At 58.7% G+C, this 57,671-nt stretch carries 51 protein-coding genes and 1 pseudogene (1 of these 52 running past the window's edge); 32 read left to right on the top strand and 20 right to left on the bottom strand.

Annotation, left to right across the window (positions count from 1 at the left end; all coding sequences use genetic code 11):
* The 15 genes and pseudogenes from OXG98_04075 to OXG98_04005 form a co-directional block, all read right to left on the bottom strand.
* Window positions 1–1,202, bottom strand: partial view of an ABC transporter permease gene (locus tag OXG98_04075; protein MCY3771183.1) — the 5' portion only. 1,243 nt of this gene lie to the left of the window's left edge; only the first 1,202 of its 2,445 coding nucleotides appear in the window; it begins with the start codon at window positions 1,200–1,202; the stop codon falls past the left edge of the window.
* A 337-nt stretch (window positions 1,203–1,539) separates the two neighbouring features.
* Window positions 1,540–2,646, bottom strand: a complete 1,107-nt coding sequence (locus tag OXG98_04070; GenBank protein MCY3771182.1) for a hypothetical protein — start codon at window positions 2,644–2,646, stop codon at window positions 1,540–1,542.
* A 75-nt stretch (window positions 2,647–2,721) separates the two neighbouring features.
* Complete coding sequence (locus OXG98_04065) at window positions 2,722–4,410, bottom strand: ABC transporter ATP-binding protein (GenBank protein ID MCY3771181.1); 1,689 nt, start codon at window positions 4,408–4,410, stop codon at window positions 2,722–2,724.
* Between the two features lie 15 nt (window positions 4,411–4,425).
* Entirely contained in the window at window positions 4,426–5,604 is a 1,179-nt protein-coding gene (locus tag OXG98_04060) for a hypothetical protein (GenBank protein MCY3771180.1), read from the bottom strand.
* An 80-nt stretch (window positions 5,605–5,684) separates the two neighbouring features.
* Window positions 5,685–8,099, bottom strand: a complete 2,415-nt coding sequence (locus tag OXG98_04055) for an ABC transporter permease (GenBank protein MCY3771179.1) — start codon at window positions 8,097–8,099, stop codon at window positions 5,685–5,687.
* Window positions 8,100–8,163: 64 nt separating this feature from the next.
* The gene (locus tag OXG98_04050; protein MCY3771178.1) at window positions 8,164–8,430 is read right to left on the bottom strand and encodes a hypothetical protein; all 267 of its coding nucleotides are present in this window, start codon (window positions 8,428–8,430) and stop codon (window positions 8,164–8,166) included.
* A gap of 13 nt (window positions 8,431–8,443) precedes the next feature.
* A complete protein-coding gene (locus OXG98_04045; protein ID MCY3771177.1) occupies window positions 8,444–10,336 on the bottom strand; it encodes a S8 family serine peptidase in 1,893 nt (630 codons plus the stop codon).
* A gap of 15 nt (window positions 10,337–10,351) precedes the next feature.
* Window positions 10,352–10,675, bottom strand: coding sequence for a pentapeptide repeat-containing protein (locus OXG98_04040; GenBank protein MCY3771176.1), 324 nt, complete (start codon window positions 10,673–10,675; stop codon window positions 10,352–10,354).
* Between the two features lie 27 nt (window positions 10,676–10,702).
* A pseudogene (locus OXG98_04035) lies at window positions 10,703–10,861 on the bottom strand (pentapeptide repeat-containing protein).
* Between the two features lie 112 nt (window positions 10,862–10,973).
* On the bottom strand, window positions 10,974–12,479 hold the full coding sequence (locus tag OXG98_04030; protein ID MCY3771175.1) for a radical SAM protein: 1,506 nt from the start codon (window positions 12,477–12,479) through the stop codon (window positions 10,974–10,976).
* Window positions 12,480–12,577: 98 nt separating this feature from the next.
* Complete coding sequence (locus tag OXG98_04025) at window positions 12,578–12,733, bottom strand: hypothetical protein (protein ID MCY3771174.1); 156 nt, start codon at window positions 12,731–12,733, stop codon at window positions 12,578–12,580.
* Between the two features lie 73 nt (window positions 12,734–12,806).
* On the bottom strand, window positions 12,807–14,828 hold the full coding sequence (locus OXG98_04020; protein MCY3771173.1) for a S41 family peptidase: 2,022 nt from the start codon (window positions 14,826–14,828) through the stop codon (window positions 12,807–12,809).
* A 223-nt stretch (window positions 14,829–15,051) separates the two neighbouring features.
* The gene (locus tag OXG98_04015; GenBank protein ID MCY3771172.1) at window positions 15,052–15,684 is read right to left on the bottom strand and encodes a response regulator transcription factor; all 633 of its coding nucleotides are present in this window, start codon (window positions 15,682–15,684) and stop codon (window positions 15,052–15,054) included.
* A gap of 195 nt (window positions 15,685–15,879) precedes the next feature.
* On the bottom strand, window positions 15,880–16,533 hold the full coding sequence (locus OXG98_04010) for a response regulator transcription factor (GenBank protein ID MCY3771171.1): 654 nt from the start codon (window positions 16,531–16,533) through the stop codon (window positions 15,880–15,882).
* Window positions 16,530–19,205, bottom strand: coding sequence for a histidine kinase (locus OXG98_04005; protein ID MCY3771170.1), 2,676 nt, complete (start codon window positions 19,203–19,205; stop codon window positions 16,530–16,532). The genes OXG98_04010 and OXG98_04005 overlap by 4 nt, the downstream gene beginning before the upstream one ends.
* 367 nt (window positions 19,206–19,572) lie before the next feature.
* Between OXG98_04005 and fusA the strand changes: the two genes are divergently transcribed.
* From fusA to trxB, 8 genes are all read left to right on the top strand, one after another.
* A complete protein-coding gene (gene fusA / locus OXG98_04000) occupies window positions 19,573–21,648 on the top strand; it encodes an elongation factor G (GenBank protein ID MCY3771169.1) in 2,076 nt (691 codons plus the stop codon).
* Between the two features lie 84 nt (window positions 21,649–21,732).
* Window positions 21,733–22,713, top strand: a complete 981-nt coding sequence (locus tag OXG98_03995; GenBank protein MCY3771168.1) for an ABC transporter ATP-binding protein — start codon at window positions 21,733–21,735, stop codon at window positions 22,711–22,713.
* A 76-nt stretch (window positions 22,714–22,789) separates the two neighbouring features.
* Window positions 22,790–23,758 (top strand): dipeptide ABC transporter ATP-binding protein, encoded by a 969-nt coding sequence (locus tag OXG98_03990; protein MCY3771167.1) that lies wholly within the window; start codon window positions 22,790–22,792, stop codon window positions 23,756–23,758.
* A 45-nt stretch (window positions 23,759–23,803) separates the two neighbouring features.
* Window positions 23,804–24,901 (top strand): sugar kinase, encoded by a 1,098-nt coding sequence (locus OXG98_03985; GenBank protein ID MCY3771166.1) that lies wholly within the window; start codon window positions 23,804–23,806, stop codon window positions 24,899–24,901.
* Window positions 24,898–26,088 carry a YheC/YheD family protein gene (locus tag OXG98_03980; GenBank protein MCY3771165.1) on the top strand — a complete coding sequence of 397 codons (1,191 nt, stop codon included), beginning with the start codon at window positions 24,898–24,900 and terminating at the stop codon, window positions 26,086–26,088. The genes OXG98_03985 and OXG98_03980 overlap by 4 nt, the downstream gene beginning before the upstream one ends.
* A gap of 4 nt (window positions 26,089–26,092) precedes the next feature.
* Window positions 26,093–27,436: a bifunctional folylpolyglutamate synthase/dihydrofolate synthase gene (locus tag OXG98_03975; protein ID MCY3771164.1), complete on the top strand. Its 1,344-nt coding sequence runs from the start codon at window positions 26,093–26,095 to the stop codon at window positions 27,434–27,436.
* Between the two features lie 28 nt (window positions 27,437–27,464).
* Window positions 27,465–29,039, top strand: coding sequence for a tetratricopeptide repeat protein (locus tag OXG98_03970; protein ID MCY3771163.1), 1,575 nt, complete (start codon window positions 27,465–27,467; stop codon window positions 29,037–29,039).
* 108 nt (window positions 29,040–29,147) lie between these two features.
* Entirely contained in the window at window positions 29,148–30,071 is a 924-nt protein-coding gene (gene trxB / locus OXG98_03965) for a thioredoxin-disulfide reductase (GenBank protein ID MCY3771162.1), read from the top strand.
* 21 nt (window positions 30,072–30,092) lie between these two features.
* On the opposite strand, the gene OXG98_03960 is transcribed toward trxB, so the two are convergent.
* Complete coding sequence (locus OXG98_03960) at window positions 30,093–31,076, bottom strand: serine acetyltransferase (GenBank protein MCY3771161.1); 984 nt, start codon at window positions 31,074–31,076, stop codon at window positions 30,093–30,095.
* Between the two features lie 257 nt (window positions 31,077–31,333).
* On the opposite strand from OXG98_03960, the gene OXG98_03955 reads away from it, so the two are divergent.
* The 24 genes from OXG98_03955 to OXG98_03840 all read left to right on the top strand — a co-directional run bounded on the left by OXG98_03955 (window position 31,334) and on the right by OXG98_03840 (window position 52,478).
* Window positions 31,334–33,265, top strand: a complete 1,932-nt coding sequence (locus OXG98_03955; GenBank protein ID MCY3771160.1) for a hypothetical protein — start codon at window positions 31,334–31,336, stop codon at window positions 33,263–33,265.
* A gap of 8 nt (window positions 33,266–33,273) precedes the next feature.
* On the top strand, window positions 33,274–35,499 hold the full coding sequence (locus OXG98_03950) for a hypothetical protein (GenBank protein ID MCY3771159.1): 2,226 nt from the start codon (window positions 33,274–33,276) through the stop codon (window positions 35,497–35,499).
* Between the two features lie 10 nt (window positions 35,500–35,509).
* The gene (locus tag OXG98_03945; GenBank protein ID MCY3771158.1) at window positions 35,510–36,259 is read left to right on the top strand and encodes a YebC/PmpR family DNA-binding transcriptional regulator; all 750 of its coding nucleotides are present in this window, start codon (window positions 35,510–35,512) and stop codon (window positions 36,257–36,259) included.
* 9 nt (window positions 36,260–36,268) lie between these two features.
* The gene (ruvC, locus tag OXG98_03940) at window positions 36,269–36,787 is read left to right on the top strand and encodes a crossover junction endodeoxyribonuclease RuvC (protein MCY3771157.1); all 519 of its coding nucleotides are present in this window, start codon (window positions 36,269–36,271) and stop codon (window positions 36,785–36,787) included.
* The gene (gene ruvA / locus OXG98_03935; protein ID MCY3771156.1) at window positions 36,765–37,373 is read left to right on the top strand and encodes a Holliday junction branch migration protein RuvA; all 609 of its coding nucleotides are present in this window, start codon (window positions 36,765–36,767) and stop codon (window positions 37,371–37,373) included. Before ruvC ends, ruvA begins: the two co-directional genes overlap by 23 nt.
* Window positions 37,374–38,408 carry a Holliday junction branch migration DNA helicase RuvB gene (gene ruvB, locus OXG98_03930; protein MCY3771155.1) on the top strand — a complete coding sequence of 345 codons (1,035 nt, stop codon included), beginning with the start codon at window positions 37,374–37,376 and terminating at the stop codon, window positions 38,406–38,408. It abuts the gene before it with no gap.
* Window positions 38,409–38,535: 127 nt separating this feature from the next.
* Complete coding sequence (gene queA, locus OXG98_03925; GenBank protein ID MCY3771154.1) at window positions 38,536–39,648, top strand: tRNA preQ1(34) S-adenosylmethionine ribosyltransferase-isomerase QueA; 1,113 nt, start codon at window positions 38,536–38,538, stop codon at window positions 39,646–39,648.
* A gap of 10 nt (window positions 39,649–39,658) precedes the next feature.
* Window positions 39,659–40,366, top strand: coding sequence for a 2-C-methyl-D-erythritol 4-phosphate cytidylyltransferase (ispD, locus tag OXG98_03920; protein MCY3771153.1), 708 nt, complete (start codon window positions 39,659–39,661; stop codon window positions 40,364–40,366).
* A 43-nt stretch (window positions 40,367–40,409) separates the two neighbouring features.
* Window positions 40,410–40,892, top strand: a complete 483-nt coding sequence (gene ispF / locus OXG98_03915; GenBank protein ID MCY3771152.1) for a 2-C-methyl-D-erythritol 2,4-cyclodiphosphate synthase — start codon at window positions 40,410–40,412, stop codon at window positions 40,890–40,892.
* A gap of 74 nt (window positions 40,893–40,966) precedes the next feature.
* Window positions 40,967–41,770 carry an AAA family ATPase gene (locus OXG98_03910; protein MCY3771151.1) on the top strand — a complete coding sequence of 268 codons (804 nt, stop codon included), beginning with the start codon at window positions 40,967–40,969 and terminating at the stop codon, window positions 41,768–41,770.
* On the top strand, window positions 41,721–42,581 hold the full coding sequence (locus OXG98_03905) for a ParB/RepB/Spo0J family partition protein (GenBank protein ID MCY3771150.1): 861 nt from the start codon (window positions 41,721–41,723) through the stop codon (window positions 42,579–42,581). Before OXG98_03910 ends, OXG98_03905 begins: the two co-directional genes overlap by 50 nt.
* Window positions 42,582–43,182: 601 nt before the next feature.
* A complete protein-coding gene (locus OXG98_03900; protein MCY3771149.1) occupies window positions 43,183–43,605 on the top strand; it encodes a M23 family metallopeptidase in 423 nt (140 codons plus the stop codon).
* 52 nt (window positions 43,606–43,657) lie between these two features.
* Window positions 43,658–44,086: a polymer-forming cytoskeletal protein gene (locus tag OXG98_03895; protein MCY3771148.1), complete on the top strand. Its 429-nt coding sequence runs from the start codon at window positions 43,658–43,660 to the stop codon at window positions 44,084–44,086.
* A 10-nt stretch (window positions 44,087–44,096) separates the two neighbouring features.
* The gene (locus tag OXG98_03890) at window positions 44,097–44,366 is read left to right on the top strand and encodes an AtpZ/AtpI family protein (GenBank protein MCY3771147.1); all 270 of its coding nucleotides are present in this window, start codon (window positions 44,097–44,099) and stop codon (window positions 44,364–44,366) included.
* Window positions 44,350–44,883 (top strand): hypothetical protein, encoded by a 534-nt coding sequence (locus OXG98_03885; GenBank protein MCY3771146.1) that lies wholly within the window; start codon window positions 44,350–44,352, stop codon window positions 44,881–44,883. The genes OXG98_03890 and OXG98_03885 overlap by 17 nt, the downstream gene beginning before the upstream one ends.
* 12 nt (window positions 44,884–44,895) lie before the next feature.
* Complete coding sequence (gene atpB / locus OXG98_03880; protein MCY3771145.1) at window positions 44,896–45,708, top strand: F0F1 ATP synthase subunit A; 813 nt, start codon at window positions 44,896–44,898, stop codon at window positions 45,706–45,708.
* Between the two features lie 90 nt (window positions 45,709–45,798).
* Window positions 45,799–46,071: an ATP synthase F0 subunit C gene (locus OXG98_03875; protein MCY3771144.1), complete on the top strand. Its 273-nt coding sequence runs from the start codon at window positions 45,799–45,801 to the stop codon at window positions 46,069–46,071.
* Window positions 46,072–46,138: 67 nt separating this feature from the next.
* Window positions 46,139–46,645 carry a F0F1 ATP synthase subunit B gene (atpF, locus tag OXG98_03870; protein ID MCY3771143.1) on the top strand — a complete coding sequence of 169 codons (507 nt, stop codon included), beginning with the start codon at window positions 46,139–46,141 and terminating at the stop codon, window positions 46,643–46,645.
* Window positions 46,646–46,652: 7 nt separating this feature from the next.
* Window positions 46,653–47,195, top strand: a complete 543-nt coding sequence (gene atpH / locus OXG98_03865; GenBank protein ID MCY3771142.1) for an ATP synthase F1 subunit delta — start codon at window positions 46,653–46,655, stop codon at window positions 47,193–47,195.
* 18 nt (window positions 47,196–47,213) lie between these two features.
* Window positions 47,214–48,746, top strand: coding sequence for a F0F1 ATP synthase subunit alpha (gene atpA / locus OXG98_03860; GenBank protein MCY3771141.1), 1,533 nt, complete (start codon window positions 47,214–47,216; stop codon window positions 48,744–48,746).
* Window positions 48,747–48,756: 10 nt separating this feature from the next.
* Window positions 48,757–49,611, top strand: a complete 855-nt coding sequence (gene atpG, locus OXG98_03855) for an ATP synthase F1 subunit gamma (GenBank protein MCY3771140.1) — start codon at window positions 48,757–48,759, stop codon at window positions 49,609–49,611.
* 37 nt (window positions 49,612–49,648) lie between these two features.
* Window positions 49,649–51,049, top strand: coding sequence for a F0F1 ATP synthase subunit beta (gene atpD, locus OXG98_03850; GenBank protein ID MCY3771139.1), 1,401 nt, complete (start codon window positions 49,649–49,651; stop codon window positions 51,047–51,049).
* A gap of 3 nt (window positions 51,050–51,052) precedes the next feature.
* Window positions 51,053–51,454: an ATP synthase F1 subunit epsilon gene (gene atpC / locus OXG98_03845; GenBank protein MCY3771138.1), complete on the top strand. Its 402-nt coding sequence runs from the start codon at window positions 51,053–51,055 to the stop codon at window positions 51,452–51,454.
* 28 nt (window positions 51,455–51,482) lie between these two features.
* Complete coding sequence (locus tag OXG98_03840; protein MCY3771137.1) at window positions 51,483–52,478, top strand: methyltransferase domain-containing protein; 996 nt, start codon at window positions 51,483–51,485, stop codon at window positions 52,476–52,478.
* A 73-nt stretch (window positions 52,479–52,551) separates the two neighbouring features.
* Here the strand turns inward: OXG98_03840 and OXG98_03835 are convergent, their stop codons facing one another.
* The 4 genes from OXG98_03835 to OXG98_03820 are packed head-to-tail and all read right to left on the bottom strand — an operon-like array spanning window position 52,552 to window position 57,304.
* Complete coding sequence (locus OXG98_03835; protein ID MCY3771136.1) at window positions 52,552–53,331, bottom strand: aldolase/citrate lyase family protein; 780 nt, start codon at window positions 53,329–53,331, stop codon at window positions 52,552–52,554.
* The gene (locus tag OXG98_03830; GenBank protein ID MCY3771135.1) at window positions 53,328–54,125 is read right to left on the bottom strand and encodes a phytanoyl-CoA dioxygenase family protein; all 798 of its coding nucleotides are present in this window, start codon (window positions 54,123–54,125) and stop codon (window positions 53,328–53,330) included. Before OXG98_03830 ends, OXG98_03835 begins: the two co-directional genes overlap by 4 nt.
* A gap of 32 nt (window positions 54,126–54,157) precedes the next feature.
* Entirely contained in the window at window positions 54,158–54,871 is a 714-nt protein-coding gene (locus tag OXG98_03825) for a polyprenol monophosphomannose synthase (GenBank protein ID MCY3771134.1), read from the bottom strand.
* An 18-nt stretch (window positions 54,872–54,889) separates the two neighbouring features.
* Window positions 54,890–57,304, bottom strand: coding sequence for a YfhO family protein (locus OXG98_03820; GenBank protein MCY3771133.1), 2,415 nt, complete (start codon window positions 57,302–57,304; stop codon window positions 54,890–54,892).
* Between the last annotated feature and the right edge of the window lie 367 nt (window positions 57,305–57,671).

Below are 57,671 nucleotides of genomic sequence, written 5' to 3'. Positions count from 1 at the left end.
AGTATCCCGACGAGCAGGACCACACCCGCGAGCATCAGCATCGTGTCCGACGTAAACTCCAGGTTGATGTGCTGGTTGAACAGATCGTTGATAGCGGGCAGCAGGACCTGAAGCAGCACGATGGACAATCCCAGCGCAAACATAGTCAACAACACTGATTCGCCTATGAATTGCAGTATGGCGTGAGCCCGCGTGCCGCCCAGCACCTTCCGCATACCCACTTCACTCGCGCGACTCATCGACCTGGCCGTAGTCAGATTGATGAAGTTGGCGCAGGCGAGCACCAGTATGAAGGCCGCCAGAAGGAAGGCGACGTAGACGGTACGGATATCCCCGGTGCCGCCTCCTCGTGTCATATCGTAGGTGTACAGGTGTATATCCCCGACAGGCCGCAGATAAGGAGTCGTTACGAGGCCGAATGCCCGATTCACATCTCCGCGATATCTTTCGACGAAACCGGGCAGTTGCTCGTCCAGTTCCAGGGCGGAATACCCTTCTCGCAATAGGAGGTAGGTATAGATGGTGTAATTGCCACCATGATCCTGCATGTTGGCGGGCTCGCCCCAACCCAATGACTCAAGCGTGACGTAGGAGATCAGGAAATCGAAGTGCACATGCGAATTCTCCGGAAGGTCACGGGCGACGCCCGTTACGGTCAGCGGCAACGGGTTTCCCAATTTTTCCAGGTTCAGGGTGATCAGAGCATCTATGGGATCCGTCTCGCCAAAGCATGTATTCGCCATGGATTCCGATATGACGACCGTATGAGGCCGGGTCAGTGCCGTGGCGGGCGTGCCTCTGACCAGGGGCAGGGTGAAGACGTCGAACAGGGTCGAATCGGCAAAGAAAGACGCTTTGCCGCGTACCGACCTGTCTTCAAGTTGTACCGACTGCTGTTCCAACAAGGGCCGTAGCCTGGTCAAGTTTTCTATGGAAGGGTAGTCGGCAAGTAGAACGGGGGCCCAGGCCGATGGAGTCGTAGTGAATTTGTTCTCGCGGCCGTCATGAAGATGATTGACTTCAATCCGATACAAGCGGTCCTTCTTCAAATGAAAATCGTCGTAACTGGTTTCGTACCGAATGTAGAGCAGCATCAGGATGCATCCCGCCAGGCCAAGGGCGAGACCGATTAAGTTGACCAGGGAATACCCTTTGTGCTTTAAAAGATTCCGAATCGCTGTCGTAATGTAGTTGCGTATCATGGTAGGTATCTCCTGATTCGGTGCCGCAGTAGATTCTGAACGTCACTCGCGCATATGGTCTGTCCGTTTCAATGCTATGTCCGGCGTAGGCAGGTAGTTCCTAATCATCGTTCCGTCCTCTTACAACCTCTCGGCAAACATACCCAATAGATTCCTTCGGAAGCGCAGTTGACGCTGATCGTACCCGCAATCATGCCTTTATCTATAATAAAAGGAAATCAGACCGACTATCTATAGGGTGATTCCCTATTTTCTCTCGAAAGTTCCCTAACAACCCGGAAAATCCGGATAGCTATTGGAAGTGAGAAGGGGAATAGAGGGACCTGCAGGAAGGATGCTACTTCAAATTGATTACATCTTGTTCGATCACCTTTGAGCCGATGTCGGCGCTCTCGATTGAGCCGCTCAAAGTATTGTGAAGTTCAACCAGGAGGTGATACTCACTTTCTGCTGTTTCCTGCAAGATAGCCATGGCGCTCCTTACTAATGATGCTTTCGGCTTCTTGAGGCATTTAAGAAAGAGCCACCTTGCGTGGTTCGCCATTCTTGTTATCTCCGAATACTCTTCGAAGAGACGATTGCCAGAATCGATGTATCCCTGTTCTTGCAGATACCTGATGCGTTCCGTCATTACCTTTTTGTGTTCCCATAGGACGCGCAGAGGAATAGTCAGCGTTTCCAGATTTCGACCCCGATCCAGTGATTCTGTCAGGTACGAATACACTGATACTCCCCAAAGCCCTTCCTCTTCAGGAACAAACAGCATGCGATACTTTTCAGCCGTATTCACTGATTCCAGATAATCCGAGAGCAATTCGCATATTTGCCGGATATTGATTTCATATGTTTTTCGATTATCAATTCTATATAGAAAGACCATGGGGCTTTCTTCCAGTTGGTCGACCTGATAAAGGTTGCCATACGGGGCATTGATATTGACGGTATTCACGGCCTGGTAAAGTTCATCAAACGTGATCGTTGCGATATGGTAATTCCACGACTCATTGTAACCGGATATCTCAAATGTCTGGTTGGTGTCGTCATAGCCGGAGACCAGCAGTTCATGCATAAAATGAAATCTCCTGTATGGCTCTGTAGAAGGTAGGTAGTAGTAATCAACGTCCAACTGTACATGGCAGTCTTCTTCAATACTCGAAATGACGAACTGGACAACGTCATCATATGTCCGCAGAATGATTCTTTGTTCAAGCCTTTGAATGTCCAGGAACGGACAGGTAATAAAATAGTAGTTCTTCTTTCCTCCTTTCGGTGACAAGGGATTGACGTAGAATCTCAGAAAGTGATCTTTGTAATGGTAAAGTTGGATGTAGTTACTGCATATCCACGGTGTAAACGCCATGTGGGGACGCATGATTGACAACGGATACATGCTGAACAGGTAAGACGTTACGGGAGGCTCTTGAACGGGAATCTTCTTTTTCATCTTTTTATCCTGAGACGGCTGTGACCATACTATTCCGCTTCTTCGGAATGCAAATACCCGTCAACGAATGGGAGATCACGCAGACTCTCCGACCGCTGACATTGTCCTTATCCCGCCATTCCAGATATCTATTCTGTTATCTGCGTTCAAGTCGCTAAAATCATCATGTGAGATGTATATGACTATTCTGTCACGGAGTATGTCACGCAGATAATCCCTTATACGATCTTTGGTTTCCTTATCGATATGTACAAACGGTTCATCCAGAATGTAAACAGGCGTGTTTCTCAACAATGCTCTCGCTATTGCGATTTTCTGGCGTTGTCCTCCGGATAGATTCCTACCGCCTTCAACAACCTCGGCGTCCAGACCCTGAACGCAATCGAACAAGTCGTCCTTGGCGTTCAACTTGCCCAGCACTTCGCATATCATATCATCGTTTATCCGATCATCGAACAGGCGGATGTTTTCGCGAACGGATTCGTTGAACAGATAAGTATGTTGGGGAACGATACTTATGTTCTTTCGCCACGCGTGGTTGTTGATATGGGCTATATCCCGGCCATCGACCGCTACGCGTCCTTTCTGAGGAGTCAGTATCTTCATCAACAATCGAATCAATGTGGTCTTCCCCGAACCATTGCTTCCGTGAACTTCGTTCCATCCCCGGATAAACGTGGCGGTGCCTTCGAGCCCGTTCCCTTCCTCGTGATAACGGAATTCCACGTCATCAACGGAAAGTTCTTCAAAATCCGGGTCCGGTTCTTCCGCGCCACGATCGATTCCCACTTCAATAGGATTGGCATAGAAGTCCCATAGGCGTTCGAAAGCTGCCCTGGCGTTGATGAAACCGTGGTACGTCTGGCTTACGAATTGCATCGGCGCCGTAAAACGCTGCCTGAGCGTCAGAAAGGCAAGCAAGCTGCCGATGGTGAGTTGATCATCTACCACCAACCAGCCGCCATAACCCACGGTTACGATATAGCCGGCGGCCATGATGAGCGAAACACTCGTCTCGCTGACCAGATTCCATCTGTCCCGGTTTATGCTGTCGGCCTGAAATCGGTCGAATGAAGCCGTGATCTTGCGAAGAGACCAGCCATGAAGGCCGATTTGCCTCAGATACACGATGTTGTTAATACCCGATGCGATCTGTTCGGTAGAATGGGAATCCGATTCGAATACGCGCGTATTGGCCGCATGTATACGGTCCCGAAAAGCATGAGTGCGCCAGATCAGAAACGGCACAACCGCAAATCCCGGGATCAACATCTTCCATTCCACTACGCCGATATATATCATGGCGGAAAGAAAACCCAGGAAACTGACCAGGCTGTTATTGAGTACAGCCATGAAGAAATTACGGATGTTATCGGTATCGCTTTTCAATCGGGTCAGAATGTCCCCGCCGCTCGTCTTGTTGAAGAAGTGATAATCCAGCAGGTAGATACGGTTGATGAGCGATTTCTTGATGGTCGCGACAAAACGATTCGAAACAAGCGAGGTGATCATTCCGTAACCCAGTGAATTGACGCTTATCAGAACCGCAATGACCGAAAAGGCAATACAGTAGTACAATACGTTGTCCCAGTCTTGTTCGATCAAACCGGTATCGATGATCCTGGAGAAAACGATCGGCTTGGCAATGTTCAAGACGACCGAAACAACTGACAAAACGACAAATACGGCGATTTGCCACGCGTTGTTGTGGAGCGATTCGACAACGCCGTACAGTTTGAGTTTGTTTCCGATATCGCGGAGCATGGTCAATTACCTGTTCTAGTATTCCCGGAGGACCGCTTTTTGGGTATTTGCCAGTTCTTCGATGAGTCCTGCGGCATAGTCCCGACCATTGAATCTGCTATACAAAGTCTGAAAATAGTTCGCATTCGCCTTGAACTCGTCATCCATAATCTTGTGGAAACTCGCTTCCACCACGCCGGCATTGATTTTCTTGGTCGATAACCCGATGGCTACCCCTGCGGACCGACAGCGCAGGGCAATTTCGTATGTCCCGCTGCCGTTTGGAAACAACAGCATCGGAAGCCCATGTGACAGGGCGCCCAGCACTGACGTGGTATGTCCATTGGAAATCACGGCACGGGCGTGTCCGAGTACCCTTTCCTGAGGAACATGGTCCCTGACGAAGAAGTTTTGAGGGATATCGAATTCGTCTTCATCCGATCGTCCGGCAGATCCCGCGATTCGCACGGACTGTCCTCCGAAAACATCCGTCAGATATGGCCAGAAGCTCTCTTTTTCGAATGCTCTGCCTATCTGTACGTATATTATCGGCATATCGAGATCTCGTGATTCCTCGATCCAGGTATCGACCTCGTGGTCATCGACATGGGGTTCCCATTGACAGTTCCCTACGCAGTGAACCTTCCCGGGAAGAAGATGGAGATACGGCTCGAATTCCGGTACGCTCTGAATGAGAAACAGATCTCCGAGTAATGGCGATTCCTCATACTCTGTCGTGCAGGTTGGCAGTTGTAGCGACGTCAGCAGTTTGTTGTATACTCGCATCATTTCATCGTAATTCCATTGGCGGTTTCTTGCTTCGGTCTCCGAGATGAGATCCAGGCAGGGTTCGGTTGTCGGCCAGATATAGGCCGAAAGCCCCGTCACGGCGATGGGTATGTTGTGCTTTCTACTGATGCAGACAGCGCCGAGTGATAAAATGTGGGTAACCATAACGTCGACAGAATTGCTCTCAATGATCGACTCGAGATGCCGTATCTGCCTGCGCAACGTCAGCAGGTCCCACCAGGAGTTTATCCGATACGTCTTATCTTTCCCGTAAACGTTCTTTATACCCTGTTTCGACAAAATATTGTAAAACCGCGAATCTGTGGCGAAATGAACCGTATGGCCTTTCTCTTCAAGTTTCAGGGCAAGACCCATCGATGGATAGACGAATCCAGGCGTCCCTAATGAAACCATCAGGATGTTCATGGCACAAACCCCCTTCCAGATAAACCAAGGCTCCCCAGAAGTTTCAGGATGCGTTCGATGACGCGTTCATATCGTGCACACTATCCCCTGAGCACTTCAACCGGGTTCGTCTCTGCCGCTTTCACGGTCTGGAATCCCACGGTAAACCAGGTGATCAGCATCACGACGACGCCGGTGAAGATGAAAGTCCACGGATTCGGTTCGATGCGATAGGCGAAGTCGCGCAGCCACACATCCGCCATATAGTAGATCAACGGGATACCGACGACACACGCAATGAGGACGTACAGCGTGAATTCCCGGTACAGGAGAATAACGACCTGCCCGACCGATGATCCCAGGACCTTACGAACCCCTATCTCCTTAGTACGACTCTGGACCATGAAGGCGGACAGGCCCAGGAGTCCCAGGCAGGCGATCACTATCGATACCACGGTACCGGCGGTGAAGATCGTCCCAAGAAGCCGATCTCCCCTATATTGTTCTTCTACCAAATCGCTCAGGAACGAATACTCCATCTCGGGTTGATCGGGGTATGCCTGCCGCCATTGATCCCCGAGAACGCCGAGGGCGGTGGCGGTATTTTCAACCCGGAGTTTAATGGCGATATATGCGTATTGCTGACTCTGATCAGGAGGACCAATCCACATTGGTGCTGCCGCGTGATGAAATGATCGCGCATGGAAATCTCTTACGACTCCGATCACCGTTTGAGACTGCGAATACGGGTTGATAAGCGATTTACCGACTGGATCATCCCATCCGAGGGTACGAACCGCCGTCTCGTTGATCACGCACGCATCGGCGTCGGTGGACCTGTCCCGAGAGAAATAACGCCCGTGAACCACTTCAAAGCCCATAACGTTATGGAGATCGTAACCGCCATGGACCATCTGGAATCTTGTCGCTTGATCCTCCGGTGCGTTCGCTGTCCTTACTCCACCCGTAGGCAGGTTATCCGGTAGATTCGCAAGACGGCTCACCGACAGGACGTCAGGATAGCTCAGGGCGTTTTCTCTGAAAAATTCGTACTTTTGAATGGCCCCCTCGCCCAACGGCATCCCGACGATGACGACGCCTTCCGCATCGTATCCCGGATCCTTGTCCAGCATGTAGTCGAGCTGATCGTAGATCACCCCGGCGCCGGAAATCATAATGATAGCGATCACGAATTGAAACACTACCAGGATGCTGCGGAAGATCGCCCTGGCGGTTCCGGTTTTCTTCGATCCTTGCAGCATGTCCGTCGGACGAAAGGATGAAAGGACGTATGCGGGATAGGCGCCCGACAGCATCCCGACGAGCAAGACCATCCCCGACAGCATCAAGGCCAGGCCCAACGAAAATCCCATGGTGATTCCCCTGCCGAACAGATCGTTGAAAAAGGGCAGAAGCATTTGGACCAATACAATAGCCAAACCCAGAGCGAACAAACTCAACAATACAGATTCGCCAATGAATTGAAGCACGATGTGCGTCCGGCTGCCGCCGAGGACTTTGCGCATGCCTACTTCCCGTGCGCGTCGGTCCGCCCTGGCCGTGGTCAGGTTGATGAAGTTGATACAGGCGATGACCAGGATGAAGACCGCGAGAGAAATAGCGATATAGATGGAACGAATATCCCCGCCTCCGGTCTTAGTCAGCAGTCCCGAGCTCCACTCTATATCTCGGCTGTAGAGATGGATATCTTCAATTGGTCGAAGAAACGGGTTTACTTTGATTCCGAATGAACGCATCCGGTCCCCAAGGTATCTTTCAATGAACCGCGGCATTTGTGCTTCCAGTTCCCGGACGGAATACTCTTCTTTCAATAGGAGGTATGTACGGACTTCGCTGCTTAAGCCCTTGTTCTGGAAGGTATCAGGTCCACCCCAACCTAACGAGGTGTACGTGGCGTAAGAGATCAGAAAATCGAATCGCATATGCGAGTTCAAGGGAACGTCGCTCATGATGCCCGTTATGGTCACGGAAAAAAGACCGGCTACGTTAAGCGGCACGCCAATCGGGTCCGCTTCTCCGAAATGTGTCCTGGCGAAGGATTCCGAAATGACCGCGGTAAAGGGGGCCGTCAAGGCCGTGCGGGGGTTCCCTTTGACCAGAGGGAACGTGAAGATATCGAACAGAGTGGAATCAGCGAAGAGGACGGCTTCCGCGTAAAATGCTTTATCACCAGATGTTACGGTATGGCGGGCCAGTGCGACTTTCAGTCTGGCCATGGATTCTATGCCCGGATAATCGGCAAGCAGGGCCGGACCCCATGGAGCGGGAGAAATAGCTATTTTTTGCTCCCTGCCGGACGTTACGGAGTGATTCTCCAACCGGTAGATGCGATCCTTTTTTTCATGATATGCATCGTAGCTGAATTCGTATTGAATATACAGGGACATCAGAATACACCCCGCCAGTCCGATGGCAAGGCAGATCATGTTGATTACGGAATATCCTTTGTACTTTAGAAGGTTCCTTACCGCGGTCGTAATATAGTTGCGTATCATCTCGGGTACCTCCGGTGTCCTCCATCGGTCTGATCAGATTGAAGGCCTTCAAGGCACTTCCTGATCAGGTCGACTTGGGTATCTCTGACTGCTGGGCGATAAGGGCCACGATGTTATCCAGGTTCGAAAAGAACTCGACATTGACCTCGTTATCGTCAAACTCCATTTCGAATTCGCTTTCAAGCAGCATGATGTATTCTATGGCCTGCATGGATTCACTGGCAATTTCTTGCAACGCGTACGACTCATCCGCTTCAGTACTGATTTCTCTTGCAACGAAATCGCTCGTCAAGTCATGCAGCGTTTTTCTGATGTCGGCCTCGGTGGTCATTTGCGTTCCCCTCTCACGGACGTTTTGAAAAGAACCCCTGAATGAGTTCAAGGATCGCCCCGTCATTGGCCTTATCCATGATATCGAAAACGGGCTTTCCGATTTCCTCCTGAAAATACCTAATTTGGGTGTGTTTCTCTTCATCGCTGAGAAATCGATGACGGGCCATCGTACGACCGTTCTTCCGTTTCTGAAACTCCCGCATCCACGGAGTCATGACGAAGAAGACCGGTTCGGCGCCGCAGTAGATCCTGAAGGTCTCGCAGGTGTCTTTTATGTAGCCGATCGTATCCTGCGGGTTTATTGCGCACACGAACGCATCCGGGTTGACGCCAATCACGTAATCCAGCGTATCCGTTTCGTTTCCCAGGAGTTTCCTGCTTTTGCCCCTGGGTATGGAAGTCCCCTGCGTTCCGGTTAAGATGAGGTGAGGTTCCAGGTACTCCTGCATGCCTCTGGTGAGGATTCTGAGATAGTAAGACCATTTTTTCTTATCCAGCGAGACCGTCCCCCTGTAGCCGTAGGGAAAACTGTGCGTTGCGCCAAAAAGTTCGCCCTGGGGTTCCGTCGATAGGAAGCCGATCCTGTATCCTTCTCGCTCGAGAATCCCTTTTATGCGCAGTTGAGCGGTGAACTTCCCCTGACGATTGCTGGTTCCCAAAACGCATAGCATCGGGACATCGACGGATCCCAGATAGCGAAAGGGAAGTAGCTCCTCATAGTGTTCTTCCGTTACTTCCGGGACATAGACCGCACCGCTGTATCCCTGTTCTGTTCGGTATTGCTCTATATGGTCGTGTAGTCTGCGATCGTAGCTGAAGACGTTCTTGCCGCAAGACAACGACCTGGTCAGGAGTTCTGAACCATACTTGATATTGGTTTCGAAAAGCTGATCTGTGAAGTAACCCGTAACAAGCGTGTCGAATCGATCGAATCGGTCCGAGCGCGTTACACCACCATTCGGTGCTGCCTTGCCCGGTGAGGTGTAAGCAAGGTTCCGGGGATAGTCGAAATACTGAACAACGGGAGAGATACAATACTCCGGAAAATCTGAAAATGCGTTCATCTCTTTCTCGCTGGCGGGGAACACGGCGAGGTTTCCAATCCAATCTGAAAAACGTCGTTTGAAGACGCCCTCCAAGTCTGTCTTGACGCCGTCGCTTTTGATCGTGGGAACGTTGTCGTTATATGCTTTTCCGCCGAACTGCAAAGGCGTAAGGCCGGGCGCAGCGCCTTCCTTGAGCCTGGTTTTCAAGGCGTCGATAGACGGCGTATGGTTGAAAGACTGCATAGTCTTTGCGGTTATGCCGGTAAAGTACGCGCATGCGAGACTCGTGCCGCTGGATATGGTAAACCCGCCGTTTTTCCAGGCGATTCGCTGGAGCGTCCCTCTTGCGATGAACTCAATCGGCGAATCAGGGATGAAACCATATTCGGTGTCACTGCCGACTTTGCCCCAGGTAACACCCAATACCGTAGGGAAGTAAGCCGGATACGATTCAGAGGAAAGATCCGTGTGGGCCGCGGAGATGATAACGACGTTTCGTTCATGCGCGTCGGCACATAACTGGTATAGCTCCTTGGATGGGGAACTCGTTTGGACCCCTAGCGAAAGATTGATGATGTCTATGTCGTTGTCCAGGCACCAGCTGAGCGATTCACAAAGCAGCTTTTCCGTGGCTGCCAGTTCCTGGTGGAATATCCTGACGGCAACCAATTCCGCCGATGGAGTAATTCGATGTACTATCGCGGCTAAACTGGTCCCGTGTCCCAACGAGTCGTCGTACTCATCCGTAAAAGCCAATTCGCCGGATGATTTCAATACGAGTGAGACTCCCGCACAGCGACAACCTCGCAGCCTTTTATGATTGATATCGATGCCACTGTCGATGATCGCGATTCGCATGATAACCAGGTCCCGTCAGTTTAGTCGGTTTGACATGTCGTGGTCTTTCTCCGGCAGATATACGCAGTGTTCCAGGAAAACCACGGGCAGGCTCCCGGATTTCAACAGCGTCACGCTGTCGGCAAAGACGGGGGCACTGTAGGTGCAAGATTCCAGGCCGATTGCGTTCGTCAGATTTGTCGATGAGAAGTTGGTCTCACCTAAGACGGCGTTGCTGAAATCCGCCTCATTGCAATAGGCGTTCGTAAAATCGGTTCCGCGCAGGTCTGCCGATGCAAACTCGGCCTTGTATGGGTAGGCGCCGGTAAGGTTTGCCTGTTTCAAATCGGCGCCATGCAGATTCGACCATCCCAGGGCGGCGAAACGCAGATCGGCGTTTTCCAGTTTTGCATCACGCAAATCGGCTCCGCTCAGGTATGCGCGAACGAGTTTTGCCATGGAGAGATCAGCGCCGACGAGGTCGAAATCCCTCAAATTTGCGAGGGATAGATCTATTCCCGGAAGTTGGGCATGGCATAGATTCATTCTTTCGAACGGATTCCTTTCTCGCCAGGCGAAAACGGTTTTGCGCCCTTCCTTCACGACATCGATCATCTCTTCTCTGGTGTGATCGCTCATGATTCGTTTCCTCAAACAGTCAGTTAATCTCATCGCATTTAACAGAGAGTGAGAAGGCGTTCTGAAGATCGTTATCGAACTCCTCGAATGACTGGATTTGCTCCGGCGTCTCTTTCGTCATCAGATACTGACTTTTCAAACGATCCGGTAAGGACCACCTGATATCGGGGCAGGCGTTCGGCGGATCGAGATGGGGACAGGCCATATCGCAAACAGGGAGGATCTTGCAATCTCGACACATGGGATTCTGCATGAATTTATCCCAGTGTACGAACAGGCTTCTTCGGGGATGCTGCAGATCGTAGGGTTCACTGATGTGATGAGCGCGCGTCGTATTGTGATTGACGTGTTCCCAACACTGATGAACGTAGCCGGCTGAATCCAACACGATGCTATAGGGTAGTGACGCGGAACCACAGAGAAACGCGGCTGGTTTCGGAAGATTCATTCTGGTTCGGGCCGGTTGCTTTTGATTCTTTCTAGCCCAATGGTTGTATCTATCTCGTCTTAACGAACTGAAATGATCAACCTGTTTTCCAAATTCTCGTGACGAATAGTAATCAGACACCTCGTCAACTGGCAAACCGTCAGGTGGAGGTTTCTTATGGGCGATATACATTTTAAACTGATCATGTCGTTGCGGCCAGATACCCCTGTTTTCCAAATCATCGAGGAACAGTTCCATGTGTTTCATTATGACTTTATCACAGTTGATTCTGATGTTCACTCTGATAGACGATGACTGTTTCAGGGCTGAAAGATTATCGAGGATCCTTTCGTAATTGCCCTGATCCTCAGACCCGTACATAGGCAGAAGCGGCCTAAGCGAATCGTGCGTATCTTTGTATCCGTCAATGGTTACCTGAACGGACGAGACCTTCGCCCGTTCCAATAGGGCCCAGTTCTCCGGTGTTAATAATAGACCGTTAGTAATACAGTTGGCGTCGTATTCGAGATCATACTTCTCCTGAAGCACCAGTATTTTCGAAGAGAGATTCTCTATTACTTCAGGTCTGAGCAGAGGTTCGCCGCCATACCATGTAACTCTGACTTTTCTGAATGACTCGACGATATCGCTATTCTGGATTTCTCTTTCCATAAACTGAACGATGTCATCTATGGTTTCTTCACTCATGAAATTGCGGTACGGCTTGGGACCTTCGAAACAATATGGGCAGCCCATGTTGCATGACAACGTCGGAGTGATCGTCAACTCGAAAGAAGCGTTTTTGTAGGATGCCCGCCGTTGTCGAACAATACGCTTATGGATGAGTTCTTTTTCGTCAACACACGCATTCACGACATAAGAAGACTCGATCAAACTGTCCAAGATATCCGGGCTGAGGCATTTCAACTCCTTGGAAGGAATCTTGTCCAGCTTTGACCAATGTATTAACTGCCGAACTACTTCTGATTCCATTTCAGTCAGTCCGTTCGTCCGGGAATTGTAGAGCAGATAACAGTCGTTTTCCGGTACAGGTACATAGAAATTGTAGTAACTCGTTTTGTAGATTACACTGTTCATGACCATTCTCCACTTTGACGACTGGTTTCAGATATGTAGGTGGATTATCAATAGATTAGTGTCGATGCTGCTATGTCTAAAGCATGCGTACCATTGAGTCAGAACAGGATATCATCCACTTCATCGTCTCCATTATTAATACCACAAGTTTTATCACAATTGTTGATACCACAGGCTTTGTCGCAATATGCGACTACGTCTTGATCTTGATCATCTTCAAAGTCAAGATCCACGGGCTTGATCAGGACTTTCATGGCTGTCTCCTTTCATCTGATTAACGTAACACAGCGAGGTGGCTTATAGCAGCATCGACACTGAGTTTTTAAATCAATAGGTATCTGTATTTTGTTGCAGGAAACTCTTCGCTACATTGAGCATCTTATCTTTATGGTGGGCTAGATCATCTACCGTGTTGATATCCACCCGGATGTCGGGGGTGATCCCCCGCCCTTCGATATGTCTTCCCGCAGGACTGAGCCTGTTCGACCAGGAATTTACTCCTACCATCAGTCCGTCAGGAAACACAACGCGAATCATGGCAGATACGGAACCTGCTGTTTTGTGATTCGCAACAAAGGCCGCTTTTTTAGCATATTGCATGGTATCTATGAAATCCTCGCTTGCACAGGTAGTCTGTCCGTTTCCCAGAATCGCGACAGGCAGGTCGATATGGTACTGTTCCTTTGGACGGATGATCAGGTCTTCGGTTCTTCCATTGGCTGGAGTGTACTCCCGGCTGTAGAGGGTTGGTTCATCTATGAATAAGGAGATAATCCGTATAACGCTGGTGGCTTCTCCACCGGGATTGGAACGCAGATCGATAATCAGTCCATTTGCTTTCTTAAAGTCGGACATGTGATTCGAGAATCGAGTCCAGACATCTAATGACCATCGGCTGATTCTGAAGTAAGCTATATCTCCATCAAGTACCCTGAACTCTCCATGTCTCGGTACGAAATTCGGCGGAATTCTGTAATCCCCGCCTGTGTTAAGCCGTACTTCTACCATCTCCCCATTTTCATCTTCCGACGCTAAACCGATTGCGATTTCCGAGGAATCCGGCAGGTATCTCAGTATGGATGATATTGCTTTTTGTCTCCGGCTGTATGCCGATCCACGGAATCGTTCAGACAACTCTGAAATGACATCCTGTATTGGCTGATCCTGAACGCTGAACAGTCGCATACCTGGCTTGATCTCGTCCTTCAATTCTGTTGCGAAAACCGCCGCAACGCGAACCTCTCCAAGGATTTCATAGAAGACAACGGGAGGTGTCGATCTTCGCCCCGAAGATCGCCTGGCACCGATCTTCGATGCGTTGAAGTGCGGATCGCTGTAAGTCGATACCAGGGCGATCAGACTATCGTTGAACGCCTCTCTGTGAGAGATGGGAACGGTCGCGAAACTGTTGAACCGGGCAAGCAGGTCCGATTTCTCTAAACCGCGCTCTTTATAGAAGGGATACTTGTCCATGAACTGTCGAAACATGGTCGTTTTGAGTTCACGTAGGTCTACGGGACTGTACGAAGTCGCCGTTGAACTTGCAGCCGGTTCTATGTAATACGGATCGCCGTTATGGCCGACTAACGATCGCCAGGCGACGGACGAAGATGCCAGGGGAACCCCCGGAGGTTTGTAGTCAAAATCAAGCGCACCCTCGGTGTAATTTGTCAGGATTGGTCTGAAAAGCGGATGCGTGTAGTTCTTGTCTACCCATTCCATTTTGTAGATTTTAAGATCACCGATTACGAAGTCATACTGATCTCCTTTAGGATAGACCTTAATGAGCATCTTATCGACTGTATCAGCTTCCCTGGTATCTTGGCTCGTTTCCACGTTATCGATCTTGCCACGCCAGGATGACAGCGGACTGTTCAAAGGGAGTTGATAGCCGGTAAAGGGAATATTGACCATCTTCTCAATCCAGACATCACTCTTCGACAGGTGCAGGGATATGCTGTATCGGTCTACGTTCTCAACGTAAATCCGACTGTAGAAGAACACGGTTTCACCCGGCACTATCGGTTTGCTGAAGCGGGTTTTCCATACATGCCGGAAATCCGCCGCCTCACTGCGCTTTTCGACATCCTCACCTTGTTCTATCGGTCTGTAACCTGAGTAGAGCGCCTTGTCGTCCATTCTGTATTCCGGGAAATAGAACCTGGTATGTTTCTCAAGGCCCTCGTCTTGAATGGCGTACAGTACTTCGGATGGCTCGTATCTCTTCGTTACCACTTTCCATTCGGCACACATTCCATCGTGGTAATCGATCAGAACCATAGCAAGCAAAGACAGCAGAACCGGCAAACACCAGGTTGTCATCCTGTTTGAAGTTGCTCCGGCGTTCATTTCGAACCTTCCTTGCTCAGAGTTGTATACCGAAAGGGCCTTTTGTAATAGCACCGACATGAAGAGATGGAACACTGGAACGATCTACCCATAAAGGAACGGAAAGCCGGACCGGATATCTATAGGGTGTATCCCTATTTCGCCCGGTTTTTTCACCGGAATCGAAAAAACCCTGTTGCCCAGTATTGCACGGGGTGGAGTGTCTCCTTTAACGAACGGTTCATTATTCCAGATTGATCAGACCGAGTTTGACCGCCGTTCGGATCAGATCGGGAAGACTGTGCGTGTTCAGTTTCGCCATCAGATTGATGCGATGATTTTGCACGGTTTTTATACTGATTCGCATGGTTTCGGCTATCTGGGGATTGGACCGCCCCGATACGATAAGTCGAAGGATTTCGCGCTCCCGGGGAGTAAGCTGGGGCGGTGTGCCGTGGGGGTACTCCCCATACAGGTAATCGGCATGATCCATGGCCCGGGATTGGTAAGTGACGCCCCTGCAAACGGTACGTATCGCTTCGACCAGCTCTTCGCCGGCTGATTTCTTGAGCACGTAGCCCCTGGCGCCGTTGTCCAGCGCTTTCCGGATCAGATCGGGATCTGAATGCATCGACATCATGACCACCTGGATCTCGGAAAACGACGCGCGTATCCTCCTCGTCGCTTCGATGCCACCGATACCGGGCATCTCAACGTCCATCACGATGACGTCCGTCCGGACTCGATGCACGACATCAATCACGTCGCGGCCGTCCGTGGCCTCGGCGACTATTTGTATATCGGGTTCTTTCGAGAGCAAATCCCGAAGTCCCTGCCGAATCAGATGATGATCGTCTGCGATCACTACGTGTATCATATGATGTTCGTCATCTCCTCTTGAGGTCGTTATATGGATCATCCGGCTCTTGCTCAATTTTAACACTGAAAAAGAAGAACATCCATAGGGTGTTTCCCTATGTTCCGCATTTTCGGACGGTATCAGGGGTTGAAAAAGGTGAGAGAGGAAGGCTGCGGCCGACCGGATTGCTACCAGGCGGGGAAAGACAACGGATCATTCATCCAGGAAGGCAAGACGGTGCTTGAGGGCTACGAGTATGAGATCCGGCAGGTTGTGAACTTCCAACTTCTTCATCATGATCGCGCGGTGTTTTTCCACGGTCTTGGCGCTGATGCCCAGGACCTGCGCGGCGGCCTGGTTGGTATGTCCCTCGACGATGAGTTGAAGTATCTCCCGTTCGCGGAATGAAAGCTGCTCCAGTACGGTCGATGACTCATTCGTCGATTCCGTCTGCAGGAATCCCGATAGCACCGTTTGTGCAATCGAAGGAGAAAGATAGATTTCGCCCTTGTTGGCGGACCGGATGGCGATCAGGAGTTCCTCCACGCCGGATTTCTTGAGGAGATACCCGCTGGCCCCGCATCTGAGTGCCTGGTGTACCACGTCCTTATCCGAATGCATGGATAGTATGACGACGCGGGTATCGACGGATAGCGTCTGAATCCGCCGCGTGGTCTCGATACCGTTCAGTAAAGGCATGGCGATATCCAACATGGCTACGTCCGGCCTCTTCCGTTGTACCAGGTTCAGGGTCTCGTGACCATCGGCCGCTTCGCCGACAACTTCCATATCCTCGGCCTTTTCGATTAGAGATACGATGCTTTGACGGACCAGTTGGTGGTCGTCAGCAACAACGATCCTGATCATTTCTCCTCCAAAGGAATTGTAGCGACCAGACGGGCTCCCGCGCCTGGTTTCGAGTAAACACTCATACGGCCATTCAGCGATTCAAGGCGTTCCTGCATATCTATCAAACCGATTCCTGTTTCATCCTGATCCGAAAGTGTATCGGCAAGATCAAAGCCCCGGCCGTTATCTTGTATCGATAGTCGTACAACTTCGCCACTGCGTTTCAAGCTGACTTCCACTTGAGAGGCTTGTCCGTGTTTGGCGCAGTTCGTCAGCCCTTCCTGCAGTACACGATACAGGCAGATATCGATTGGATTGGAGATCTCCGTAGTATCCATGCCAACGTACGAGACCGGCATTTGAGTTCGTTGTGTGAAACTCTTGCATAGTCTTTCCAATGCTGAATTCAGCCCTACTGTATCCAGTGCCGGGGGACGGAGATTATGGGAGATCGCACGTAGTTTCTCCAGCGTCTCGTCGGCCAGTGCCACAGCGTCATTCAGCCGTTTTGCAGTATGATCGGCAACTCCGGACAACTCGTTCCGGGTCATTTCCAGGCTCATCTTCAGCGCCGTAAGCGCCTGTCCGGTATCATCATGGAGATCCCGTGCCAGCCGACGCCTTTCAGATTCCTGAATGTTGATGAGTCGGTTGGAAAGTCTCTTGAGGCGTTGTGTCTGCATTCTCAGCGATGTAGTTGTTTTTATATTCTTCAGCACCATCTCCAACTCAGCAGCCAGTACCAGTAACTGTTCTTTTTCTTCGCCGGTAAATGGCTCTTCCGAAACTTTGGCTCCGATTGCGATACAACCTTGAGTATGCAATTCACCACGTAGTAAGATGATGAGTTCGTAACCGAGATCTGATACCCGATTTTGGACATAAGGGTCTCCAGATTCGACTAACGGTCGTTCTGGAGACATCAGCTTCAACAACGCTTCGATTTTGCCAATTGACGCACTGAAGAAGGATCCGTCTTTCTTCGGCTCACTGTTGAACTTCTTGTTTACGTCGTACCAGGCAACCGATATCGACTTCCGAGATCCGTCGCCGAGGTAGATTGCCACATATGAGATGTCCAGCACCTCAAGCAGTTCACTTCCGGTACCGTTAAGAAGAGCGTTTCGTTCCTGAAAATGCGTTAACTCGCGTCTGAGCCTGAAAAGTCGTTGACGGTTCTCGATTTCATCACGAAACAGGTATCTGTCTATAAACCGGATGACTGCTGGTTTTACCAGGATCCAGCCACCGACGAGTATCAGGATGAATCCCGCAGTAACAACCGTAATCAACAGGTCGGAGACTTCTACACCGGTAGACCAGAAGGTTATTGTCTCATAGATAATCAGGAGCAACCCGAGACTCAGTAAGAGATTCACGCCCTGGTTGGATACAAATCGCCGAAGGCTTTTTCCGACGATGAACCTGAGGCCGAATATCCGGTGAGCCAGAACTGAATATGCAAAGGAAAGTGGCAGAATGCATTTCAACCCTACGAGGACGATATGGTCGAGCAACCAGACGAGCAATGGCAAAAAGGCGCCTTGCAGCGGTACCACTACCCATGTGGCCATGAATGTACCTGGCTGAACTATGGTCCAAACCGGTGCTAAAATGAAGGCTGACACGAATCCGACGTTGATAAACTCCAGGCGCGTGTACTGCTGTCGGCGCGCGACGGAACGTTGGGCGAGAAGCAGGCAGGCCGCTATGAAAACAACAAGAACGGGTAACGTAGGGACTGGAACAGATTCAACCAGAGAGGTGATGGTTTGTATCGATGTACTATTCCAGCCATTGGTCAGACTTAGAAGATAGATAATACGAATGACGATCCAGGCGAAGAGCGGTATCAGGATCCACCACGCCCGTTTTCGCAACCATGATCCGATTTCAGTTTCGATTGGAAATACGGTCAGGATGCTGAACAGGAGCATGAACTCAAGAAAGTAAGCCAGGGTAATGACGAAAATACTGAGTGATAGCATCCAATCAGGCCAACCAGCGATCATGGGATGGAACGCAGGCGACACGGAGAGCGCTGTTGCGAGGAAGAGCAACGCACATTGAAAAGCGATTTTATTGCCTGGGCGCCTGAATCCGATCCATGAACCGAAACATAAAAGTACAAAAGGGTAGATCAGATAGGGACCTCGCTGGAACCACGTCATCGCTCCTGCACCCAATACGAGTTCCTCCTGATTGACCTCGACGGCGTACCGTACCTGTTCTGTGGCCTCAAGCGTAAGGATACCAGCGTGCATCCTGCCGTCGCGAAGCCAGGCGAGATCGAATCGATCGCCGGGCCTGCTCCGCAAACGAGCCTGAAAATAGGCTTCGGGACGTGTCCTGAGATCCGTTCCATCAATGGAGATCACCATATCACCCGATCGCAATCCGGCTTTGTCCGCAGGGCTGTCCGCTTCTACTTGCGTGACGGTGATGCCGCCGTCCTCGCGTATGCGAACGAGATGGAACCACGTGCCCTCCTGCAGATTGTTCACCGCGCTTTTCGTCAGCCCCTTCGTCTGTATCATTTCATTTCCGAAGAACTGGATACCCGGCGACCAGTGCTCGATCTGTGTAAACCGGACCAGCGTCCACACGACCAGACCCATTTGCACGCAAAGCGCCACGACCAGCGTGCTAAGCAGAAAGTAACGCAATCCAAGTGTCTTCAACGTCTTCAACGGTGTTCTTCCTGGACGAGTGAATAACTACTGAATGCGATTCTGCAGTTCGAATCGTGGATACATTCCATTTTGTTACGAGATATAACTACATACATAGTTGACTAACGGGTTGTCGTCAACTCTTGGCGAAAGGATCAGTCTGGCGGACCGTGACTACACCGTGGGCCCATTGTAATGCCCTGAAGCCCATTTCAACATAATTGCGAGTCGTAAATACGAGGTTTAAACCAGGACAATGCGCTGCCCGAAAAACTTGACACCAGGTGTCGGTTCGTAACATATTGAAGTTTTCCCGGTAAGTTGCCTATCGAATTGAAAAAGACTCGTATTTCTGGAAAAGCAGTCCTGTAGAGGAGGGGTGTTCGTGAAGGAATACAGCATCGAAAACATCAGAAACATTTGCCTCGCGGGCCATGGGGGAAGCGGCAAGACCTCCCTGGCCGAAGCCATGCTCTTCAATGCCGGCGCCACGAACCGGCTCGGCAGCGTGGAGGACGGCAACACGGTGTCCGACTACCGCGAGGAAGAGATCGAGCACCGCATTTCCATGAACTTAACGCCCCTTCACTGCGAGTGGAACGACCATAACCTCCATATTCTGGACACGCCGGGCTATTCCGATTTCACCAGCGAAGTGCACTGCGCGATGCGCGTGACGGACAACGTGGCCATCGTGGTCAAGGCCATCGAAGGCATCGAGGTGGAGACGGAACGCGCCTGGGAATACGCGGAGCAGTACGGCCTGCCTCGCATGGTGGTAATCAATCTGCTGGACAAGGAACACGCCGACTTCTACGACGCGCTGGGCCGCATCCAGGAACGATTCGGCACCCAGGCCGTCCCTCTGCAGATACCGATCGGCGAAGGAGAAGGGTTTTCGGGCGTCGTCGACCTGGTGGCCATGAAGGCGGTGACCTTCGTGGGCGGGAAGGCAACCCACGCCGACATACCCGGCGACCTCGCCGACCAGGCCGAAGAATATCGCGAGAAGCTGATGGAGACGGTGGCGGAGTCCGACGATGAACTGCTTGAGGTCTACTTCGACGAAGGCGCCCTGACCGATGAACAGCTCCTGGAAGGGCTACGCAAGGGCGTGGGGGAAGGTGCCGTTTTTCCCGTCCTGGCCACGTGCGCTTCGGGAAACATCGGGGTCTCCGGCGTCATGGACGCGGCGGCCGCGTACATGGCGTCGCCGGCGGACCGCCCGCCGGTCACAGTCACCCGTTCGGGCGACGGCGAGGAAGTCGCCCTGGATCCGGATCCTTCCGGCCCCCTGGCCGCGCTGGTGTTCAAGACGGTCTCCGAGGCTCACATCGGGGAACTCACCTATTTCCGGGTGTATTCCGGCGAGATCAAGCACGGCGGCGACGTATACAACTCGTCCAAGAACACCTCGGAAAGGTTCGGACAGATCTACCAGACGAACGGCCACGAACGGCATGAACTGAACGCCATCCGCGCCGGCGAGATCGGCGCCACCGTGAAGCTGAAGGACACCCACACCGGCGACGGGCTGTGTGCGAGGCAGAAGGCCTTCGACGTGGACTGGGTGGAGTTCTCCGAGCCCGTGGCGAACGTGGCCGTCCTGCCGAAGAGCAAGGATGACGAGGAGAAGATCAGCACCGGCCTCTCCCGGCTGCACGAAGAAGATCCTTCCTTTACCTTCCAGTACAACAGCGAGATCAAGCAGCTGATCCTGGCGGGGGCCGGCGAGATGCACCTGGACCTCATCGTCGAACGGCTCAGCCGCCGTTTCGGCGTGGAAGTGGAGATGGTGCAGCCACGCATCCCTTACCGGGAGGCGATCAAGGGCAGGTCCGAGGCCCAGGGCCGGTTCAAACGGCAGAGCGGCGGACGCGGACAGTTCGGCGACGTCTGGCTGCGCGTGGAGCCCAGGCAGCGCGGCGAAGGCTACGAATTCGACAACGGCATCGTCGGCGGCGCTGTCCCCAGCCGCTTCATTCCGGCCGTGGACAAGGGCATCCAGGAGGCCATGGTGGAGGGCGTGATGGCCAAGTATCCCGTGGTCGACCTGAAAGCCACGCTGTACGATGGCTCCTTCCACACGGTCGATTCATCTGAAATGGCCTTCAAGGTGGCCGCGTCCATGGGATTCAAGAAGGCCTTCATGGAAGCGAAGCCGGTGCTGCTCGAACCGATTTACGAGGTGGACGTGGTCGTTCCCGAGGATTACATGGGGGACGTCATGGGCGATCTCTCCAGCCGGCGCGGGCGCATCCTGGGCATGTCGCCCCGGGGAAGCAACCAGGTGGTCCGGGCCGAGGTGCCCCTGGCCGAGCTGTACCGGTACTCGACCGTGTTGCGCTCCATCACGCACGGGCGCGGAAGCCACGCACGGAAGTTCGTGCGCTACGAGGAAATGCCCCGGGAAATCGAAACCAAGGTCATCGAAGAGTCCAAGGCCCTGGAAGAGGGATGACCGAGAGCCAAATCGACAGGATACCGGTCCGGCGGGAGCGAACGGATTGGGATGTTCGCTCCCGCCGGCGGGAAGCGTGAATACATGGATCCCTTGCTGAAGGTTGAAAACCTTTCGACCCACTTCTTCACCCGCGGCGGCGCAGTGCGTGCCGTGGACGACGTCAGCTTCGACGTGGCGGAAGGCGAAACGGTGGGCATCGTGGGGGAAAGCGGATGCGGCAAGAGCGCCACGGTGCTGTCCGTCATGCGGCTCATTCCGAGTCCGCCGGGCCGCATTGTAAACGGCAACATCCTGTTCAGGCCAGGGGCCGACGAACCGGCGGTGGACCTGCGCACCATTTCCGAACGCGAAATGCAGGAGATCCGGGGCAATATCGTCTCCATGGTGTTCCAGGACCCGATGACGTCCCTCAACCCGGTGCTGACCATCGGATGGCAACTTCGGGAGCCCCTCCAGCTTCACCTCGGCCTCGACAAGAAGGAAGCCACGGACCGCAGCATCGAACTGCTGCAGATGGTCAATATCCCGAGTCCGGAGCAGCGCCTCAACGACTACCCCCACCAGTTCAGCGGGGGCATGCGGCAGCGCGTGATGATCGCCATGGCCATCGCGTGCAACCCGAAACTGCTCATCGCCGACGAGCCGACCACGGCGCTGGACGTTACGATACAGGCCCAGATCCTGGAACTGATGATGAAGCTCCAGGAAGAACTGAACATGTCCGTCGTCATCATCACCCACGACCTCGGGGTCGTGGGCGAGGTGTGCGACCGGGTGATCGTCATGTACGCCGGCCGGATCATCGAATCGGGCCCGGTGGACACGCTGCTAGATGATCCCAAACACCCCTATACCCACGGACTGCTCCAATCGGTGCCGAAGCTCGGCCCCACGGTGAAGGAGCGCATGGAACCCATCGACGGCGTGCCGCCGAACCTGATTCAGCTCCCGCCCGGATGCCGGTTCGCTCCCCGGTGTCCGAGCCGTTTCGACCGGTGCGCGGACGATCCGGAGTTGAAAGGCGTGGCCAGCGAGCACGACTGCGCCTGCTGGTTGTATTGAAATGGGCGGCTGAGACCGACACTGGCCGTCGGCATCGGGCCGGTGACCTCGGCCGCGTACCATCCTGGAGGACGCGTTGAACGAGCCCCTGCTGCAACTGGATAACCTGGTAAAACACTTCGAACTGGAAGAAGGCCTGGGCCGCAAGGAGGAAGGCGGCACCGTGCGCGCCCTGGACGGCGTTTCCTTCTCCATCAACCGGGGCGAGACCTTCGGACTGGTGGGCGAAAGCGGCTGCGGCAAGTCCACCTTGGGACTGACGGTCCTGCAATTGTACCGGCCCACGGCGGGGAAGGTTCTCTTCGAAGGTAACGACCTGGCGGATATGTCCGAGGATGATCTGAAGCCCATCCGCAAGCGGCTCCAGATGATCTTCCAGGATCCCTACGCCTCGCTGGATCCGCGTATGACGGTGGGGAACATCGTACAGGAGCCTCTCGACATCCATCGCGTGGGCAACCGGGCGGAACGGCGGGAGAGGCTGGTCAGCCTGCTCGAGATGGTGGGACTGGGCGAGGCCTACGTCGACCGCTATCCCCACGAGTTCAGCGGCGGCCAGCGGCAACGGATCGGCATCGCCCGGGCGATCGCGCTGAACCCGAGCCTGATCATCTGCGATGAGCCGGTTTCCGCCCTGGACGTGTCGATTCAGGTCCAGATCCTGAACCTGCTCCAGGACCTGCAGAGTGAGCTCAACCTGACCTATATGTTCATCGCCCACAACCTGGCCGTCGTCGCCCACATCAGCGACCGCATCGGGGTCATGTACCTCGGCAAGCTCATCGAGGCGGGACGGACCGACGAGGTGACGAACAACGCCCAGCACCCCTACACGCAGAGTCTGCTTTCCGCGGTCCCGGAGATCAGCAAGCGGCGCCAGAAACAGCGCATTCAGCTCACGGGCGACGTCCCCAGTCCGGTCAACCCGCCCTCCGGCTGCCATTTTCATCCCCGTTGCCCCATCGCGAAGGCCGACTGCGCCGAGCACGAGCCGGAACTCAAACAAAACGACAGCGGCCACTGGGTGGCCTGTCACTATGCCTGAGGCGCCGCATGTCTGAGGCGCCGCGTCCGCAACACTAATCCGAACATGTCATCTTCTCCTTCCGACGGGCATTCCCGGCCGCGGTTCGACGTCATTACCTTCGGCGAGACGATGATCCGGTTCTCGCCGGTCGACGGCGAAATGCTGGAACAGGCCGATTTCCTTCGGGCCGACGCGGCGGGCACGGAATCCAACATGGCGGCGGCCCTGGCCAGGATGGGCGCCGCCGTGGCCTGGGTCTCCGTCCTCCCAGATCATCCTGCCGGGCGATGGATCGCCTCCCGCCTCGCCCTGCACGGCGTAGACACGTCCCACGTGGCCTGGTCGGATGGGCGGACCGACCAGGGCGACCGGGACGGTAAGACGGATGAGCTGGGTGACCAAGCCGTGCCGGCCGAGCGGATCGAACAGCCTTCGCAAGCCGAGCGGACCGAGCGACCTAATCGGGCAGGCGTTTTTTTTCTCGAACCGGGCACGCCACCGAGAGGGAGCCGGGTCGTGTACGACCGGGCCGGGTCCGCCGCAACCGGAATGACGCCCGTCGTGGTGGAAGACGCGCTGCGGTCCGGCGCCCGGATCGTGCATACGTCCGGCATAACGGCTTCCCTGAGCCCGGCGTGCCTGGAGACGGTCGCCCGGGTCCTGGGCAGCCGGGCGGAGGGCGGATACCGGACGTCTTTCGACATCAACTACCGGGCCAAGCTGTGGTCGCCCGAACGGGCCCGCACCGTCCTGGAATCGCTCCTGGACCAGGTCGAAATTCTCGTGTCGACAGCCGACGACGCGGCGTTGATCTTTGGAATGGACGGCGCTCCGGAGGAAACCATCGGCGCCCTGCGCGGGCGGTTCGGGAACGAGATCATCGTACTTACGCTGGCCGAGGGCGGGGCCGTGGGGTGGTCCGCGGAGACCGGATTTGTCCATACGACCCCTTATGAGGTGGAACCGGTCGATCGGCTCGGTGCCGGCGACGCCTTCGATGCCGGCCTGCTGTACGGCCTGCTGCGCGAAGATCTGATGGCCGGGCTTTCATACGGCACCGCGCTGTCCGCGCTGTCGTTATCGGAACGGGGCGACATGACGTGGTCTACGCTGGAAGAAGTGAAACGGATGGCTCGGCAGGCCCGTCCGGGTGGATCATGATAACGAAGGAATCTCCAAAGCGCAGGAAGATCCGGAAACCGGCCATGGAAACCGTGGGCATACTGACCCGTCGCGCACCCGACGAGCGGGGCCGGCCCTTCGGTCCGCCCACGGGTTTTTTCGAGGAATGCTGCCAGGCCGCGGCGGAGTTGAACCTGCGCACGGTCGTGTTCGACGCGGCGGACGTGGATTCCGGGGAGGGGACGGTCGAGCCGGCCACGGTCGTGGACGGCCGGTGGGTCGAATGCGGCCGAGAACCCTTTCCGACAGTCATCTACGATCGGGCGCCCGTGCTGGATCCCGCCGGTTCTCCCGCCGCGGACCGGGCGCGGGGCCTGTTCGACCGGTCGGGCATACCTTTCGTGAATCCCCGGTCCTTCATCCGCCTGGCGGTGGACAAGCTGGAAACCTGCCGGAGCCTGGCGGCCGGCGCTGTTGCCGTACCGCATACCGAATGCCTTGACGAGCGCGCCCTCCGGCACTTCCTGGTCCGTTACGATCACGTGTACATCAAGCCGCGGGCCGGGTCCCGGGGAACGGGCGTCATGGAAATCGTCCGGGGCGGGGGTGGGCGCCATGTCATCAGGACGCTGGCCGCGACCTATGAAATATGGGGCGCTCGGCCGGCCAGGGACCGGGTCATGGAATTGGCGGGCCGGTTCCGCGAGGAATCCCGCGGCTTTCTGGTGCAACAGGGGATATCGTCCGAACCGGCGGACAACAGGCGCTTCCCGCGGTTCGACCTGCGGTTGCTCATGCAGAAGACCGGCCAGGCCCGGTGGATCCTGACCGGCCTGGCGGCCCGCGTCAGCCAGACGGCCGGCCCCACGGCCAACCTGAGCAACGGCGCCCGTTCCGAGGAGGCGGAACCCGTGCTCGACGCGGTGTATGGCCGGCCGCTCAGGAAGGAGATCCTGCGCCGCGCCGCCGAGGCGTCTTTCGCGGCGTGCGGGATACTGGAATCGGAATTCGGACCTATCGGAGAAGTGGGCCTCGATATCGTGCCGGACGCCGCCGGCACGCCGTGGATTATCGAAATCAACGCCCGCCCCGGCCGGAACGTGTTCAAGCGTATAGCCCACAGCGCGGATGTCCCCGCCCCGGCCCGTCTGCGTTACGGCGCGATTCGCCGCAGGGCGGTGGCCCGTCCCTTCGAATACGCGAAGACCCTGACCGGCACGGGGTGAGCGCATGACCTACAAAGAGGCGCTGGACTATCTCTACGGCTTCGTGGACTTCGAACAGCAGCCGGGCGCCGCGCCGGAACGCATGGACCTGGCGGGCATCGGCGCCCTGACGAAAGCCCTGGGCCATCCCGAGCGGCAGTGGAAGTCGGTGCACGTGGCGGGAACCAAGGGGAAGGGGTCCACCGCCGCCATGATCGCGGCTATCGTCCGCGAAAGCGGCTACCGCGTGGGTCTGTACACGTCACCCCATCTCGTCTCGTTGCGCGAACGCATCCAGGTCGACGGCGCGCCGATATCCGAGCCGGAATTCGCGGAACTCGTGGAACGCGCGCGCCCGGCCATCGAACGAGTCCGGCTTCGGAAGGGGGACATGGGCTCCTTTTTTGATGTACTCACGGCCCTGTCCTTTGTGTATTTTAAGGAGCGCCGGATCGACTTGGCTGTGATCGAATGCGGACTCGGCGGACGGCTGGATTCGACCAATGTGATTCATTCCCTGGTCTGCGCGATTACGCCCATCGGACTGGATCACACGGACCGGCTCGGGGAGACGATCGCGGAAATCGCCCGCGAAAAGGCCGGGATCGTAAAAGACGGCGCCTGTACGATTACCGCTGCCCAGACACGGGAAGCGTCGGAGGTTATCCGGGAGGCGTGCCGGCTCCGGTCGAGTCCCCTGGTGGAAGTGGGCGTCGACGTGCGGTACGCGCACAAGGAAGAAGCGGTCGGCCGGCAGGTGGTTGATATCGAGACCGCCGCCGGGCGGTATGAAGACGTCGCGCTTTCGTTGTCAGGGGCGTACCAGGCCGCTAACGCCGCCATGGCGGTGGGCGTGGCGGAGGCGCTGGCCGAACGGGGCATGGAGATCACGCGCCGCGGTGTGCGCCGCGGCCTGTCCGCCGTTCGGCTGCCGGGACGCATGCAGGTGCTGCAAGACCGCCCCTGGGTAGTGCTTGATGGCGCCCACAACGTGCTCGCGGCCGAAAGCCTGGTAGACAGCCTGCGCCGCGTGTTCCCGGCCCGGCGCGTCATCGTCGTGCTGTCCGCCCACTGGGACAAGGCGGTAGGCGCCCTGTGTTCGGTCATCGCTCGGTACGCCGACGAGGTTTTCGTCCCCGAGCGGCGCGTGCTGCGGAACCGGCAGGCCGATCCCCGGGAAGTGGCGGAAGCCCTCAGAAGTCGTGGAACACCGGCGCGGACGGCGCCTTCGGTGGCAGCGGCCATCGCGGAATCGATGCGCCGGGCGGAACGGGAAGATCTGGTTCTCATGACGGGATGTTTCGCACTGGTGGGGGAGGCCCTGGAGGTACTGTGGGAGTTGGAACCCGAAGAGACCCGAAGTCGTTGAAAAGAATCATACCGGAAGGCGGTAGCATATGAGCGCAGGCAATCAGGCACGAGGTATCGCACCAGGCAGTCCGGTCCTGAAGCCGGCCCTTTGCGTCCTGTATCTTTTCGTTCTCGGAATCACCTCGTCCGGGGCGCAGACGTCCACGGCCGGGGCGCAGACGTCCACCGAGGCGCCACCCCATTCAGAGGCATCGGCCGCCGGAGGGGTCCAGTCGGGTGCGGCGGACGCCCAGGAAGCCGCTGGTCCGCCTGGTCCGCCTGGTCCGCCTGGTCCGGCCAGACCGGACACTTCCCTGACACCTGAGCAACACCGGCAGGCGGCACTACAGCAGTTTCTGACCGCCGTCGCCCTCGCGAAGAACAACCTGGGCGCCGTTTATTACGAGGAGGGACAGTACGACAGCGCCCGGGTCCACATCGAACATGCCCTGGAGGTCGCGCCCGGGTTCGCTGCCGCCTACCTTACGCTGGGACTTGTCCACCACGCCAGGGGGGAGATGGGCGCGGCGCTGGCGGCGTTCAAGAAGACTGTGGAGGGTGATTCGCTTAGCGTCGCGCGCATGAATACCGTACCGTCCGATACCGTCTACGCCTGGGCCCGGAGCCAGTACGACAGGCTGATGGAGGGAACGCCGGACCTGGCCGTCGCCCATACCGACATGGCAATCGTGTATAACCAGGGCGGGTACCTGAACGAAGCGATCCACCATTACCGGCAGGCCATTGAGGATGATTCCTCCTACGTCGACGCCTATACGAATCTCGGTAAGGTCTATACCGATACCGAGGAATTCGAAAAGGCTGCCGATGCGTACGAGAAGGTGCTCACGTTGTCTCCCCCGGAGGAACAGTTGCCCAGGATCCATCTCAATCTCGGCGTTTCATACATGGGAATGGACCGCGTCGACGACGCGATCACGGAATGGAAGCGGGCCGTCAACCTGTCGCCGGACTACATGGACGCCTACATGAACCTGGGAACCGCTTACCAGAGCAAGAACATGCCCGACAGCACGCGTGCAGTCTGGGAAAGGGCCCTGGAAGTCGGCGGCCGGTCGGTCGTGCCCCGTATGGCGCTGGGTCGCCTGGCGCTGGCCGAAGGCCGCCTGTCCGACGCTTTGGGCTACTACCGGGAGATACTCGACCTGGGCGCGAAAGATCCGCGCATTTACGCGGAAATCGCCTTGATTCACGAACGGCGGGAGGACTTCGACCAGGCAATTGCTCACTATGAACAGGCGCTTGAGCTGGCACCCGATACCGCACAGTTGAAGGGGGCGTTGAACCGGGTCAGGCGGACCGTGGAAGAGCGGGCGAAGGCCATCGAATCCAACAAGATCCGCGTTCGCCAGATCGTCGTCGCTACCCGGGCGGAAGCGGACGCCGTGATGGGACGGTTGACCGCCGGCGCCGATTTCGCCGAACTGGCCCGGGAAACGTCCATCGATTCGAGTCGTGACCAAGGCGGCGACCTCGGGTTCTTCGGCCCGGACGAAATGATCCCGGAATTCGAGGCGGCGGCGATGGGGCTGGACGTCGGTGAACTAAGCGGTATCGTGGAGACGCCAATGGGATTTCACATCATCAAGCGAATCGAATAGCACGGCGGCGCGAAAGACCGGTCCCACCTCGAATGGCACGGTGGCGCGACAGGCCGGTGGTCCCACCCGGGATCGCGAGGGAAAGTCTCGAAGAAGGAAGGCGCTGAAATGGAGCAGGTCGTCATCATCGGAGGGGGGCCGGCGGGATACACGGCGGCCCTGTACGCCGCGCGGGCGAACCTGTCGCCCGTCGTGTTGACCGGCAGCACGATCGGCGGCCAGTTGTCGCTTACCAGCGAGATCGAAAACTTCCCGGGATTCCCCGAGAGCTTGGGCGGCATGGACCTCATGGACCGCATGCGGCAGCAGGCCGAGCGCTTTGGCGCGGTCATGAAGTACGAGGATGTCTCTTCGGTGGATTTCGATCCGGGGGCGCACAGGATCAGGACGGACCGGAACGAATACACGGCGAAGGCCGTGGTGATCAGTACCGGTTCGTCGCCGCGGCTGCTCGACGTGCCGGGCGAGGCCACCTTCTTCGGCCGGGGCGTGTCGACCTGCGCGACCTGCGACGGCGCCTTCTACCGGGACCGGAAGGTCGCGGTAGTGGGCGGAGGCGACAGCGCCATGGAGGAAGGCCTCTTTCTGACCCGGTTCGCCAGCCGAGTCTGGATCATACACCGCCGGCGCGAGTTACGGGCGAGCCGGATCATGCAGGAAAGGGCCCTGGAACATCCGAAGATAGCATTCCTCTGGGGATCCGTGGTCGACGAGGTGCTGGGTGAGGAAACCACCGGCGTAACCGGCGTGCGTGTCCGGGAGCTTGCTACGGACCGGGAAAAGGTCCTGGACGCCGAGGGTCTCTTCATCGCCATCGGGCATACACCCAATACGGCCCTGTTCAAGGACAAGCTCGATGTGGACGAGCAGGGTTACATCCTGACCGACCGGAGGCAGCACACCAGCGTTCCCGGCGTGTTCGCGGGCGGGGACGTGCAGGACCACGTATACCGCCAGGCCGTTACGGCGGCAGGGACGGGTTGTGCGGCCGCCATGGAAGCGGAGAAATATATCGCTGAAAACGGGAGTTAAGCGGCCGGTCAGGCCGTGCGGTCAGGCCGTGTGTGCGTCGTGCTTCACCACGTCGAGCCGCGGGTTTCCGATGGTGACCTTGGAATGGGGCGGCACCGATTCCGTCAGCCATACGTTGGCCCCGATGACGGAGTCGTGCCCGATGGCCGTTTCACCGCCCAGGATCGTCGCCCCGGAGTAGATCACCACGTCGTCTTCGATGGTGGGATGGCGCTTGCCGCCCTTGACGAGACGGCCGCCTTCATCTTTCCTGAAACTCAGTGCGCCCAGCGTCACGCCCTGGTAGAGCTTGACGTTCTTGCCGATCAGCGCGGTCTCCCCGATAACGACGCCGGTGCCGTGGTCTATGAAAAAGCGGGTGCCGATGGTCGCGCCGGGGTGGATGTCGATCCCCGTACGGCTGTGGGCGTGCTCGGAGATGATCCTCGGGATAAGCGGCGTTTTCTGCAGATACAGTTCATGGGCGATCCGGTAGGTGGCGATGGCTTCCACGCACGGGTAGCTGAGGATGATTTCGTCGTGGCTCTTGGCCGCGGGATCGCCGTCGTAGGCGGCTTCCACGTCGCCCATGAGCAGTTCCCGGATACCGGGAATGGCCTCCAGGAGTTCGAGTGCGATCCTGTCGGCGATCTCCTCGCAGGCCACGGGGTCCTTGCCCTTGCACTGCGCGTCGTGCATGAGGCTCCGGGTCACTTCCTCTCTCAGGCGGATGTAGATGGCGTCCACCAGTCCGTCCACGTAGAAGGCCACGTTCTTCGTCATGAGCGGCTCGGCGCCGAAGTAGCCGGGAAAGCAGAGCGTGAGCAGGTCCTTCAGGATACCGTAGACCCGTTCCCTGGAAGGCAGGTTCTTGCCGTCGATACGGTTCAGGCCGCCGATCGTGTCGTAGGACTGTACGATCTGGGAGGCCAGCGCACCGATTTGACTGCGCGTTTCGGACATGGTCATATTGCAGATCGGTACCAGTTTCTGGTCGGACGGCTTTCTGCGCCTCGGACGATTCATGATGGCCTGTCTTCCGGTTTTCAGGACCAGTATCAAGCCGTGCCAGGGTCGGAACGGATCTTTCCTTGCGGACCCTGGCGCCGCTGTCTGAATCTCGAAGATCCATCGCGGTAAGTCAAGCGATTTCTTTTGTTAACGACACGGCAGCTATCGTTCCACGCCTGCTACAAAGCAGTTGCCAGGAGCGTCTGAGAGCCGTTATATTGCACTTGTTCCGCATGGCGTACCGCGCCCCCGATCAACGAGCAGCGATCCCCATGGATTTCAAACGAACAGCCTGTCTTACGATGCTCTGCGTGTGTCTGCTTGCCGCCGCTCCACCGGCCGCGGGGCAGGCGGCCGGCGGGTTCATGGATGTCGATGACGTGAAGCCGGGCATGCGCGGATACGGCCTCTCGGTTTTCCAGGATGCCCGGATCGACACTTTCAACGTCGAAGTGCTGGGCGTCATGAAGAACACATTCTACGCGAAGCACGACATCATCATGGTCGGGGTATCGGGGCCATACGTCGACGAAGCGGGCGTAATTGCGGGGATGAGCGGCAGCCCCGTGTACATCGAAGGAAAACTCGTCGGCGCGCTGGCTTACCGCTTCGGGCAGTTTCCGATGAAACCCATCGGCGGCGTCACGCCGATAAGTCATATGCTGGCCATTCGCGATGTCGTGGACGCGGATGCTCTACCGGGGCGGAACACACCGGGCGACACGTTCAATGGAATGGGCGACGGCCGGGGCGGCGATTTGCCGAACGACGCGTTCTTCGATCCGGAATTCCCGCGGCCGGACGACGACCGGGCCGCAACGGAGTCCTCCAGGCCGGGGGAAACGCCCGCGGGTCCGTCCAGCCTCCAGCCCATCGCCGTGCCCATGGTGTTTTCGGGTTTCCACCCCATGACGGTGAGCCTTTTTGAAAACGAACTGCGCCGGCACGGGCTCGTTCCGGTCTCCGGCGGCGGCAGTGCGGGCGGGGGCGTTCCAGTCGGGGTGTCCGGTGCGGTTTCGGGCGGCGGCGACACGGCCCCGGAACAGGCCGGCCCGGCGTCGAAGGGCGCGCGGTCCGTTCTGGAGCCCGGCTCCGCCGTGAGCGCTCAGCTTATCCGGGGTGATTACAATCTTTCCGGCACGGGGACGGTCACCTGGCGTGATGAAGACGCCATACTGGCCTTCGGGCATCCCTTCCTGTGGACAGGCGCCCTGAACATCCCGATGAACCGGGCCGAAATCATCACGGTCATTCCGGACCAGACCGGGTCCACGAAGATCAGCAGCGTGACGGACGAAGTCGGCTCGGTCCTTTGGGACCACACGAACGGAATCTACGGACAACTCGGCGATACGGCGCGCATGATACCGGTGGAGCTTGTCTACGGCGATAACACCAGGCCGGACCGGAACTACCGGTTCGACGTGATGATGGCGAACGGCTGGACGCCGCTGCTGGTGAACATGGCCGTGGCAAATACGATCTTCGCGAACGGCCGGGCGTCCGGCGAGCGGACCATAACGCTCCGCGGCAGGATCGGCCTGCGGGGCCATCCGGACGTCGTCTTCGACGACCAGTTCTCCGGGCAGGCGTCCCTGGCGTCCCTGGCGAGAGATGTGAACAGCGTGCTCAATTTCGTGCTCGACAACCGGTTCGTTACCCCGATGATCGAGTCCGTCAAGATCGGGATCCATTCGTCAAACGAACGCAGGACGGCCGTCATCGAAGACGTCTGGTTCGGGTCGGAAACCCTGAAGCCGGGCGACACGCTGGAGGTCAGGATATTCCTCAGGCCCTACCGGGGAGACCGGCTGGTCAAGCGGATCGACGTGGCTATTCCCAAGAACATATCCAACGGACCGGTACAGGTGCTTGTCGGGTCCGCCCAGGCCGTCACCCGCCACGATCTCAATACCGTTCCCCAGCGGTACAGGCCCACGGACGGTCCCCGCCTGATCGAGCTGCTCAACAACCGCCGCACGGGAAACCGGGTCTATCTGAAGATGTTCCAGGCGGGCGCGGGCGGTATCGTGAAGGGGAGGGAGATGCCCGGCCTGCCTCCATCGGTCCTCGCCGTCATGGATTCCGAGCGGACGAAAGGCAGTTTCATTCCGATCCGCGAGAAGGTGGTGGCCGAAGAAACGATCCGAACGGACTATGTCGTAGCCGGGCAAAACTGGAGCCGGCTGACCGTAAAGCGATAGGAGCGATCTTGAACCAGGTCCAGGGATGGCGTGTTCCATGTACGATCGCGGTGTTTCTGCTGGTCGCGGGCGCGGTCCTCGCGTCGACGCCGGTGATCTGGAAACAGGCCGGACACGGGGATTTTCTCAAGGGAGAGACCAGGGGAGTTTCCATTACCGCCAAGGGCCGCCTGACCCTTTCGCCGGTCCTGGACCCCGTCTTCGAGAGCGACGAGCCCCTGGTATGGTGCCTGGCATCCGATTCCAGGGACAACCTGTACGCGGGTACGGGAAACGACGGCAGGCTGTACCGTATCGATTCCACTGGTGAATCCGAGGTGTTTTTCGATGCGGAGGAACTGGAAATCCGCAGCATCGCGATCGACCGGAATGACCGGCTGTACGCCGCCACCTTCCCCGACGGCCGGATCTACCGGATTGACCCGGACGGGTCCCACTCGGTGTTTTTCGATCCCGCGGACGAGGGCGCTGCTGACGGAGACACGCGTTACATCTGGTCGCTGGCCGTGGACGCGGAAGGGAACCTGTACGCGGGAACGGGAGAGCAGGGACGCGTCTATCATATCGACGGAAACGGGGAGGGACGTATCCTGGCGGAACTGGAGGAGGCCCATGTCATGGCCCTGGCCGTGGATGGGGCCGGCCGGCTGGTCGCCGGTACCGAGCCGGGCGGCCGGATCTACCGGATCACGCCGTCAGGTGTCCTGTCGGTCCTCTACGATTCTCCTCACAGCGAAGTGAACACCCTGCGGGTCGATGAAGACGGATACGTGTTCGCCGCCGCGCAGAGTGGACCGCGCCGGGGCAGCCGCTCCGGTTCGCCTGTGCCCCCGCCGTCCCAGGGCGCTTCCGAGGAACAGGGCGGCGAGCCGGTACGGAACATGGTCGAAGTGACGGCTTCGACGGACGGAGCCGTCGGTCCTCCCGGCCGTGGTTTCGCCACGGGAGGAAGCGTCGTTTACAGGATAGATCCCGAAGGGCGGGTGGAAGAGTGGTGGCGGTCCCAGGCGGACCTGTGCCTGTCCATGGCGTTGCGCGGGGACGGTGAACTGCTCATTGGTACCGGCCCCCGCGGCAGGCTTTACCGGGTCCGGGAACGGGGCCGCGGCACGTTGCTGAGCGAATTGCAGGAATCCCAGGTCACGGCGCTGATGCCTTTTGCCTCGGGCGGCGTAGTCGCGGCAACGAGTAATCGCGGCAATCTGTACCACCTGCGTTCGCGGCCCGTGGGCGAAGGCGAGTACGAGTCCGATGTAAAGGACACCCGTGGCCGCGCCCGGTGGGGACGTATCCGATGGGAGGACGAGCAACCCCCGGGGACGGCGGTCCGTCTGTACGCACGCTCCGGAAATACGGACTCCCCGGACCAGACCTGGAGCGACTGGACCGGTCCCTACGCCGAATCGGAAGGGGAAGCCCTGGTCTGCCCGCCCGCCCGCTACCTGCAGTGGAAGGCGGTGATGAGCACGCAAAACGAAGAATCCCCCTCGGTCCTGTCCGTTTCGGCTGCCTACCTTACGCGGAACAATCCGCCCAGGGTGCATTCGGTCACGGTATACGAACCGGGGGTCTACCTGCGCGACGCCCCGGCGGGTTCCGGGGAACAGAACAGAGATCTCCCCCCGGGTATCGCCGCGCAGATCGGAGGTCGCGGCGGCGGCCTTGGACAGCAGGCCTCGCCGGGCGCCCCCACTTACAGGAAGGGCATGCGGGCATTGGCTGTGCAGGCGAGCGATCCCGACGGGGACGGACTGTCCTACGACATCTACTTCCGGGGCGAAGCGGAAGAAACTTGGAAGCTCCTGGAGTCGGGAAGGCGCGTCCCATCCTATTCGTGGGATTCCGAGACCTTTCCGGATGGATCATACGTCCTCCGGGTCGTGGCCAGCGACGCGCCTTCGAATCCGCCGGACCAGGCGCTGGAGGCGGAATACCTCAGCGAACCGTTCCTGGTGGACAATACCGGTCCGCTGGTATCCGGGATCAATGTGGCGGACGCCAGGCTGTCCTTCAGGGTCCGGGACGGCGCCAGTCCCCTGTTCCGGGTCGACTACGCCATTGACGGGGGCGACTGGCGCGTGGTCCACCCGGAGGACGGCGTAACGGATTCGGAGACGGAGGAATTCGAGATCGCCCTGGATGGACTGGAAGCCGGCGAACATACCCTCGCCATTCGCGCCAGGGACACGTCCAACAACACGGGTACGGGTAAACGGGTCGTCACGATCCCCTGAGGAGGCCAAGGTGTCCGGTCATTCCAAGTGGAGCACCATAAAGCGGAAGAAGGAACAGAAAGACGCGGCGCGCGGGAAGATCTTCACCCGGGTCATCAAGGAGATCACCATCGCCGCGCGGCAGGGCGGCGGCTCGGTAACCGGCAACCCCCGGCTCCGGACGGCCGTACTCGCCGCCAGGGCGGAAAATGTGCCCCAGGCCAATGTCGACCGGGCCATCGCCCGAGGTACGGGTGACCTGGACGGCGTGCATTACGAGGAACTGGTCTACGAGGGCTACGGCCCGGCCGGCGTGGCGCTGCTGGTGGAAGCGGTGACGGACAACAAGAACCGTACCACGTCCGAGATGCGCCATGCCTTTACCAAGAACGGCGGCAACATGGGGGAAGCGGGCTGCGTGGCCTGGATGTTCGACCAGAAGGGCACGATCGTCGTGGACAAGAACGGGATCGACGAGGACGAGGTCATGATGGCCGCCCTCGACGCCGGCGCGGAAGACATCCTGGACGAGGGGGATACGCTGGATGTGTTGACGTCCGTTTCCGATTTCGAATCGGTGAGAACCCGGCTCGAAGAAAGCGGCTATGCCTCCATGCGGGCGGAAATCGGCCGCATCCCGCAGTCGACCGTGGCCGTCGCGGGCAAGGAAGCGGAACAGCTCCTCCGGTTGATGGAGGTCCTCGAGGACCACGACGACGTGCAGCATGTCTACGCCAATTTCGATGTGGACGACAAGGTGCTGGAGGAAATGAACGGGTAGCGGGTATCCATGATCATCCTCGGAATCGATCCGGGCAGCGTGATTACGGGATACGGCGTGATCGAGGCCCGGGGCAGACAGTGCCGGCTGTTGGACCAGGGCGTGTTGCGTCCGGGATCGCGTAAAGCCCTCGCGGACCGGCTCAAGGTCATCTACGACGGCCTGTGCGAGGTCATAGACCGGAACAGCCCGGAACTGGTGGCCGTCGAGTCCACTTTCGGCGGACGGTTTCCCAGGGCGGCGCTCGTACTGGGACACGCCCGGGGGGTCGCCCTCCTGGCCGCGGCGAACCGGGGACTGCAGGTCTGTGAGTACGCCCCGCGCGAAGTGAAGATGGCCGTCGTCCGTGCGGGAGGTGCATCGAAGCAGCAGGTCCAGTACATGGTAAGCGCCATGCTGAACCTCGACCGGGGCCCCGGCCGGGAACCCCTGCCGGAGGACGCGTCGGACGCATTGGCGGTCGCGATATGTCACTATCACAGGATAACCGGAGGGATCAAGGCAGTTGATCGCATTCGTCGAAGGTGAGCTGGTCGACAAGCAGCCCGACGGCATCACGGTTTCCGTCGGCGGGATCGGCCTGCAAATGTTTGTTCCCTTGTCCACGTACCGGGCCCTGGGCCCCCCGCGTTCGCAGGTCCGCGTGGAAACGGTGCTCCACACGCGAGAAGACGGCATGCAGCTCTACGGGTTCGCGACCGTGGACGAGAAGCGTCTTTTCGAAGTGCTGATCACGCTGCCCGGCATCGGGCCCGGCGTGGCCCTGAACATTCTTTCCGGCGCGACGGTCGCGGAGTTTACCGCCGCGATCATCAACGAAGATGTCGGCAAGCTGGTCTCGTTGCCCAAGATCGGCCGAAAGACCGCGCAACGGCTGATCATGGAACTGCGCGATAAGCTGGCCTCCATGGATACCGGCGCGGCGGAGGCGCTGCCCGTGGCGCCGGCGGGAGAGTCGCCCGAAGTGGACGATGCGATCATGGGCCTGGTGTCTCTGGGCTTTGAACATCCCGAAGCGCGCAGGCTGGTCATCCGCGTGATGTCCGAAAGCCCGGAGTCCCCCGAGGCGGAGGAAATCATACGATCGGTGCTCCAGAGCCAGGGAGGGCGGTAGATGGACGAACGGGACTACCCGTTGACCGACCCGGACCGATTCGACGAGGATACGGAGTTCGACCGCGTACTAAGGCCTGGCCGTTTCGATGAATTCCCCGGCCAGGAAAAGGCCAAGGCGGAGCTGCGGCTCTACATCGAGGCCGCGAAGACCCGCGGAGAGAACCACATCGACCACGTGCTGCTCCACGGACCGCCGGGACTGGGCAAGACCACGCTGGCCACCATTCTCGCCAACGAAATGGGCGTGGAGATACGTCAGACCGCCGGACCCGTGCTGGACAAACCGGCCGATCTGGCGGGCCTGCTGACTAACCTGCAACCGGGAGACGTGTTCTTCATCGACGAGATCCACCGCCTGAACCACGTGGTGGAAGAGCACATGTACGCCGCCATGGAGGATTTCAAGATCGACATCCTGGTGGACCGAGGGCCGAGCGCCCGTTCCCTTTCCCTTAGCCTGGACCATTTCACCCTGGTGGGCGCGACGACCCGCACGGGCCTGTTGACGGCGCCGCTCCTGGCGCGTTTCGGCATCCCCATCCGGCTCGATTTCTACACGCCGGACGAACTGTTCCTGATCGTCATGCGGGCGGCCGAAATCATCGGTGTAGAGACCGATGACGCCGGTGCGATGGAGATCGCCCGGCGGTCCAGGGGAACGCCTCGCATCGCCAACCGGTACCTGAAGCGGGTTCGGGACTACGCCCAGGTCAAAGGCGATGGACGCATAACCGGGGAGACCGCGAAGGCCGCCTTCGAGATGCTGGGCGTGGACCTCATGGGCCTGGACGACATGAACCGCCTGATCCTCACGGCCATCATCGAAAAATACGAGGGCGGTCCCGTAGGCCTGAATACGCTGGCCGTGGCCGTGGGTGAGGAAAGCGGGACGCTCGAGGAGGTATACGAGCCCTATCTCATTGTCCAGGGCCTGATCAAGCGGACGCCTCGGGGCAGGGTGGCCACCGAACTGGCGTACGGACACCTGGGATTCACCGCGCCACCAAGGCCGCAGGCCGGACTGTTCGACTGACGGCAGGCAGGACGCGCGCCGCCGCGGTCCGGCCGGCTCTTGGCCGGCGCGATCCGCCGGACAGCCCTTCGCCGTTACGGTCCGACCCGCCCATTTCCGGCGCGCCGGCCTACACTGTCGATCATCCGTGAATATAGCAGAATTCGACTACACCCTGCCGGAAGACCTGATCGCCCAGTATCCCGCCGAACCCCGCGACGCATCCCGGTTGATGGTGGTGCACCGCCACGCCGGCGTGATCGAACACCGGACTTTCCGGGATATTGTCGACTACCTGGCCCCGGCCGATGTGCTGGTGCTCAACCGGACGCGGGTGATGTCCGCCAGGCTTCGGGGGGTGCGGCCGGAAACCGGCGGGCGGGTTGAAGTCGTGCTGGTCCGCGAAATGGCGTCCGACCGCTGGGAAGCCCTGCTGAAGCCGGGCGCCCGCCTCGCAAAAGGAACGCGCCTGGAGCTGGAGGGCGGCGCCCTGGCCGCCACGGTGGAGGATGACCCCGGTCCGGACATCCGCCATGTCCGCTTCGCCGGGAACGCGGACGTGGTCCGGGCCGTCGAGCAGGTGGGCCGTACGCCGCTGCCGCCTTACATCTGCCGCGCTCCGGGCACGTCCGACCGGGACCGTTACCAAACGGTCTACGCCGAGGAGTACGGCGCCGTGGCCGCGCCCACGGCCGGCCTGCATTTCACGGCTCCCCTGCTGGACCGTATACGGGCGCGGGGTACGGCCGTGGTGCCGGTCCTGCTCCATGTCGGACCGGGCACGTTCCAGCCGATCCGCGCCGGCGCCGTAGAGGACCACGAGATGGACGCGGAGTACTACAGGGTGGACGCGCATCAGGCGGAAGCGATCCTGGGCAGGCGGAGCGAAGGGCGCGTGGTGGCCGTCGGAACCACGGTCGTGCGCATCCTGGAGACGATCGCGGCGGGCGGCGGCGGCAATGGTGGAGGATCCGCCGCCGATAGAACATCCGGAACCGTAGGCGTGTCCGGCGAAGGAGGCGTGTCCGCGACAGGACTCGAACCGCGCCGGTACGAGGGCCGTACCCGGTGCTACATTTATCCTCCCTACGAATTTAAACTGGTCGACGCGCTGCTGACCAATTTCCACCTGCCGAAGTCGACGCTCCTGTTGCTGGTCAGTGCCTTTGCCGGCAGAGAACTGATCCTTTCCGCGTACGAGGAAGCCGTCAGGGAGAAGTACCGGTTCTACAGTTATGGCGACGCCATGCTGATCGTCTGAGGAGGAAGCGGTGTTGAAACCCGTCATGGCCATCATTCCCGCGGCCGGCCACGGCCTGCGCATGCGGTCGGATACCGAGAAGCCGTACATCACCATCGGCTGCAGGTCGATTCTGGCCCACACCCTCTCCGTCTTCGAGGCGTGTCCGGCCGTGGACGGATATGTGCTGGTGGTGGAGCCGGCCCGGGTGACGTCGTGCAGCGAACATCTGGCCGAGGCGGGCGGCGCCTACCCGAAGCTCGTGAAAGTGGTCGCGGGCGGAGTCACACGCCAGGAGTCGGTCTACCTCGGACTGATGGTCCTTGACGAGGACGTCGGGTCCGTGCTGATTCATGACGCGGCGCGACCCTGCGTCGAGCAGGACGCCCTCGAAGCGTCCGTCCTCGGGTGCGCCCGGTACGGTGGGGTGATTTCGGCCACCCCTTCCACGGATACGATGAAAATCATCCGGGACGGAAGGGTCGAGGCGACGCCCGACCGGTCGACGCTGTGGCGGGCGCAGACGCCCCAGACCTTTCCGTACCGGGTCCTGCGGGCAGCCCACGAACAGGCGCGGGAAGAGGGCTATACGGGGACCGACGACGCCGAACTGGTGGAGCGGGCCGGATACGTGGTGCGGGTTATCGAGGGCGCCCCCGACAACATCAAGGTGACCACGGCCGAAGACCTGGAAGTCGCGGAGCGTATTCTGCGGCGCCAGGGACGGATCCGACCGTAATCAGACCCGGTAAACGCAGCAAAGGACGCTGGCCATGGATGACATGCGCGTAGGAACCGGCTACGATGTCCACGCATTCGCGGACGGCAGGCCCTGCGTCCTCGGCGGCGTGACCATTCCCCACGAACGCGGCCTGCAGGGCCACTCCGACGCGGACGTGCTTTCGCATGCCATAGGCGACGCCCTGCTCGGCGCCGCCGGGCTGGGCGATATCGGGGTGCTCTTCCCCGATAACGACGAACGTTACCGTGGTATTTCCAGTCTCCTGCTGCTCCAACGGATTGTTGACGCACTGGGCGAATCGGGTTATACTATATCGAATGTGGACGCCACCGTCGTCGCGGAACGTCCGAAACTGTCGCCCTTCGTACCGCTGATGCGCGGCCGCCTCGGCGAAGCCCTCGGATTGCCGGACGACCGCGTGTCGATCAAGGCCACAACTTCAGAAAGACTCGGATTCACCGGACGGGAAGAAGGCATCGCGGCCCACGCCGTGGTATTGATCCGTTCCGCCGACGACGGGTAAAGTGCGTTTTTAGAACGACGACGGGTAAAGTGCGTTTTAGCGCACTGTTTCCGTGCGCCGTCGCGGAGTATTGCATGGGCAAGGTCATTTCGATCGCGAATCAGAAGGGCGGGGTCGGCAAGACGACGACGTCGGTGAACCTGTCCGCCTGCTTGGGCGTCGCGGAAAAGAAGACCCTTCTGGTCGATCTGGATCCGCAGTCGAATGCCACATCGGGACTCGGACTGCACGACCGGACGCTGGACGTGACGATTTACGAGGTCCTGTTGGACGAGCGCCCCATCGAGGAAGCCGTACAGCAGACCGAGATTCCTGCGCTCTGCGTCGTCCCGGCCCATCGCCGGCTGGTCGGCGCCGAAATCGAGCTCGTCTCGGCCATCGCCCGGGAGCGGAAGCTTGAAGACGCGATCAAGCCGATACGCGACGAATACGAGTACATCCTGATCGACTGCCCGCCCTCTCTGAGTCTCCTCACCCTGAACGCGCTGACGGCCGCCGATTCGGTGTTGATTCCCATACAGTGCGAGTACTACGCCCTCGAGGGACTCGGGCAGCTGCTCAATTCGATCCGCAAAATCCAGAAGCATCTGAACCGGAGCCTGAAGATAGAAGGCATCCTCCTGACGATGTACGACAAGCGGCTCAACCTCTCGAAACAGATCGAGGCGGAGGCCAAGCAGTACTTCGCAGACAAGGTTTACCAGACCACGATCCCGAGAAATGTCCGCTTGAGCGAAGCGCCGAGCTTCGGCAGTCCGATCATCCTCTATGATATTCTCTCGTCGGGAGCGGAAAGCTACATGAATCTAGCCAGAGAGGTGATGGCCAATGGCAGCCAGGAAAGCGTTGGGGCGGGGGCTGGAAGCGCTGATTCCTGATCTTCCGGACGACCAGGAAGGCAGGCAGAGCGTGCTCCAGGTGCCGATAGACCGGATTTCGGCCAATCCCTACCAGCCGCGTCAGTCGTTCGACCAGGCCAGGCTCGACGAACTGGCCCGGTCCATCCTCGAAAAGGGCGTAATCCAGCCGGTCACCGTCCGCCGGAAAAACGAGAAAGAGGAGTACGAACTGATCGCCGGGGAACGGAGGCTCCGGGCCGCCAGGCAGACGGGCTACCAGACCATACCGGCCATCGTCATGGCGGTTTCATCCCCCGAAGAGATGATGGAACTGTCGCTGATCGAAAACATCCAGCGCGACGACCTGAATCCGATCCACGAAGCCCGGGCCTACCTTCGGCTGCAGGAAGAATGTCACCTCACGCAGGAAGAAGTCGCCACCCGCGTGGGGAAGAACAGGACGACGGTGGCCAACACGCTCAGGCTGCTGAAGTTGCCGGCCGATGTCCAGAAGTGCCTCCTGGCCGACGAGATCTCGATGGGCCACGCGCGGGCGCTGCTGGGACTCGAAAACCGTAAGGAACAGGCCGAATTGTGTAAGCAGATCGTGAAAAAGGGCCTGTCCGTCCGCAAGGTGGAAGAGCTGGTCAAGAAACGTTACGAGGAGAAGCGGGAAAGCGCCCCGGCGCGCAAGCCGCACGACCTCGCGGCCGCCGAGTCCATCATGCAGCGCATACTCGGAACGAAGGTGAACATCAACCGCAGGCAGCACAAGGGGAAGATCGAAATCGAGTTCTATTCCGCGGATGATCTGAACCGCATCCTCGAACTGCTGAAAGTCCGACTGTGAGGCTCACCGAACCCCGGATACGCGCCACGTCTTTCCAGCCCGTTATTTTACCGATATCCTTTGACTTTTCAGGCCCGCGGCCTATATTTATCCTGTTGCGCCGGTTCCGTCACGAGGTGTGGCGGAACATGGACGGATACGCGTATGCCAGGCGGTATTGACCATGTTCAGAATGCACTGGATGTCGCTGGTTTTCGTCTCTGAGCGATCGGGTCGGACGCGCGAACTGCGCATGCCGAGGCCCCTGTTCGTCCTGCTCGTCTCGGTGGTCGTTCTCGGCTTGCTTGCGCCGGTGGTTGTTCTGGCCCTGCCGGCGGGTATAGTCGATGTTACTTTCGGCCACAGCTGGAAAGCGCAGATGAGGTCGTTAGAAGAAAAGTCCATGGAACTGACCCGGCAACTGGAGGAATTGAAGGAGACCGCCAGAAGCATACGAAGGCTGGCCGGCGTCGAGCGGTTCGATTCCGAATCTCCGATGCGGGTGGATGAAGACGGACTTCTGGCCGCCAGCCGGGACGGATTGCCCTTTCTGACGGATGGCGGCCTTCCGGCGGGGGTTGAGGCCGTTGCGGCCGGAGAACGCACTCCGCCGCTCCGGTACATGCCGTCCATATGGCCGGTCGCGGGCTGGGTGACGCGGGAGTTTCAACAGGGGGACGATTCGATCGTCGCGCCGCATTTCGGCCTGGACGTCGCCGCCCGTGAGAGCGCGCCTGTCCTGTCCACCGCCGACGGGATTGTGACGTTCGCGGACTGGGACCAGAACCTGGGCTGGCTGGTCGAAATCGATCACGGCTACGACCTGGCGACGCGATACGGCCACAACGCCAGGCTGCGGGTCGACCGCGGCCAACTGGTCCGCCGCGGGCAGATCATTGCCCTGGTCGGGAATACGGGCCGCAGTACGGCGCCGCATCTGCATTACGAGGTCTGGAAGGACAACGCCCCCGTCGATCCTCGCGGCTACCTGCCCGATGTCATCCAGTGGGACGATCTGCTGGTGAGCATGCGAACGCAACGCTGACATGTTCGGATCAGGCGGTCCATCCGGCGCAGTACAAGATCGGGAGCGCGGTATGACGATCATTGCCAAGGGCACTGAAGTGAACGGTTCGGTGGACGTGGAAGGCAATATCCGGATAGACGGCACCGTAAACGGCGATGTGAAGGCCACCGACGGGGTCGAGGTCGGAAAGTCCGGCCGGATCGTAGGATCGTCCATAGAGTCGAAGACCGCGATTATCAATGGCTACGTGGAGAGTCAACTTACCGTTTCCCAACACGTGCTGCTGGGCAGCAAATCCACCTTCGTCGGTGACCTGAAAACCAAGTCCCTCGTCATCGAGGAAGGAGCGGTCTTCCACGGAAACTCGGCCATGTCGGACGAACCCGCCGGATCGGACCAGGCGAACCGAGCGGACCAGGCGGACCGCGTGGACGGCGGAGACGCCGCCGCATCCGGTACGTCCGGTACAGGCGGATCACAATATCCCTACGGGCGTTGACTGATGGTCTATGGCACGGGACACGCAGAGCAAATGGCAGTACATGAGAGAAGCCGGGGAGCTTGCCGTAATCGGCCTGACCCTGGTATTCGCCACCGCGATCGGGTACTTCCTGGGTCACCAGGTCGAACTGGCCTGGCCTGAGTGGAAACCCTGGGGCGGCGTTGTCGGCGCCATGCTCGGGGTCGTGGCCGGGTTCTTGGAGATGGCGAGGACGCTGAAACGGCTGAACCGAAAGATCGAAGCGGCGGAGCGGGAGAGAGATGGTGGGAAGCACTGAGCATGACGGCGGAGCATCGACCGGTAGTGTAACGGGCACTGAAACCGGACCCGGCACCGGTGCGCCGTCCGGAAGCGTCGGCGAACCGCTGAGGCGGTTCCTGCCTCGCGTCTACCGGATCAGCGCCGTGCTGACCATCGTCGGCACCATCGTGGCGCGCGTGGCGGGCGCGGATCTGCTTGCCGTCAATTTCTTCGTCGGGTCGATAATCGGGCTGATGATGCTCTACGTCACGGCCTGGCTGGTCCGCCGTTTCGTGACGCCCGGTGAGCAAATCAAGCGGAACCGCAACAAGCTGTTCCTGTTGCTGATGGCCAAGCTGCCGCTGCTGGGGATCGTGCTTTATTTCGTGACGTCGGGGAGCTGGTTCCACCCCATCGGGTTGCTGACGGGCGTGTCCCTGACGCCCTTCACGCTGACCCTGTGCGGCCTCGTCCTGGTCATGAGACAGGGCTCATCGGATGATCGGGCAGAACGGACCGCTGCGTTGAACAAGCCGAATCGGTCGTACCGGTAAGGAGGTTGTCCTTTGACTGGTCCGTGGTCGAGTGTCCTCTCTCTGGAGATGGCGTCCGAGGGAGGAAGCGGTGAAGCGCACTACTCGATTCTACATGGGATATTTTACCTGCTGGGCCCACTGGCCGATTGGATCCCCCAACCCGTCAGACAGCCGGATCTCCTGCTGAACACCCTGCTCGTCTTCGTCATTGTTCTCGTTCTCGTAACCATCGCGGTAAGATCGTTCAAGCGCATACCCGAAGGCTCGGTCCAGACGCTATTCGAGATGGCCGTCGAGGGACTGACCGGGTTCTTCCTCAACATCGTCGGGGAGCGCGGCCGGAAGTACATACCCTTTTTCGCCTCCTTCTTCATCTACATCTGGTTCATGAACATGCTGGGCGTCATACCCGGCATGCAGTCGCCCACCGCCGATCTGAACACCACCCTCGGATTCGCCCTGATCTCCATCGTCTCGGCCCATCTCATCGGCCTGCGCGAGATCGGACTCAAAGCCTATCTCTGGCATTTCTGGGGCGAGCCCAAGTGGATGGGCGTACTCATGTGCCCGCTTCATATCGTCGGCGAGTTCGCCAAGGTCATCTCCCTGTCGATCCGCCTCTTCGGAAACGTGTTCGGAGAAGAGATGATCGTACTGGTGCTGCTGGGCCTGTCCCCGGTGTTTCTTATTGGCGCCCTCGAGGTGCCCTTCGTGCCGATGCAGGTTCCGATGCTGATGTTCGGCGTGTTTTCAGGGACGGTCCAGGCGATGATCTTCTCGGTGCTGAGCGCCGTTTACGTGGCCCAGTTCCTGGATCACGACCACGGGGAGGAAGACCACTGATTGCGATATAACCGAATGCGATATAACCGGTTTTGATAGAGATGTTTGATTTGTCGTAGTTCATTCTCCATTCCGAAAGGAGCTCGCTTCATGCTGTACTACATGGGTTTAGGACTTGGCGTGGCGCTGGCCGTTTCCGTTGCGGCCATCGGCTCGGGTGTCGGTCAGGGGATCGCAACCGGTCTGGCCTGTCAGGGCATTTCCCGTCAACCCGAATCCGCCGGCCGCATTCAGCTGGTGTTGATCATCGGCCTGGCGTTCATGGAATCGCTGGCGATCTACGGCCTGCTGGTGTTCTTCATGCTCCAGGGCCAGTTGCCGTCCTTCGAACAGGTCATGGAACTGAGCCGCCTCGCCCAGTAGAAGACAAGCGGCTTGCGGCGCGCGCCTGTTACTGAGCGTGCCGCCGGCGTTCGAAGGAGCATAGCGCGTGTTAGATATCTTGCACGATCTTGGTATTGACCTGAGCACCCTGATCATCCAGATGATCGGGTTCGCCGTCCTGTTTTTCATCCTGAGGAAGTATGTCTTCGGCATCATCGCCCAGGCCATCGAAGACAGGAAACGGGATATCCGCGACCGCATGGAGGGACTGGACGCGGACCGGGCGGAACTGGACCGCCTGCACGAAGAAGCCAGGCGGCGGCTTGAGGAAATCGAGACCGAGGCCCGCGAGAAGATGCAGGCCGCGGTCGACCAGGCCAACGCGGAACGCGACCGGATCCTCGAGCAGACCCAGCAGGACGCGGAGCGCGAGCTCGAGAAGGCGCGCAACACGATCCGGCGCGAGAAGGAACACGCCGTGGCCGAACTGCGCGCACAGGTGGGCGACCTGGCGGTGGAAATCGCGGGCAGGATCCTGAACAGCACCCTGGACGCGGCCGAACACCGGAAGGTCGTGGACGAGTTCATCGCGCAGATGCCTTCAAAGGAATAAGTGACCGATGGCCAGTAAGACAGACATCGCATACCGCTATGCCGGGGCGTGGCTGGAGGCCGCGGCGGAAACAGACTCCCTGGACGCGGTGCGCGGGGAAATCACGGCTTTCGAGCAGTTGTGCCGGGACTCGCAACCCTTCGTGGATTTCATCACGGACAAGGTCATACCCGCTGACGTGAAGCAACGCATGCTGGGTGAGATATTCGAAGGCAAGGTCCAGGACATCACCCTCAATTTCCTCTATCTGCTGGCTTCCAGGCGGCGGGCGCGCAACCTGCCGGAGATCCTGGACGCCTGCCGCACCATCCTGGACGAATGGGACGGCATCGTAAACGCGGACGTCGCGAGCGCGGTCGCGCTGACCGACGGGCAGGAAGACGACTTGAAAAACAGGCTGGAAGCACAGACCGGGCAGCGCGTTCGTATGCGGACCACGGTAAACCGGGACTTAATCGGAGGATTCGTGGTACGCGTGGGCGACCAGGTGTTCGACAGCAGCCTGGCGACCCAGCTCCAGCGGGTCCGGCAGGCGCTCGTTCGAAAATGACCTTCGATGGAGAAGACAATGGCATTTGATGAAATAGCAATTCGTGCGGACGAGGTCTCCGAACTTCTCAAGCAGCAGGTGCTCGACTTCAAGCGAGAGGTCGACATCTACGAAACGGGTACCGCGCTCCAGGTGGGCGATGGTATCGCCCGTGTACAGGGCCTCTCCAACGTGATGGCGAACGAACTCGTCGAATTCCCCAATGACGTGGTGGGCATGGTGCTCAACCTGGAAGAGGACAACGTCGGGTGCATTCTCTTCGGGGACGATCAGTTGATCAAGGAAGGCGATCCCGTCAAGCGGACGGGACGCATCGCCGAATGCGCCGTGGGCGACGGCATGCTGGGCCGTGTGGTGGATTCCCTGGGACGGCCGATCGACGGCAAGGGGCCCATTGTCGGAGCGGAAGCGCGTTCGATAGAGGCGAAGGCCCCTGGCGTGGTGCAACGTCAGCCCGTAAACGAGCCCATGTATACCGGTCTCAAGGTGATCGACAGCATGTTCCCCATCGGAAGGGGCCAGCGCGAGCTGATCATTGGCGACCGGCAGACGGGCAAGACAGCCGTGGCTATTGACGCGATCCTCAACCAGAAAGGCGAGGACGTGGCCTGTATTTATGTCGCCATCGGCCAGAAGGGCTCCACGATCGCCAAGACCGTCGCCACCCTGGAGGAACACGGGGCCATGGAATACACCACCGTGGTCGCGGCCGCGGCCAGCGCCCCGGCGCCTATGCAGTTCCTGGCGCCCTACGGCGGAGCGACCATGGGCGAATACTATCGTGACAGCGGTAAGCACGCCCTGGTGGTATACGACGATCTTACCAAGCACGCGGTCGCGTACCGGCAGTTGTCGTTGAACCTCCGTCGTCCACCGGGACGCGAGGCCTATCCGGGCGACGTGTTCTATCTTCATTCCCGGCTCTTGGAGCGGGCGGCCAAGATGAGCGACGAGTACGGCGGCGGTTCTCTTACCGCGCTGCCAGTAATCGAGACGCAGTTCGGTGACGTGTCGACCTACATTCCGACCAACGTGATCTCCATCACCGACGGCCAGATCTACCTGGAGTCCAATCTGTTCTTCGCTGGCCAGCGGCCGGCGGTCAACGTGGGTCTGTCGGTTTCCCGCGTGGGTGGCGCCGCGCAGATCAAGGCCATGAAATCGCGCCAGGTCGCCGGGCTTTTGAGAACGTCCCTGGCCCGATACCGCGAGCTGGAAGCCTTCGCCCGGTTCGGCACGTCGGGACTGGACCAGACCACGCAACGTGAACTGCATCTGGGCGAACGGCTGGTAGAACTGCTCAAGCAGCCCCAGTACCGGCCCATGGCGGTCGAGGAACAGATCATTTCGCTCTACGTGGGCGTCAACGGGATGTTGAACGACCTGGCCGTGGACGAGGTGCAACCCTTCGTCGGGGGCCTGCTCCAGCACATGGCAACGCATCATTCCGACGTGGGCCGCGAGATACGGGAAACGAAGGAATTGAGTGAAGATCTGGAGCAGCGCATCCGGTCCGCCGTAGAAGCATTCAGCAAGACGTTTATGTCGTAGAAAGGGTACCATGCCGTCACTTCGTGAGATCCGGCGACGGATCGCGAGTACGAAGGATATTCAGAAGATCACCAAGGCCATGCAGACCGTGGCCGGCGTCCGTCTGCGCCGGGCGCAGAACCGGCTGTTCGCCGCCCGTCCCTACGCCCGGAAGCTGGACGAGATGATGAAGCATCTGGCGGCGCAGACGGCCGACGAACGCCATCCGCTCATGACTCCCCGCGAGGTGAAGGCCTCCGCGCTGATCGTCGTTACGGCCGATCGCGGATTCTGCGGTGGGTTCAACTCCAACGTCGTGCGCAGCGCCATGGAACGCGTTCGGGAAGGCTCGCCGGAACCCGGACTGGTCTGCGTCGGGCGCAAGGGTTCGGATACGCTCTCCCGTCAGCGGGTGGAGGTTCTTACCAGCCATACTAACGTGTACCAGGTCCTGGAATACGCCCAGGCGCGCGATATTGCGGACGAGGTGACCGGGCTGTTCACAAGCGGCAGGATCGACCAGGTGGATATGCTTTACAACGAGTTCAAGTCCGCCGGACAGCAGAGTCTCGTGACCGAACAACTGCTTCCCGTGCCGCCCATGGCAGTGGAGGACGATCCGGGGTTTACCGGTTACGTGTACGAGCCGTCGCAACCCCTTCTTCTGAACGACCTGGTGCCGCAGCATATCCGTTTCCAGCTGTGGCGTGTGTTACTCGAATCCAACACGGCGGAAGAAGCAGCCCGCATGATGGCCATGGACAACGCAACACGGAACGCGAACGATCTGATCGACGAATTGACCCTGACGGCCAACAAGATCCGCCAGGAAACCATTACATCCGAGCTGATGGACATCGTAGGCGGAGCCGAAGCATTGAAGTAATGCCGGACGGCCGCCCAATGACCGGGGAAGGATAACCATGGAAGGAACGAACACAGGTACCGTGGCGCAGATCATCGGCGCCGTCGTTGACGTCGAATTCGGTTCAGGCACGTTGCCGAAGATCTACAACGCCCTCGAGGTATCCGTAGAGGGCAGCGACGCGTTGATCCTCGAAGTCCAGCAGCACCTGGGCGACAACAAGGTGCGTTGCGTGGCCATGGACGCCACGGACGGACTGGTTCGGGGTGTGACGGCCATCGATACCGGTGGTCCGATCAACGTGCCCGTGGGTCCTAATGTCCTGGGCCGCATGATGAATGTCCTCGGCCGTCCCATCGACGAACGGGGTACGGTGGACTCGGATCACCACTACCCGATACATCGCAGCGCGCCGGAACAGGAAGATCTGACGACCTCGGCGGAGATGTTCGAGACGGGGATCAAGGTCATGGACCTCATGGAACCCTATACCCGCGGTGGAAAGACGGGGCTGCTCGGAGGCGCCGGCACGGGCAAGACCGTGTTGATCAAGGAACTGATCAACAACATTGCCCGGGAGCACGGCGGATATTCCGTTTTCGCGGGGGTGGGCGAACGGTCTCGTGAGGGCAACGACCTCTGGCTGGAGATGGAGGAGGCCAAGGTGCTCGACAAGACCGCCCTGGTGTTCGGCCAGATGAACGAGCCGCCGGGCGTGCGCCTGCGCGTCGGCCTGTCCGGCGTTGCCATCGCCGAGTATTTTCGCGACGAGGAAGGCCGGGATGTACTGCTTTTCATCGATAACATCTTCCGCTTCGTCCAGGCGGGATCGGAAGTGTCGGCCCTGCTCGGACGCATGCCCTCAGCCGTGGGATATCAGCCGACGCTGAGCACGGAAATGGGCGATCTGCAGGAACGCATCACGTCCACGAAACAAGGTGCCATTACTTCGATACAGGCCATTTACGTGCCTGCCGACGATTACACGGACCCGGCCATCGTTACCGCCTTCCCCCATCTCGACGCCATAACCGCGCTCTCTCGCGATCTCTTCGCCCGGGCCATCTTCCCTGCCGTGGACCCCCTCGAGTCCACCTCCCGGATTCTGGATCCCGCGGTCGTAGGAGAGAAACACTACAGCGTGGTCCAGGACGTTCAGCAGATACTCCAGCGGTACAAGGACCTCCAGGACATCATCGCCATCCTGGGCATCGACGAACTGTCGGACGACGACAAGCTGGTCGTCTCCCGCGCGCGGAAGGTCGAGCTTTTCATGACCCAGCCCATGTTCGTCGCGGAGATCTTCACCGGCCTGGAGGGGCGTTACGTCAAGGTCGAGGATACGGTCGAGGGATTCGAGAAGCTGGTCGGTGGCGAATGCGACGAGCTGCCCGAACAGGCCTTCTACATGGTCGGGACGATCGACGAAGCCTTCGACAAAGCCAAGGAGCTACAGTAGAACATGGCAGACGGATACCCCCTGGTCATCGTAACGCCTTCGAGCATGGCCTTCGAAGGCGAGGCGCGTAGTGTGCTGGCGCCGGGCACCGACGGATACTTCGAAGTGCTGATTGGCCATGTGCCCATGCTCACCTCGCTGCGGCCGGGTCTCCTGACCATCCGGAACGACGAGGGCCGTACGGAGTATACCGTGTCCGGCGGATTCGTCGAAGTGCTTCGGGCCCAGGTGACGGTCCTGGCCGAGACCATCGAAGAGGTCGGCACCATCGACGTCGAAAGGGCGAAGCAGGCCGAGGAACGGGCGCGCCAGCGCCTGGGATCGGGCGAATCAGACGTCGACGTCGAAAGGGCGAGGGCTTCGCTGGACCGGGCGCTCAACCGAATCAAGGAGACCCGGCAGTAGTCCTCCCGCTGCGTGGCCTTATAATCCCATGAACCCTATAGCCAGTGGTGTCGAACTGGACCTCGTCCCGGTCGCGTGCGCGATGTGCGGAAGTTCGGACACAGAACCGCGTCCGGTATTCGAGGGCTTCGACTACGAGTACCGTACCTGCGACAATATGTTCCGGTTCGTCGCGTGCTCGGATTGCGGGCACGTGTATCTGTCGCCGAGGGTCCGGATGGAGGACATAGACCGCATCTATCCGAGGAACTACACGGCCCGCGTAACGGAAACACAGTATCCCGCGTTTGCCCCGTTCAGGTGGCTGAAGCTCAACGTGCTCGACCGGGGATGGAACCAAAAAGTTATCACGAATCTTCGAGCCGGTTCGCGGGTGCTGGACATCGGCGCGGGATTCGGCGGGAACCTGACCTACCTGGCTGAAATCGCGCCTTTTCCGCTCAAACTCTTTGCCAATGACCTCAAGTTCGAACCTGAAGCCCGGTCATACCTATCCGATCGCGGCGTAACGCTTATCGAAGGACCTATCGAGGAGGTACCGTGCGAGGAGCGGTTCGATGCCATCATCTGCCAACATGCCATCGAACACGTGACCGATCCCGGACGGCTGGTCCGATGGATTTCGGATCATCTCGAGCCGGGAGGCGTCGTTTATCTTGAAACGCCCGATCTGAACGCGCTGTCACGTTACGTCTTCAAGAACCACTGGCAGGCCCTGAGTACCCCTCGACACTTCCACTTGTTTTCTCGAAAGGCCCTCGCTGCCTGTATCAGTGGAGGCGATCTGGAGATCGAGTTCCACGGCGCCATCGTCGAAGCGAGCCATTGGCCCGGAAGCCTCCGCATCAAGCTGGGCATGGAACCCCACGCACCCCGCTCGACCGGCTTGATGTACAGCATCATCAGCTACGATAACTTCCTTGCCAAGTCGGTCAGTTGCATGATCGATTTGATGGCCATAATGTTGGGTCTGTCAACGGTGACCCAGGCGCTGATCGCCCGGAAATCGGCGGCAACGGTATGACGGACGCGAAGCCGCGGTTTCGTGGAACCGCCGCGCCGCCGCATTGTCGTGAGACCGGCGCAACGCCTGGCGCCTAGCTCCTTAGAAACGCCAGCCCTTCGACCGCCCGCCGAAAGCCTTCCCTCAACACCGGCTCGTCGCCTCCGACGAGAAGCAGGCGCACGCCTTCTTCTACCTGTCTACGGACGTTCTCCTCGTCCTCCATGGAACCGAGCAGGGGATGGCCCACGGGTTTGCCCGTTCGCTGTCCGGCTTCCCGCACACAGCGGAGTGCGTCGAGGTATTTAGGATGGTCGAACCGGAAGGGGATGCCGAGGGATATGCACAGGTCCACCGGACCCACGATACAGCCGTCCACCCCTTCCACATCCATGATGTCGTCGATGTGCCCGACCGCTTCGGTCGATTCGATGATCGGCAGATAAACTACGGCGTCATCAATCTCAGCGGTGTATTCCTTCTCGAACAGCCCGTAGCCCGCGGCACGGTGAGGTCCCCATCCCCGGGTGCCGCGCGGGGGATAGCGGCAGGCTTCGGCCCCCCGCTTCGCCTCCTCCGGGGTGTTCACGAAGGGGACGACGATCCCCAGGGCGCCCATGTCGAGGTACAGCTTGATCAGGTCCGGGTCGGTGCGGGTGATCCGGACGATCGGCGTGGCCGGCGTGCAGCACGCCGCCTGAATCTGGGCCTGGACGGTCACGGGCGTTTGCGGCGCATGCTCCGTGTCGATCAGAATCCAGTCGAACCCGGCCAGTCCGGCCAGTTCCGCGATGGCGGGCGATCCGAACCGGAGTTGTATGCCGAAGGCGGGATTCCTGGCGTCCAGCAGGTTCTTGAGGCGGCTGTTCATCATGAATCGTCGGTGCCAATGTCCTGATAAAAACCCAGCTCGAGAAGGCGGTCCAGCCATCGTCGCCGCTTCGGACTGAGATCTGGATTCGTGAGCCAGTACGGGTCGACCGGGGGGTCATTCGGACGGTTATACTTGGCGGTGGCCTTGCCGTTGTTCGCCCCCTGACTCCTGGTGGTTTCGATTTCCTCAGGCGTCCTCGGATTGTTGTAGTATACGCAGGTGCACATGCGCCGGTCACTGGCGCCCCCGTAGCTGGCGTGCCATAACCGGAGGTCGAAGCCCACTACGTCGCCCGGTTCGGAGTCGCAGACGTAACAGGGCACATCCTTGTGTCGCTCGAATTCGGATATGAACCGTCTCAGCTCGCCGTGGAAGGGGTTGCGGTGCGACCCCGGTATGACGCGCAACGCTCCGGTTTCCGGCCCTACGGGTTGCAGGTAGAAGGCGAACTTGATGCCGTACTGGTGTATGCTGTGGGTGTCCGGATGCCAGCCCGTGTTGCCCACGTACCGGTTAGCGTCGGTGGCGATGCCCAGCGCATCTTCACCGTAGAGTTGTTCGGCGACGCCACAGAGCCGGGGATCCTCGAGGAGACTTCCGAAAAAAGGCGTGGATCGACCCATCATCGTGACCCAGTGACGGACCGTGCCGTCGAAGGGCAGGTGGCGATAGGCGGCTTCCAGACCGTGGTCAAATTCCTTGTTGATGATGTCCAGCTCATCCGGGGTGAAGACCTGCCGCAGGACGACAAACCCGAAAGTCTTGAAGTGCAGGTGCTGCTGTTCGGTCAGCATAGGACTTCCTCCATCATCGGCAAGCGAGACGTCTAGATCCGGCGCAGCAGGCGCAGCAGGCGCAGCCACCAGACGATCCAGACCGCCTCGTTGATCACGCCCCGGGAGAGTTTCGACGTACCCGAACGCCGGTCTACGAAGATAATGGGGATTTCACACATCCGATATCCCTTTCGCCAGCACCGGTAATTCATCTCGATCTGGAAGGCGTACCCGTCGGACCGGACTTCATCCAGCTCGATGTGCTCCAGCACCTCGCGCCGGAAACACTTGTATCCCGAGGTGGTGTCCCGGATCGTCATGCCCGTGACCACGCGGGTATAGATGTTGGCAAAATAGCTGAGCAGCAAGCGGGACATGGGCCAGTTGACCACGTTGATGCCGCTGATGTACCGGGATCCGATCACCACGTCGCAGAATTCGATCTGCTCGATGAACCTGGGAATCATGGCGGGATCGTGGGAAAAGTCCGCGTCCATCTCGAAAACGCAGTCCACGTCCTGCTGGACGGCGTGCTTGAAACCCGCCACGTACGCCGAGCCCAACCCCAGCTTTTCGGGTCGATGCAGCACGCTGATCCGTTCGTTCTCCGCGGCCATTTCATCGACCAGCTTTCCTGTCCCGTCCGGCGAGTTGTCATCCACCACAAGCACCCGGATATCCTGTCCCAACGCCGTTAATTCCGGCAGTAGCCGCCGGATGTTCTCGAGTTCGTTGTAGGTGGGGACGATGATCAGAGATTTCATGGTTTGCGGCATTCGGTGTCAGGCTCCGGCCTTCAGGCGTTTTCTTATGTGCATTGCGCCCGCTACGATCAACCCGGCGAGGACCAGCGTACTGGCGGTCCGGCTGACGAGAAGACCCGTGGTAAAGCTCGGCGGATTGAAAGTCATCACCACTTCGTGGCGGCCTTCCGGGACGACCACGGAGCGAAGCACGTAGTTGGTCTTGTGAATCTCCGTGGGCGAGCCGTCGATCTCGACGCGCCACCCTGGAGGATAGTAGATCTCGCTCAGCACCAGCAGGCAGGGCGCGGCCGCATCCACTGCCATCTCGATCCGGTGCGGCGTGTAAAGCGTGATCTCCACGGAAGCGTCGCCCATCGGACCTAGCCGCTCCGCGACGGGTTCTTCCAGGATCGCGTATTCATCGGGGCTGAACCCGGGATCTCTCATGGTTTCGAAGATGGCGCTCCTGTCCGTGATGACTCGCACGCTGTCCACCAGGAAGGCCCTCGGAAGGGCGGTCTCGTTCCGATAGAGGTAGCCGGCGTCGGACTCGGCCACGGGGGTAAGTTCTTCAATCTGAAGAGGTTGTCCGGTTACCAGGTACCGGGTGTTCAGCATGTTCAGCACCGGGAAGGAGTTGAACCCGACCTGGTCCATGAGCTCCTGGTAGACTCCCAGTTTCGCCGCGTGGTAGCCGCCGATGCTGGAAATGCCGAAGTAGCCGTACTCATTCGACGAGAACTCGGAGAGCGGCAGGATGCGATAGGGGCTGGCATCGGCTTTCAGCGCCTGCACGATCTCGGTTTCTCGCACGGCATAGTAGGCTTCGACCTGCGCGGGATCATCTTCCGGGTTCACGACCCGAGACGCCACGAGCAGCAGGTCGATGACGACCAGCGCGCTCACGCCGCCGGCGAACAGCGCGTGGCTACTCTTGCAGGTGGCAAAGAGCAGCGCAGATGCCGCACAGAGCAACAACACCATCGTCCACAGGTCACCCATGAGCAGATCGAAGCGCGTGGCATTGACCCGGGCATAGTAGTCCGCATTACTCGAGATGGCGCCGCGGGCTCCGTGTGACGCGTCAGACTGTACATAGATATCCGTCATATAGGACTGGAAGGAGGTTTCGAACACGGTCAGCGCCAGGACCAGCAGCAATACTCCGCCGGCAACGACGCACAGTCTTTTCGCAAACACACCCAGGCTGCTGTCCTTGCCCGCCCGTATGCGCCCGGCGAGGGCATGCACGCCGTACCCCGCGAGGAGTGCGACGGCGAACTGCGACAGCACCAGGATCATGACCGGCGCACGGAACTTTCCGAAGAAAGGGACGAAGTGGAGCATGACGTAGGATACCGGGGGCAGGTGCCGTCCGAAGGAGACCAGCAGGGCCAGGACCGCCGCGATGACCAGGAACAGGGTCATGCGCGATCTGTTCAGCACGAATCCCGCCACGGCCAGGACGACAACCACGATACCCAGGTAGTTCGGAAAATCGGTAAACGGCATGTCGCCCCAGTACAGGGGGCCGCCGAACCCCGCAAATGAAGGGATGATGAAGGTCAGAATTTCAGTCGGCGGGAACGACCAGCTCGTGGCGAACGGCACGTTCACGTCGCTGCCCCCAACGGACAGGCCGCGGGCGGAGTGCTCCGCGTATTCCTGCATGGGGAGTACAAGCACGGCCGCGACCGCGACGGCCAGGACGACGCCACCGGTAAACAGCGCAGACTTCCTGGCTATAATGCTTGCGGACGTTTTGTCGCGTATGTCGTTTACGACTGCGTACACGGCGTACAGGCCGATCAACATGGCCGTGTAGAAGGCGATCTGGGGATGAAAGGAACACAGCTGAGAGCCGAAGGCGCCGCCGAGCAACATACCGTCGAACACCCTGCCACGATCAAAGACTTGGTAGGCAGCCAGGAAGACGAGGGGAACGTGCATGAAGCAGATGAACCGGTTGGCATGTTCCGTCGCCATCATGTGGGTGGAAAACACGAAGGCCACCGCCGCGACGAAAGATGCGGGCCCGGAGAGGGACAGGACGCGTGCCAGGAAGAACATGGAAACCGCGCCGAGGAGCAGGTGGAAGAAGAAACGGCCATGCAGCGCGCTGATGAGCACGTCGGGCAGGACGGCGTTGACCAGGGCTTCGAAGCTGTACTGCAAGTGGTGATACGTGCCACTGGCCTGGAAAGGCATGCCGCCGAAGATGTGGGGGTACCAGAGGGGCGTTTCGCCAGACTGGCTTTTGAAGTCCTGCGCGAAACGATCAAAGGGAATGGCCTGGCCGATGAAATCGGGTCTTAGGTCTACCTTGCCCTCGATGATGTAGCCGCGGTACACGAAGACGGCAAGCACCGCGATGATCAGGCAGAACAGGAGATTCCCGAGATAAGGTTGGAGCTTTCGGGCCGTTGGGCTTCTTAGCCGACCGGTGGACAATCCCGTTTTATGCTGCTCTGACGTTGACGCAGTGGTTTTGCGTTTCGCCATCATGTTTCTCTATCGGAGGTATATGTGTTACGATTGGTTACGATTGGTTACGAAGGTAATGATACGGCACAGCAAAGTCTAATATGTGACTGCTTCTAATTCGCTTTAGCGGACGTTCGGAGTATGCGGTCGTGTCCTTTAGTATCACAAACATCATACTACTGTAGGACATAACTCTACTGACGAAGGCATCTAAGCAGATTAGAAACTCCATTGTACGTTTACTGAAAAGAACTCGTAAGAATGGCGATGAGCTGTTGTATAAATCCCACAAAGGCTTGAATCGATTATGGTTACGTGGCATTGCTTCCACGAG

This window comes from Gemmatimonadota bacterium (assembly GCA_026706345.1).
In the GTDB taxonomy this organism is placed as follows: Bacteria; JAAXHH01; JAAXHH01; order JAAXHH01; family JAAXHH01; genus JAAXHH01.
This window is presented reverse-complemented; position numbering and strand designations above follow the sequence as displayed.

Excerpts from the sequence above, each read along its gene's own strand:
- OXG98_03900 (MCY3771149.1), top strand. The coding sequence starts at position 43,183 with ATGCCGTCCATATGGCCGGTCGCGGGCTGGGTGACGCGGGAGTTTCAA.
- ruvC (MCY3771157.1), top strand. The coding sequence starts at position 36,269 with ATGATCATCCTCGGAATCGATCCGGGCAGCGTGATTACGGGATACGGC.
- OXG98_03955 (MCY3771160.1), top strand. The coding sequence starts at position 31,334 with ATGGATTTCAAACGAACAGCCTGTCTTACGATGCTCTGCGTGTGTCTG.
- OXG98_04065 (MCY3771181.1), bottom strand. The coding sequence starts at position 4,410 with ATGCTCCGCGATATCGGAAACAAACTCAAACTGTACGGCGTTGTCGAA.
- atpD (MCY3771139.1), top strand. The coding sequence starts at position 49,649 with ATGGAAGGAACGAACACAGGTACCGTGGCGCAGATCATCGGCGCCGTC.
- OXG98_03875 (MCY3771144.1), top strand. The coding sequence starts at position 45,799 with ATGCTGTACTACATGGGTTTAGGACTTGGCGTGGCGCTGGCCGTTTCC.
- OXG98_03910 (MCY3771151.1), top strand. The coding sequence starts at position 40,967 with ATGGGCAAGGTCATTTCGATCGCGAATCAGAAGGGCGGGGTCGGCAAG.
- ispF (MCY3771152.1), top strand. The coding sequence starts at position 40,410 with ATGCGCGTAGGAACCGGCTACGATGTCCACGCATTCGCGGACGGCAGG.
- OXG98_04010 (MCY3771171.1), bottom strand. The coding sequence starts at position 16,533 with ATGATCAGGATCGTTGTTGCTGACGACCACCAACTGGTCCGTCAAAGC.
- OXG98_03830 (MCY3771135.1), bottom strand. The coding sequence starts at position 54,125 with ATGCTGACCGAACAGCAGCACCTGCACTTCAAGACTTTCGGGTTTGTC.
- atpA (MCY3771141.1), top strand. The coding sequence starts at position 47,214 with ATGGCATTTGATGAAATAGCAATTCGTGCGGACGAGGTCTCCGAACTT.
- OXG98_03975 (MCY3771164.1), top strand. The coding sequence starts at position 26,093 with ATGACCTACAAAGAGGCGCTGGACTATCTCTACGGCTTCGTGGACTTC.
- OXG98_04070 (MCY3771182.1), bottom strand. The coding sequence starts at position 2,646 with ATGAAAAAGAAGATTCCCGTTCAAGAGCCTCCCGTAACGTCTTACCTG.
- OXG98_03905 (MCY3771150.1), top strand. The coding sequence starts at position 41,721 with ATGGCAGCCAGGAAAGCGTTGGGGCGGGGGCTGGAAGCGCTGATTCCT.
- OXG98_03970 (MCY3771163.1), top strand. The coding sequence starts at position 27,465 with ATGAGCGCAGGCAATCAGGCACGAGGTATCGCACCAGGCAGTCCGGTC.
- OXG98_04050 (MCY3771178.1), bottom strand. The coding sequence starts at position 8,430 with ATGACCACCGAGGCCGACATCAGAAAAACGCTGCATGACTTGACGAGC.
- OXG98_04055 (MCY3771179.1), bottom strand. The coding sequence starts at position 8,099 with ATGATACGCAACTATATTACGACCGCGGTAAGGAACCTTCTAAAGTAC.
- OXG98_03995 (MCY3771168.1), top strand. The coding sequence starts at position 21,733 with ATGGATCCCTTGCTGAAGGTTGAAAACCTTTCGACCCACTTCTTCACC.
- OXG98_03840 (MCY3771137.1), top strand. The coding sequence starts at position 51,483 with ATGAACCCTATAGCCAGTGGTGTCGAACTGGACCTCGTCCCGGTCGCG.
- OXG98_04030 (MCY3771175.1), bottom strand. The coding sequence starts at position 12,479 with ATGAACAGTGTAATCTACAAAACGAGTTACTACAATTTCTATGTACCT.
- OXG98_03960 (MCY3771161.1), bottom strand. The coding sequence starts at position 31,076 with ATGAATCGTCCGAGGCGCAGAAAGCCGTCCGACCAGAAACTGGTACCG.
- OXG98_04045 (MCY3771177.1), bottom strand. The coding sequence starts at position 10,336 with ATGCGAATCGCGATCATCGACAGTGGCATCGATATCAATCATAAAAGG.
- trxB (MCY3771162.1), top strand. The coding sequence starts at position 29,148 with ATGGAGCAGGTCGTCATCATCGGAGGGGGGCCGGCGGGATACACGGCG.
- OXG98_03985 (MCY3771166.1), top strand. The coding sequence starts at position 23,804 with ATGTCATCTTCTCCTTCCGACGGGCATTCCCGGCCGCGGTTCGACGTC.
- OXG98_04060 (MCY3771180.1), bottom strand. The coding sequence starts at position 5,604 with ATGAACATCCTGATGGTTTCATTAGGGACGCCTGGATTCGTCTATCCA.
- OXG98_03835 (MCY3771136.1), bottom strand. The coding sequence starts at position 53,331 with ATGATGAACAGCCGCCTCAAGAACCTGCTGGACGCCAGGAATCCCGCC.
- OXG98_04025 (MCY3771174.1), bottom strand. The coding sequence starts at position 12,733 with ATGAAAGTCCTGATCAAGCCCGTGGATCTTGACTTTGAAGATGATCAA.
- OXG98_04020 (MCY3771173.1), bottom strand. The coding sequence starts at position 14,828 with ATGAACGCCGGAGCAACTTCAAACAGGATGACAACCTGGTGTTTGCCG.
- OXG98_03895 (MCY3771148.1), top strand. The coding sequence starts at position 43,658 with ATGACGATCATTGCCAAGGGCACTGAAGTGAACGGTTCGGTGGACGTG.
- atpH (MCY3771142.1), top strand. The coding sequence starts at position 46,653 with ATGGCCAGTAAGACAGACATCGCATACCGCTATGCCGGGGCGTGGCTG.
- OXG98_03885 (MCY3771146.1), top strand. The coding sequence starts at position 44,350 with ATGGTGGGAAGCACTGAGCATGACGGCGGAGCATCGACCGGTAGTGTA.
- ruvB (MCY3771155.1), top strand. The coding sequence starts at position 37,374 with ATGGACGAACGGGACTACCCGTTGACCGACCCGGACCGATTCGACGAG.
- OXG98_03825 (MCY3771134.1), bottom strand. The coding sequence starts at position 54,871 with ATGAAATCTCTGATCATCGTCCCCACCTACAACGAACTCGAGAACATC.
- OXG98_03890 (MCY3771147.1), top strand. The coding sequence starts at position 44,097 with ATGGCACGGGACACGCAGAGCAAATGGCAGTACATGAGAGAAGCCGGG.
- atpG (MCY3771140.1), top strand. The coding sequence starts at position 48,757 with ATGCCGTCACTTCGTGAGATCCGGCGACGGATCGCGAGTACGAAGGAT.
- atpC (MCY3771138.1), top strand. The coding sequence starts at position 51,053 with ATGGCAGACGGATACCCCCTGGTCATCGTAACGCCTTCGAGCATGGCC.
- OXG98_03980 (MCY3771165.1), top strand. The coding sequence starts at position 24,898 with ATGATAACGAAGGAATCTCCAAAGCGCAGGAAGATCCGGAAACCGGCC.
- OXG98_04015 (MCY3771172.1), bottom strand. The coding sequence starts at position 15,684 with ATGATACACGTAGTGATCGCAGACGATCATCATCTGATTCGGCAGGGA.